Source organism: Diaphorobacter sp. J5-51 (assembly GCF_001023515.1).
Taxonomy (GTDB): domain Bacteria; phylum Pseudomonadota; class Gammaproteobacteria; order Burkholderiales; family Burkholderiaceae_C; genus Diaphorobacter; species Diaphorobacter nitroreducens.
Genome location: NZ_JSYI01000073.1, coordinates 1 through 56,570 on the forward strand (window position 1 = coordinate 1; position 56,570 = coordinate 56,570).

Here is a 56,570-nt window from a genome sequence, read left to right on the forward strand (position 1 = left end):
CCGGGGTGGTCAGTTGCAGGGTTTCCAGGCCGCCGTCGACTTCGCGTGTGACGCTGACCTTGTCGCCGGCCACTTCGACCTTGCTGGCAAAGGTGGCCTGGGGCAGGTCGGCCAGGGCCGCCAGCATCTGGCCGGTCTGGTTGGCGTCGTCGTCGATGGCTTGCTTGCCCAGGATGATCAGGCCCGGTTGCTCTTTGTCCACCAGGGCCTTGAGCAGCTTGGCCACGGCCAGGGGTTGCAGCTCGGCATCGGTTTCCACCAGGATGCCGCGGTCGGCGCCAATGGCCATCGCCGTGCGCAGCGTTTCCTGGCATTGCGCCACGCCGCAGCTCACCGCGATCACTTCCGTGGCCACGCCTTTTTCTTTGAGCCGCACCGCCTCTTCCACGGCGATTTCGTCAAAGGGGTTCATGCTCATCTTCACGTTCGCGATGTCTACGCCCGTGCCGTCCGACTTCACCCGGACCTTCACGTTGTAGTCCACCACGCGCTTGACGGGGACCAAAACCTTCATTGCTGCGGCTCCTTCAATAGTTGATTGCTTGACGTTTACGTAAACCGGTCCATTCTATTGCGCACTGCAGCATTTCCGTCATGGAAACATGGTGCACAAGGCAAAAACGAACGATCGTGCTTTTTGACGATTATGCCAGTGCATTCATGGCAGGTCGAGGCCTACGCCGGTGGCAATGCCGCCGGCGCGACTCCGTCTTGCCCCGACGTCGAAGCCACGACATGCACCACGCGCTGCGGCTGTGCGATCTCGATACCCGCTGTGCGCAAGCCTTCCAGCACCGCGAGGTTGACGGCAGACCGCACGCTGGCAGTACCGGCAGCCGGATCATTGATCCAGTAATTGAGGTTGAACACCAGCCCGTCGGGCATGAAGTCGAGCAAGAAGGCTACGGGCGCCGGGTCGCCCAGCACGCGCGCTTGCGCACTCGCCGCAGCACACAGGATCTGCTGCACCTTTGCGGCATCGCTGCCGTAGGCGACGGTGATATTGGTCGTGAGGTTGAATTTGCGGTCGGACGCGGTCAGGTTTTCCACGCGCTGGGTGATCAGGCTTTCGTTGGGCACGATGGACTCGCGCCCGTTGCCCGCGCGGATCAACGTGTAGCGCGTCTTGATGTCCGTGATGCGGCCCTCGAAACCATCCACGCGCACGTTGTCCCCAATGCGCAGCGAGCGTTCCAGCAGAATCACGAAGCCGCTGACGTAATTGGCCGCCAGCTTCTGCAGGCCAAAGCCCAGGCCCACGCCCAGCGCACCGCCCAGAACCGACAGCGCGGTGAGGTCCACCCCCACAGCGGCCAGCGCCAGCAGCAACCCCACGAACAGCAGCAGCGCCCGCGTGGCATTCACCGCCACCTTGCGCATGGACAGGTCGGCCACCGCATGGTCGAGCACGCGCCGCTCGAAAGTCGACGCCGCCCACAGCGCAGCCACCAGCACCAGGACCGCGGACAGACCGCCTTGCAGCAGCGCCAGCAGGCTGACGCTGGACTTGCCGAACGCGATGCGGATGTCGTCCAGTTCCTGCAGCACGCGCGGCAGCAGCCCGGCGATCCACAAGGCGGCCACGCCCCAGGCCAGCCAGGAGAGCACGCGCTCCATCAGGCGCATCAGGCCTGAACGCGGAAACGCCATGGCCAGCACGCGTGCCACGAAGCGGATCAGCACCAGCGATGTGAACACCGGCACCCCCAGGCGCAGCAGGAAAACCGCTTGGTAATGCTCCATCACCACGCGCGCCGCATACACCAGTGCCAGCACCACCGCAGGAAACATCAACCCGTCCACGATGCGGCGGCCGAACCAGACCGACTCCGGCGGCTGTCCTCGACCGGCCCGCCGGCTCAGCCCATAAGCGAGTGCCACGCTACCGGTCAGCACCGCCAGTTCCAGCCACAGGCTGGACAGCCGGAAGTCGGCCGCCAGCCGTTCCCACCATTCCATCAGCGCGGCGCTCCTCGGCTCAGGCCTTATCAGCAGCCGGCTTCCAGGCCGGCTGACGCTTCTCTGCAAAGGCGCGCGCACCTTCTTGCGCGGCGTCGTCCATCATGTTGGTGGCCATGGTCTGGCCCGCCAGTTGGTACGCCGCGTCCAGGCCCAGTTCGCGTTGCTGGTACACCAGCGCCTTGCCCATGGCCACGGCCACACGGGGTTTCTGCAGAATGGACTGCACCAGCGACTCCACCTCGGCGTCCAGCGACTCGGGCGCCACCACGCGGTTGACCAGCCCCTGGTCCAACGCGGTGCGCGCGTCAATGAAGTCCCCGGTGAGCAGCATCTCCATGGCCCGCTTGGCCGGCACGTTGCGCACCAATGGCACGCTGGGCGTGGCGCAGAACAGGCCATAGTGGATGCCGCTGGTCGCAAAGGTCGCGTTTTCGCTGGCAACGGCCAGGTCGCACTGGGCCACCAACTGACAGCCCGCCGCCGTGGCCATGCCGTGCACACGCGCAATCACCGGTACGGGCAGCTTGTGGATGCTCAGCATCATGCGGCTGCACTGGGCGAACAGGCGCTGGTACCACGCCAAGTCCGGGTTGGCCGCCATATCCTTGAGGTTGTGGCCCGCACAGAAGGCCTTGCCAGCCGCGGCGAGCACCACCACGCGCACGCTGTCGTCGCGCGCAACATCGTCCAGTGCCTGCTGCAGTGCTGCCAGCATCTCGTGGCCGAGGGCGTTGAAGCGCGGCGCGTCATCCAGCGTGAGGGTGACCACGCCGCGATCGTCGCGCTGCACACGCAGTGGGCCGCCACCGGCCGCCGTGGAGGGGGAGGAAGTCATGGCGAAGTCTCCTGAGTACGAATACCGCGCGGCGCGCGCGGGGAAGAATCAAAGGTCTGCCAACACGCGCACATGGGCTTCCACGCTGCGCGCCAGCGGCCCCATCATGTAGCCGCCCTCAAGGCACGACACGATGCGGCCGCGGGCGAAGCGCCGGGCCACATCCTTGACGCGCATGGTGATCCAGGCGTAGTCCTGTTCGTTGAGGCCGAGCTGGCCCATGTCGTCCTCGCGGTGCGCATCAAAGCCCGCACTCACGAAGATCATCTCGGGCTTGAACGATTCCAGCCGCGGCATCCAGACCATGTCCACGATATCGCGCACCTCCATGCCCTTGGTGTAGGCGGGAACGGGCACGTTGAGCATGTTGGACGCCGGCTCCTGGTCCCCGCAGTACGGGTAGAACGGATGCTGGAAGATGCTCACCATGAGCGCGCGCGGGTCGCCGGCCAGGATGTCCTCCGTGCCGTTGCCGTGGTGCACATCGAAGTCCACCACCGCCACGCGCTTGAGGTTGTAGCGCTGCAGCGCGTACTTGGCGGCGATGGCCACGTTGTTGAAGAAGCAAAAGCCCATGGCCTTGGTGCGCGTGGCGTGGTGGCCGGGCGGGCGCACGCTGCAAAAGGCGTTCTCGATCTCTCCGGCCATCACCGCGTCGGTGGCGGCCAGTGCGGCGCCCGCGGCGCGCAGTGCGGCCGTCCAGGTGTGGCGGTTCATCGAGGTGTCCGTGTCCACCTGCACATAGGGCGGGCCGCCCGCGGCCTCTTCCTCGATCAGACGGTCGGACAGGCCGCGCAGCGCAGCCATGTGCATGCGGTCGTGGGCCAGCTCGATGTCGGCCAGGGAGGCCAGCGGTACCTCACAATGCTGCAAGGCATCGGCCACGCCGGTCACCAGCAGCCGATCCTCGATGGCGTCCAGCCGCGCCGGGCATTCGGGGTGTCCTGGGCCCATCTCGTGCTTCCAGCAGTCACGGTGGGTGTAATAGCCCGTCTTGCTCACAGTCATTCCCCGGTGTCTCAATCGTTTTCGGATAACGTCACGCCATGCATGCACAGCAGAAGATCAAGTCGCTTTTGGATCAGCTTAACACGGTGATCGTGGGCAAAACCGCGCAGGTACAGGACTGCGTGGCCTGCCTGCTGGCCGGCGGGCACCTGCTCATCGAGGACGTACCAGGCGTTGGCAAGACCACGCTGGCCCATGCGCTGGCACGCACCTTCGGCCTGCAGTTCGCGCGTGTGCAGTTCACGGCCGACCTGATGCCCAGCGACCTCACCGGCGTGTCGGTGTACGAGCGTGGCAAGGAGGCCTTCGTGTTCCACCCCGGGCCGGTGTTCGCCCAGGTGCTGCTGGCCGACGAGATCAACCGCGCCAGCCCCAAGACGCAAAGCGCGCTGCTGGAGGCCATGGAGGAAAAGCAGGTGTCGGTGGAAGGCGAGACGCGCGCCCTGCCCCACCCGTTCTTCGTGATCGCCACGCAGAACCCGCACGACCAGCTGGGCACCTTCGCATTGCCCGAGAGCCAGCTCGACCGCTTCCTCATGCGCATCTCGCTGGGCTATCCCGACCGTGGCGCCGAGCGCCTGCTGCTGGCCGGCAGCGACCGCCGCGACATGCTGGACGGCCTGCTGCCGCTGCTGTCGCTGGACGATCTGGCCGCACTGCAGCACCAGGTGCTGGCCGTGCACACGGCCGAGCCACTGCTCAACTATGTGCAGGATCTCATCGCCGCCACGCGCTCGGGCCGCTGGTTCCTGCAAGGCCTGTCGCCGCGCGCGGGCATCGCGCTGATGCGGGCGGCCAAGGCCCAGGCGCTCATCGAGGGGCGCGACTACGTGGCGCCGGACGATGTGCAGGCCATCCTGCCGCAGACCATTGCCCACCGCCTGGTGCCGGTGGGCGACTCCGGCCGCGGCGCCGTGGAGCAGGTGCGCGCCATGGTCGAGTCCGTTCCCCTGCCCTGACGCCATGCCCGCAGCATTCGAGCAGGCCGCACCGCCCGGTGCCGCGGCCCCGCGGCAGATGCCCTGGCGTGCCGTGGCCGCGCGCTGGCAGCGCTGGTGGCTGGCACGCCTGCGGCGCACCGACACGCTCACGCTCACGCAGGGCAACATCTACATCCTGCCTACAGGCGCGGGATGGATGCTGGCCCTCACGCTGCTGGTGCTGCTGGTGGCGTCCATCAACTTCCAACTCAACCTGGGCTACCTGCTCACCTTTCTGCTCGCCGGCAGCGTGGTGGTGGGCGTGCACCTGTGCCACGCCACACTGCGCGGACTCACGCTGCACCTGGTGCCGCCGCAGCCGCAGTTCCTCGGTGCTGGCGCGCTGCTGCAGGTACAGCTGCACAACCCGCGGCGCGCCACGCGCCACGGCATCGCGTTGGCGGTGCGCGGCGGCCAGGCCGCGGAATGGGCCTGGACCGACGTGCCCGCCGAAGGCTCCGCCACCGTGCGGGTGGCGTTCCAGCCCGCGCGGCGCGGGCTGCAGGACGTGCCCGTGCTGATGGCGGAAACCCGCTACCCGCTGGGCACGTTCCGCGTGTGGACGCTGTGGCAGCCCGCCGCGCAGCTGCTGGTCTACCCGCGCCCGGAGGTGGGCGCCCCTGCGCTGCCCGCCGGCGAGCCGCGCTCGGGCAGCGGCGGCCAGGCACCGGCGCGCGGCATCGGGGAATTCGATGGCGTGCGCGCGTACCGCCGGGGTGACCCGCTCAAGCTGGTGGTCTGGAAGAAAGCCGCCAAGTCGCTTGCCACCGGCACCGACGACCTGGTGAGCCGCGACACCCAGCAGGCGCAGCACCACGAACTCTGGCTGGACGGCGCCGCCACCGGCCTGCAGGACCCGGAGGCCCGCGTCTCGCGCCTCACGGCCTGGGTGCTGCAGGCCGACCGGCTGGGCGTGGAATACGGCCTGCGCCTGCCCGGCCAGCAGATTGCACCGGACAGCGGCGCCGCACACCGCCACCGCTGCCTGGAGGCACTGGCGCTGTGCTGATTCTGTGTTTGACATGAAAAAAGCACCTAGCCCACTACCAACAAGCGCGAACAGCTATTCATTCAATAGCAGACCCTATCGACGCGCGGGAGCCTCGACGTGAATCTGGCCCAGCGGCTTTCGCGCCTGCCGCGCGAAGCGCGCGACACCCTGTTCCTGCTGGCGGTGGTGGCCTGTTGCGTGGCGCCGCTGGCCGCGTACCTGCCGCTGTGGACCAGCGCGCTGGCCGCAGCGCTGCTGGCCTGGCGCGGCTGGCTGGCCGTGGGCGCGCGTGCCCTGCCGGGGCGCTGGATGATTGGCGCACTGCTTGCGGCGGCCGTGGCACTCACGCTGCTGTCGCACCGCACCATCGTCGGGCGCGACGCGGGCGTGACGCTGATCGTGGTGCTGCTGGCGCTCAAGACGCTGGAGCTGCGCGCGCGGCGCGATGCCATGGTGGTGTTCTTCCTCGGCTTCTTCACGCTGCTGGCCAACTTCTTCTTCTCGCAGTCGCTGCCCACGGCCGCCGCCCTGCTGGTGGCGCTGCTCGGGCTGCTCACCGCGCTGGTCAACGCCCACATGCCGGTGGGGCGGCCGCCGCTGGCGGCCTCCATGCGCACCGCCGCGCGCATGGCGCTGCTGGGCGCGCCCATCATGGTGGCGCTGTTCCTGCTGTTTCCGCGCATGGCACCGCTGTGGGGCGTGCCGGACGATGCGCGCTCGGGGCGCAGCGGCCTGTCGGGGGAGATGTCCATCGGCAGCATGGCGTCGCTGGTGCTGGACGACAGCGTGGCGCTGCGCGTGCGCTTTGACACGCCGGGCGGAGCCCCACCGCCGCAAAGCAGCCTGTACTTTCGCGGCCCGGTGCTCACGGCCTTCAACGGGCGTGACTGGTATGCGCTGTCGCAGCCCGAGGCGCGCGGCATCACCTGGGCCTACCCCACGCCGGCCAACCTGCAAATGCAGGGTGAGTCCGTGCGCTACGAGGTCACGCTGGAGCCCAGCCGCCGCCCCTGGCTGCTGACGCTGGACGCCGTGCAGGAGCGGCCCGAACTCCCACAGGGCACTGGCGCGATGATGTCGCCCGAACTGCTGTGGTCCGCCAGCCGGCCCATCTCCAGCGTGCTGCGCTACCGCGCCGAAAGCCACCTGCGCTTCACCCACGGCCCCACGCGGCGCACCTCCCTGCTGAACGGCTACGTGGAACTGCCCGCGGAGATGAACCCCCGCACCCTGGCCCTGGCCGAACAGATGCAGGCCGACCCCGCGATCGCGGCGCGCGTGGCCGCCAGCGGGGCACAGGCCTACATCGACGCCGCGCTGGCACGGCTGCGCACGGGCGGCTACACCTACACGCTGGAGCCCGGCGTGTACGGCGAGCACACCGCCGACGAGTTCTGGTTCGACCGCAAGGAAGGCTTTTGCGAGCACATCGCCTCGGCCTTCGTGGTGCTGATGCGCGCGCTGGACGTTCCGTCGCGCATCGTCACGGGCTACCAGGGGGGCGAGCTCAACGGTATCGACGGCTACTGGACCGTGCGCCAAAGCGACGCCCACGCCTGGGCCGAGGTCTGGCTGGAGGGCCGCGGCTGGGTGCGCGTGGACCCCACGGGGGCCGTGTCGCCGGGGCGCATCGGCCAGTTCCAGCGATTGCAGGCGCCACGCGGCGTGTTGGGCACCGCGATGGATGCAGTCGTCAACCCTTCGCTGGTACGCAGTCTGCGGTCGGTGTGGGAGGCCGTGAACAACGGCTGGAACCAATGGGTGCTGAACTACACCCAGGGGCGCCAGCTCGATTTGCTCAAGTCGCTGGGCATGCAGTCGCCCAGTTGGCAGGACCTGGTGCGCCTGCTGGGCCTGCTGGCCGCGCTGGCCGCCGCCGCGGGCGCAGGCTGGGCCCTGTGGGAGCGCAGCCGCCAGGACCCCTGGCAGCGCCTGCTGCTGCAGGCCCGCCAGCGACTGGCACACGCCGGCCTGCCGCTGCCACCCCACCTGCCGCCACGCACCATGGCCGCGCGTGCGCGCGCCGAACTGGGCGCCCCCGCCGAAGCCGCCGCGCAGTGGCTGCTGCGCGTGGAGCAGGCCCGCTACGCCCCCGAACCCCGCGCCCTGCTGGCCGACCTGCAGCGCGAATTGCGCCGCCTGCCCTGGCCCACCGCGCAGAATCCACGCCCCTCTGCCCCATGATTCGCACCCTTGCAAAAGCTACTTTTTTCATAGCTGTCAGCGCTTTACCCATAAGCGCTTTAGCCCAAAATCATTCTAAAAAGACAGCCACCAAGACGGCGGCCATCTACCACTATGCGCAACGTGCGCAGGCCATGCAGTTCGCAGACGATCTGGCAGAGCGGCGCGGGCTGGACCGCGAATGGGTGCGCCAGGCGATCGGGCAAGCGCGGCTGCTGCCCCAGGTGCCGCGCCTGGTGCTGCCGCCCGCGCGGGGTACGCCCAAGAACTGGGCGGCCTACCGTGCGCGCTTCGTGGAGCCCACGCGCATCCGCGCGGGCCTGCGCTTCTGGCAGGACAACGCCGAAGCGCTGGCACGCGCTGAAACGCAATACGGCGTGCCCGCCGAGATCATCGTGGGCATCATCGGCGTGGAGACACTCTACGGCCAGCACATGGGCAACCTGCGGGTGATCGACGCGCTGGCCACGCTGGCCTTCGACTTTCCCGACGCACACCCGCGCGCGGCCGAGCGGCGCGCGTTCTTCCAGCGCGAGCTGGAGCAGTTTCTGACCCTCATGGACCGCACGGGCATCGACCCGCACACCCCGCGCGGCAGCTACGCGGGCGCCATGGGTCTGGGGCAGTTCATGCCGTCGAGCTGGTCGCGCTACGCGGTGGATTTCGACGGCGACGGCCGCATCGACCTGTGGCGCAGCGCGCAGGACGCCATCGGCTCCGTGGCCAACTACTTCGTGGGCCACGGCTGGCAGAGCGGCATGCCCACGCACTACGCAGTGGCGTTCGACGCGGCCACGCTGCAGTTGGACGCGCTGCTGGCGCCGGACATCCTGCCCACTTTCAGCGTCGCCAGCATGGCGGCCCAAGGGGCGCACGTGCAGAGCGAAGGCGCGCAGCACACGGGTCCATTAGCGCTGGTGGAACTGCAGAATGGCGCTGAGGCGCCCAGCTACGTGGCCGGCACCGAGAACTTCTATGCGATCACGCGCTACAACTGGTCGAGCTACTACGCCATGGCGGTGATTGAGCTGGGCCGTGAAATCGCAACGGCGCGTGCCACGCCACGGTAGCGGCGCACCCGTCTCATGCGGGCGTCCCTCGGGCATGCGCCTGGCAAGTCTGCACGAAGGCTGCCAGCGTGGGCGATTGCCTATGCCCCGCGCGCTGGAGCAGCGAAAAATGGCGCCACATGCGCGGCAGCAGGGTAGACAGCAGCACCAGTTCGCCGGCATCAAGCAGCGGCTGCACCAACACGCGCGACAGGCAGCTGATGCCCAGCCCTTGGGCCACGCAGCGCGCGATCGCCTCAGAACTGCCTAGCGTAGCGGCTGAGGGCAGCTGGTGCAGACGCGGCAGCAAAGCGTGCTCCACCATCTCGCGCGTACCTGACCCCTGCTCGCGCAGCAGCCAGCGCGCACTGCGTAATGCGGCCGCGCCCAGCGGCCGGGCTTGAGCTGCCTTCACCAACGGGTCGTGTGGTGCGGAGACGATGACCAGCTCGTCACGCTGCCAAGGCTGGACCTGCAGCCCCGGCCAGTGGCTGGCGCCCTCGATCAGCCCCAGGTCGGCCTCCAGCGCCTGCACGGCGTGTGCCACCTCGCGCGTGTTGCCGATCTGCAGGTCCACGCTCACCTGTGGGTGGCTGCGCGCAAAGGCGGCCAGTACGCGGGGCAGCGCATAGCTGCCGATGGTGGTGCTGGCCGCCACGCGCAGGCGTACCGGCAGGACCGCACTCTGCGCGCCAAAGGCCTGCTCGATGGTGTGCGCCTGCGCCAACAGCTCCAGCGCCTGCGGCAGCAGTGCACGTCCCGCATCGTTGAGCACCAGGCTGCGGCCCGCGCGCTCAAACAGCGGCGCGCCCAGGCAATGCTCCAGCTGCTGCAGCGCCGCGCTGGTGGCCGACTGCGACAGCGCCACCACGTGTGCCGCAGCCACCGTGGAGCCGCTTTGCGCCACGGCGCTGAATATCTCGAGCTGGCGCAAGGTGATATGCAGCATAAGACGAACCAGTTTTCCAGGTAGATTTTACAAAAAGTATTTGTTATACAAATATAACTAATATTTCTAAAGTGGGCGCCTGCCGTAAGGACCTTTTACCAGCGGCCGCTGTCATGCCCCTTGCTCCGCTTACCCTCGCCTCCTTCACTACCGAGCCAGTCCGCTGGCTGCCAGGGCTGCTGCTGAGCGGCGCCATCGCGGCGGGCGCGCTGCACCTGGCCGGTCAACCGTTTTTTGTAGGGCATGGCCTGAGTACCCTGACGCTCGCGATCGTGTTCGGGCTGCTGCTAGGCAACACCCTATACCCACGCCTGGCACAGACCTGTGCGCCCGGCGTGGGCTTGGCCAAACAGCAGCTGCTGCGCACAGGCATCGTGTTGTACGGCCTGCGTCTGACCTTCCAGGACATCGCCCACATGGGCTGGGGTGGCGTTGCCGTCGACGCCCTGGCGCTGGCCAGCACCTTTGGGCTGGCCTGCTGGCTGGGCCAGCGGGTGCTGGGGCTGGACCGGCGCACCACGCTGCTCATCGGTGCAGGCAGCTCCATTTGCGGTGCGGCGGCGGTGCTGGCCACAGCCCCCGTGGCCAGGGGACGCCCCCAGGATGTTGCCGTGGCTGTGGCCACCGTTGTGGTGTTCGGCACGGTGGGCATGTTCCTGTATCCCGCGCTCTACCGGTGGAACGCCGCCGGGGGCTGGATCGGCATGGATGCGCAGCAGTACGGCCTGTATGTGGGCGCCACAGTACATGAGGTGGCTCAGGTGGTGGCCGCCGGCACAGCCATCAGCTCCCATGCCGCCAGCACCGCCGTTATCGCGAAGATGGTGCGCGTGATGATGCTGGCGCCCTTCCTGCTCATCCTGTCATTCCTCCTGTTGCGTGCTCAACAGGCTTCGGACGCGAGCCGGGGGGAGACAGGCAGCCCGGGCGCCATCACCATCCCGTGGTTTGCGCTGGGCTTCGTAGCCATGGCAGGCGTGAACTCGCTGGACATGCTGCCTCCGGCATTGGTACAGGCCGGTGTGCGACTCGACGACCTGCTGCTGGCCGTGGCCATGGCGGCCCTGGGGCTCACCACGCATGTGCATGCCGTGCGCGCCGCGGGCCTCAAGCCACTGCTGCTGGCCGCTGCACTGTTTGCCTGGCTGCTGGTTGCGGGGTTGCTGCTGAGCCGTTATCTACCCGCGTGGCTGTGATCAAAGCCGCTGCATCTGGCAGGTGCTGGGCATTTGCGCCTTGTCCGCCGCGATCTGCCGTACCACGCGAAAGCCGTAGCCTGAACCCTCCACATCGAACTTCACACCCGGCGCGCCCTGGCGGTCCATGACGCCTATGACCAGCGATTGTTGGAACTGATGGTCTTGCGCGCGCATGGCGCCTGCCTGGCCGTACAGGCGCACACTGGCATGCTCCAGCGCGCGCGCCACGGCCAACGGATCGTCACTGCCCGCCTGCTGCAGGGCCTGCGCAAGCGCTTCGACCATGAGCTGCATGCGCATGTGCACATAGTCGTCCTGCGGGCTGGGAAAGCGCTCGCGGAAGGCACGGTAGAAGGTCTCGCTGCCCTGCGTGGGCAGATTGGGCAGCCAGTCGGCCACGGCCACCACCTTGCCCACGCCGGCATCGCCCAGGGCCGCAGGCGCGCCGAGCGCATTGCCGTAGAAGGTATAGAACATGCCGTCATAGCCCACCTCCCGCGCAGCCTTGACCAGCAGCGTGAGGTCATTACCCCAATTGCCCGAGATGACGGCTTGCGCGCCGCTGGCCTTGATCTTCACGGCGTAGGGCGCGAAGTCCTTCACGCGGCCCACGGCGTGCAGCTCGTCGCCGACGATGGCGACATCGGGCCGCTGCGCGGCCAGCTGGCGCCGGGCTTCGCGCAGCACGGCCTGGCCGAAGCTGTAGTCCTGCCCGATGAGGTAGGCGCGCTGCAGGGCCTTGTCCTCTCGGACCACCTCCATGAGCGCTGCCATGCGCATGTCGGCATGCGCGTCGAAGCGAAAGTGCCAGAAGCTGCACTTCTCGTTCGTGAGGGCGGGGTCCACGGCCGAGTAGTTCAGGAACACCACACGCTTGCCGGGCTCGCGCTGGTTGTGCTTGTTGATCGCGTCGATGAGCGCAGCGGCCGTGGCCGATGAGTTGCCCTGCATGACGAAACGCGCGCCGCCGTCAATGGCGGCGCGCAGCGCGGACAGCGCCTCTTCGTTGGTGCCCTTGCTGTCGTAGCGCACCAGCATCAGCGGCCGCGCCCCGCCCGCCGCAGGGGGCAGTGCCACGCCGCCGCGCGCGTTCACACGTTCCATGGCCCAGGCGATGTTGCGGAACACCGCCTCGCCGGTATTGGCAAAGCTGCCGGACAGGCTCTCGATCAGCGCCACGCGGATCGGTGCGCCCTGGGGCGGCGCCGCTGCACCGGCCAGCGGCGTCGCAACGCCCAGCAGGGAGGACAAAGCCAACGCACAGACGCGCAGAACATGGCGGCGGGGCAGGATCATCATGGCAACGGGCACAAGCAGGAAAAGATGGCAGCGCAGCGGCGCGCTGGCTCACGAAGAATGGAATTCACTGGGCCATGAGCTGCTGGATGCCCTGCGGCGCCGCGCCGTCAGGTGCACCGTCGGATGCGCCGGCCGGCTGCGATTCTGGCGCTGGCTGAGGGGCTTGCGCGGACGCCTGCGTGCGCGGCTGCTCCCCGGCGGGAACCATGGGCGCAGGGGTGCTGGACTCTGCAGCCGGGCTGGCGGTGGCGGCTGCAGCAGCGGCGGGCGGCTGCGCCGCAACGGTCGCGGCGACCGCAGCGTGCGGCACGGCTTCGCGCTCGTGCAGGGCTGGCTTGGCCGCCACCGTCGGCGCTGCCGGCACCACGGGCGCCGCGCGCACGAACTGCTCGAAGAGCTGGAAGAACCGCTCGTAGAACTGCGGATCGGCGATGGTCTCGCTGCCCACCTTCACCAGCGTGTCGTCGATCGCCGTGACGGGCAGCGACACCGAGCCGATGCCACCGACGCCAAGCGACGCCGAGTTGTTGATCTTCTTGATCACGTAGCGGTCCTGCAGCGCGCTGGCAAAGGCCGACGTACGCACGTCGCCCTGCCCTTCGGATGCGCAGACCACGCGCATCTCCACGACGTAGTGCACGTCGGTGTGGGGCTGGTAGTACTTGCGGCCCGCCACCGTGTCGCTGGAGGCCACGTGCACCATGTAGCCCTGGCTCAGCAGCGCCCGCCGGGCCGCCTCGCAGGTGCTGGCCTGCGGCGCCGCCATGTGGCGCGTGTGCATGCCGGCGGTATCGAAGTCGTTGGGCGAGAACTGCAGGTTGCGGTCCAGGCCGGGCATGGTGTCGGGAATGTGGGCACAGCCAGCCAGCAGGGCGCAGGCCACCAGGCCCAGCCGGCAGCCCGGGGAAGCGAAGGGGGAAAGGCGTGGGAATCGAGACACGGGCATCAGCTAGAAAAATCCGCAGCAGGGCCGCATTGTGAAGCCTGAGCGATGCCCCTCCCGCGCGCGCTCGTTGTAACCCATTGCAAGGCGACGTTCCATCCGCGCGGTGGGGCACTCTTGAAAAACACCGCACGCAAACACATGTGCGGTCCATGCGGCCGACCCGTGCCGCGTCTGACCCAGGAGCCACCGACATGATTTTCGCCCCCGTGATCCGCCACGCCACCTATGTCGCACCGCGCGTGGGAGACGCCGCCGTGCAACGCTTCCTGCGCCACACGCTCACTGCCGCCGCCGCGCCGCACGATGCACGCGCCACAGGCGTGAACGTGCAGCAGGACGACAAGGCCATCACCGTGCAGCTGGACGTGCCAGGCCTGTCGCGCGAGCAACTCGCGGTCACGATCGAAGGCAACCAAGTGCGCGTCGCCAGCGCCGAAGGTGCGCCCCGGCGCGTGCAGCGTGCATGGGAGTTGGCGCAGGACATCGACCCGCAGGCCAGCACGGCGCGACTGGAACATGGCGTGCTCACCCTGGTGCTGGCCAAGAAGCCGCCGCAGAGCAGCGCCGTTCGACTGGCCATCGACTGACAAGACGCAGAGCGTCGCCTGATTCCAGGGCGGCCGGGTGGCCGCCCTTTTGCTATGTTTTATATAGCTACTACCGCTTGCCGGATGGGCGCTACCGCCCATTTTTAACCTGATCCTCTTCCAGGGCACACTACAGCGAGACTCCGACTAAACCGTCCGCGTTCGATGCATGTGGGGCCTTGTCCCGGCTTGTCCAGTCCGGCGCCTGTCCGCATCGAACGCCGCGGCCGGGTGCTGCCCCATCGCAGCGCCTCACTCGTGGCGCAGCGCCTCGATGGGGTCCAGCCGCGCGGCGCGGCGGGCCGGGAAGTAGCCGAACAGCACCCCGATGCCCGCCGAGAACACGAACGACAGCAGGTTCACGCCCGCGTGGAACACGTAGGGGATGCCCATCACCTGCGCCAGCGCAATCGACGCGCCCGTGGCCAGCACGATGCCGATGAGGCCGCCCAAAGCAGCCAGCACCACGGCCTCGATGAGGAACTGCATCAGCACCTCGCGCTCCAGCGCGCCGATGGCCAGGCGCAGGCCGATCTCCCGCGTGCGCTCGGTCACGCTCACCAGCATGATGTTCATGATGCCGATGCCGCCCACCAGCAGGCTCACGGCCGCCACCGCGCCCAGCAGCGTGGTCATCACGCGCGTGGTGCCCGAGAAGGTGTCGGCCAGTTGCTTGGTGTCCAGCACGTTGAAGTTGTCATCGTCGGTGTCGGCCAGCTTGCGGCGTTCGCGCAGCAACTCGGTCAGGCTGGCCTTCACGCGCTCGGGGTCGCTGCCATCCTTCATGGACACCAGCAGCGTCGGCACGCGCGTGGAGCCCGTCACGCGGCGCTGCAGCGTCTTGAGCGGCAGCAGCACCAGATCGTCCTGGTCGTTGCCGAAGGCGCCTTGCCCCTTGGAGGCCAGCACGCCCACCACCTCGCACGAAAACTGGCGCACGCGCACGCGCTCACCCAGCGCATCGCCGCCGGCGAACAGCTCCCGCCGCACCGTCTGGCCGATCAGGCACACGGCAGCGCCCACGCGCAGCTCGTCGGAGGTGAATTCGCGCCCGCTTTCCAGCGTCCAGTTGCCGGTCTGCAGCCAGGCATTGGTGCTGCCCATGACGCTGGTGGCCCAGTTACGCCCGTTGGCCACCACGGTGGCGCTGGTGCGCGCCTCGGGCGCCACGGCCAGAATGCCGCCGATCTGCTGCGCGATGGCCTCGGCATCCACATCCTTGAACGAGGGTGCGCCGCCACTGCCGCCGGGGCCCAGCCGCTGGCCAGGACGCACTTGCAGCAGGTTGGTGCCCAGGCTGGAGATCTGCGCCTGCACCGCCAGCGTCGCGCCGTTGCCCAGCGTGACCATGGTGATCACCGCGCTCACGCCGATCACGATGCCCAGCACGGTGAGAAAGGACCGCATCAGGTTGCGCCGTATCGAGCGCAGCGCCTGCAGCAGGGAGTTGAGCAGCATCATGGCGCCACCTCCCCCGTGCCTGCACTTGCAGGCGCTTCCCGGGGCACCTGCGCATGCGGGTGCGGATTGCGCTCGTCGCTTTCGATGCGCCCGTCCACGAAGCGCACGATGCGCCGCGCGTACTGCGCCATGTCGGGCTCGTGCGTGACCATGAGTACGGTGATGCCCTGCCCGGTGTTCAGGCGCCACAGCAGTTCCATGATCTCGCGGCTGCGCTGCGTGTCCAGGTTGCCGGTGGGCTCGTCGGCCAGCAGCACCGTAGGCTCGGTGACGATGGCGCGCGCAATCGCCACGCGCTGCTGTTGGCCGCCGGACAGCTCGGCCGGTGTGTGGTGCTCCCAGCCCTTGAGGCCCACGGCGTCCAGGGCGCGGGCCGCAGCCGCATGGCGCGCGGCCGTGCTCTCGCCGCGGTACAGCAGCGGCAGCTCCACGTTCTCCTGCGCCGAGGTACGCGCCAGCAGGTTGAAGCCCTGGAACACGAAGCCCAGGAAGCGCCGCCGCAGCCGCGCACGGTCGTCGCGCGACAGCGAGTGCACCGGCAGCCCGCGAAACAGGTAGGTACCCGCGGTGGGCCGGTCCAGGCAGCCCAGCACGTTCATGGCCGTGGATTTGCCCGAGCCGCTGGGGCCCATGATGGCCACGAAGTCGCCGCTGTCGATGTCCAGGTCCACGCCCTTGAGCGCCTGGAAGGCCAGCGCACCCTCGCCGTACACCTTGGTGATGCCGCGCAGGCGGATCAGCGGCTGCGCATCGGCGGGCGCAATCATGGCTTCGCCCCGCTCGCAAGCTGGTCGGTGATGACCTGCATGCCCGGCTGCAGCTCGTCGCTCTCCACCTCGGTGACGCGGCCGTCGCTGATGCCGGTCTTCACGCGCACGGGCTTGGGCGTGCCGTCCTGCAGCACCCACACCTGGCGCTGGGGGCCGTCGCCGCGGCTGCCGTCCGCGCCCGCGCTGCGCCGCTGGCCCGAGGGGCGTGGCATGCGCGGCATCAGCTGGGACATGATGCCGCCGCTGCCGCCCGCGCTTGCGCCAGAGCTGCCCTGTGCACCGGGCCGGCCTGCCTGCGGGGCTTCCCCCGCCGCGCTCGCGGGCTTGAAGCGCAGGGCCGTGTTGGGCACGGTAAGCACGTCATTGCGCTCGGTGGAGGTGATGGTGGCCGCGGCCGTCATGCCGGGGCGCAGGCTCAGATCGCCGTTGTCCACCTCCAGGTAGGTGATGTAGGTGACCACGTTGTCGGTCTTGGTGGAGCCGAAGGCCACGCGCGTGGTGCGCGCCGGGTAACGCCGCGAGGGGTAGGCGCTCACGGTGAAGGTGGCCTTCTGGCCCGGGCGCACCGAGCCCACGTCGGCCTCGTCCACGTTGACCTCCAGGCGCAGCTTGGTCAGGTCCTCGGCCAGGGTGAGCAGCGTCACCGCCTGCAGCGACGCGGCCACGGCATTGCCCGGCTCCACCGCCCGCGAGAGCACCACCCCGTCGATCGGCGATCGGATGGAGGCCTTGGTGACGTTGGTCTCGTCGGTGGCCAGCGCCGCGCGCGCATCTTGCACGCTGGCGCGCGCAGCGGCCTCGTCGGCCTGGGCGCGCTCGTAGGCGGCGCGGCCGGTGTCCAGCTCGGCCGCCGAAGGCACCTTGCCGCCGGACAGGCGGGCCACCTCCTCCAGGCGCGACAGGCTGGCGCGCGCCTCCTGCATGGTGGCCTGCGCCTGTGCCAGGCGCGCCTGCGCCGACGCGACCGAAGCGCGCGAGCGCAGCACCTGCGAGTCGAGCTTGGTGGTGTCCAGTTCCACCAGCACCTGGCCCTTCTTGACCTGGTCGTTCACGTCCACCAGCACGCGGCGCACGGTGCCCGAGAGTTCACTGCCAATGTTCACCGACCGCGTGGGCTGCAGCGTGCCGTTGGCCGCCACGGTGAGCGTGATCTGCCCCCGCTGCACCTCCTGCGTGACATAGCGCGGCGCCGCCTGGGCGCGCTGGCGGTCCTGCCAGTACCACCAGCCGCCGGCAGCGGCGGCCAGCACCAGCACGGCCAGCCACAGGGTGATGCTCTGCCACCAGCGCCGGCGCAGGCCGTCGCCCAGCAGGGCCTGCAGGCGCTGCGGGGCCGCCGCGGCGGCATGGGAAGCGGGGGCGCTGGAAGAGCTTGGGGATTCTTGGTCGGTCATGGTTCTTGCCTGGGAAGGCGCTGCGTCGGCGGCAGCGCCGGGTCATTCAGCAGGTTTTTTGGGGGGGCCGCTCAGGGCGCGGGCCAGCCGCCTCCCAGCGCCTTGTACAGGCGCACATGGTCGGTACTCACGCTGGCGGCCGTGCTGGCCACGCTGTCCTGCGCGGACAGCAGCGTGCGTTGGGTGTCCAGCACGGTCTGAAAGTCCACCAGCCCGCTCGCATACTGGTTCTGCGCCAGCAGCGCCGCGTTGCCCGCAGCCTCGGCCGCGGCGGACAGGCGCTGCAGTCGGTCACGGTCGCCCTGCAGCGCGACGAGCGCATCTTCCACATCCTTGAGCGCGCCGAGCACCGATTCCTCGTAGCCCACCTGCGCCTGTTGCAGCGCAGCCTCCTGCGCGCGCACCTGGGCACGCAGCGCCCCGCCATCAAACACCGGCAGCGACACGCTGGACAGCAGCGACGCCACCGTGGCGCCCCCACCCGTGAGCGCGCCCAGCGTGAGGGCGCGCAGGCCCAGCGTTCCGCTGATGCGCAGGCTGGGCATGCGCTGCGCCTCGGCCTGGGCGACGCGCTCCCAGGCGGCGCGCACGCGCTGCTCGGCCTGGCGCACGTCGGGGCGCTGGCGCAGCGTGTCTGCGGGGAAGGCCAGCGCCAGGTCCGCCGGCGGTTGGGGCACGGGCGCGTGCGCGGCCAGGGCCTCGTCCAGCGCCGCGGGCGGCTGGCCGGTGAGCACCGCCAGCGCATGCCGCGCCTGCGCGATGCCCGCCTGCAGCGTGGGCACCTGGGCGGCGGTCTGCTCCACGGCGGCGCGGGCCTGCTCGGCCGCCAGCGAACTGGCCAGCCCCGCCTGCACACGCCATTGGACGATCTGCGCAGTTTCGCTCTGCGCCGCCAGGTTCTGCTGGGCAATCTGCAGGCGCTGCTGCTGGCTGCGCAGGCTGATGTAGTTCACCGCCACCTCGGCGGCCAATGCCACCTGGGCGGCAGCCACGCCCTCCTCGGCGGCCAGCAGGTCGGCCTCGCTGGCGCGCACGCCGCTGGACAGGCGGCCGAACAGGTCGGGCTCCCAGCTCGCGTCCAGTCCCGCCTGGAAAGTGTTGCCGGTGCTGCCATTGCTGCGGCTGCGCTGGGCGGAGCCCGATGCGTTCACGGAAGGCAGCAGGCCGGCGGCCTGCACGTCGCGCTGGGCACGCGCCTGCTCCACGGCGGCGCGTGCGCTGCGCATGCTGGTGTGCGACTGCAGCGCGCGTTCCACCAGGCCGGTGAGCTGCGCATCGCCCAGCTGCCGCCACCACTGGGCCAGGTCTTGCGGGGTCGCGGCCGCGCCGCCCTGCACTGCCCCCTGGCCGGCCCAGGCGGCGGGAGTGGCCACCGCCCCCTCCAGCGCGGGAGGCGGCCGCGTGGCGCAACCGGCCAGCACCAGGGCGGCCAGCAAGGCCAGTGGCGCCGAAGCGCGCGGGCGACGGCGGGAGCGAGAAGAAAGCGCTGCGGCAAACATGAGGGCAATTGTTACAGCGCTCCTTGTCAGCGCCACCTGCGGCAGATGAACTTTTGTAAAGAAAACCGGAGAACCCGTGGCGTGGCACGCTGCTACCCTTGCGTGCCAAACGCCCGGGTGGCCTCGCCGCCGTGGCCGCCCCTCGCAAAGGAGTTCCCATGCCCCCTCTTCCCCTGCTGATCGACGGCGCGCCGCGGCCCGCCTTGGACGGCGCCACCTTCGAGCGCCGCAACCCGCTGGATGGCCGCATTGCCACCACGGCCGCTGCGGCCACCCCCGAAGACGCCGTGGCCGCCGTGCACGCGGCCGCCCAGGCCTTTCCCGCGTGGGCCGCGCTGGGCCCCGCCGCGCGGCGCGACCTGCTGCAGCGCGCCGCGCAGGCCCTCACGGCGCGCGCCGATGCCTTCGCCGCCACCATGGCGGCCGAGACCGGCGCCTCTGCCGCCTGGGCCGGCTTCAACGTGCACCTGGCCGCCAACCTGCTGCAAGAGGCCGCCGCCCTCACCACGCAGATCGCCGGCGAGGTGATCCCGTCCGACATGCCGGGCAGCCTGGCCATGGGCGTGCGCCAGCCCGCCGGCGTGGTGCTGGGCATGGCGCCGTGGAATGCGCCGGTCATCCTGGGGGTGCGCGCCATTGCCACGCCGCTGGCGTGCGGCAACACGGTGGTGTTCAAGGGCTCGGAAACCTGTCCGGCCACCCACCGCCTCATTGCCGAGGCGCTGCACGACGCCGGCCTGCCCGCGGGCGTGGTGAACTTCATCACCCATGCGCCCGGCGATGCGGCCGACGTGGTGGAGGCCATGGTGGCCCACCCAGCCGTGCGCCGCGTGAACTTCACGGGCTCCACCAAGGTGGGGCGGCTGGTGGCGCAAACCTGCGCGCGCCACCTCAAGCCCGTGGTGCTGGAGCTGGGCGGCAAGGCCCCGCTGGTGGTGCTGGACGATGCCGACGTGGATGCCGCCGTGAACGCCGCCGTGTTTGGCGCGTTCGCCAATTCGGGGCAAATCTGCATGTCCACGGAGCGCCTGGTGGTGGACGAGGCTGTGGCCGATGCGTTCGTGCACCAACTGGCCGAACGCGCCCGCGCCCTGCCGCTGGGCGACCCGCGCCAGGGCCCCGTGGTGCTGGGCCCGGTGGTGGACATGGCCACCGTGCAGCGCTGCAACGCGCTGATCGACGACGCGCTGGGCCAGGGCGCGACGCTGGTGTGCGGCGGCAAAAGCGACACCCCGCTGATGCCCGCCACGCTGCTGGACCGGGTGACGCCCGCCATGCGCATCTACCACGAGGAGACCTTTGCCCCGGTCAAGGCGATCGTGCGGGTGCGCGGCGTGGAGCAAGCCATCGCCACCGCGAACGACACCTCCTACGGCCTGTCGGCCGCCGTGTTCGGGCGCGACGTGGCGCGCGCCTGGAACGTGGCCGCACGCATCGAGTCCGGCATCTGCCATGTGAACGGCCCCACGGTGCACGACGAGCCGCAGATGCCCTTTGGCGGCGTGAAGCAGTCGGGCTGGGGGCGCTTTGGCGGCATGGCGGGCGTGCGCGAGTTCACGGAACTGCGCTGGATCACGGTGCAGACCGCGCCGCGCCACTACCCGCTCTAGCTTGCTACCAAAATGTGAGCTACCAGCGCTTGATAGACAAGCGCTGGAGCCTATTTTGACCCATATCTTCAGGCCGCGAGCGTGATGGCGTCCAGCGGCCAGCGCGGCTTCACGTCGAAGGCGTAATCGCGGTTGGGCTGCTGCTGCCCGGCCTGCAGGCGCATGGCCGCGGCCATGGCGATCATGGCGCCGTTGTCGGTACACAGGTGCAACTCGGGGTAGTGCACACGCACCTTGGCTCGCGCGCAGGCCGCGTTGAGTTGCGCGCGCAGATGCCGGTTGGCGCCCACGCCGCCGGCCACCACCACGCGCTGGAGCCCTGTTTTCTGAAGGGCGGCCAGCGTCTTCTTGACCAGCACCTCCACGATGGCGGCCTCGGTGCTCGCGGCCAGGTCGGCCTTGCGCGCGGGCAGTTCGTCGCCCAGCTTCTTGGCCTGGGTCAGCACGGCGGTCTTGAGGCCTGCGAACGAGAAGTCCAGGTCGCCGCTGTGCAGCAGCGGGCGCGGCAGTTTGAACGCGGTGGCGCTGCCATGCTCGGCCAGGCGCGATAGCGCCGGCCCGCCGGGGTAGCCCAGGCCCATGAGCTTGGCCGACTTGTCGAAGGCCTCGCCCGCCGCGTCGTCGATGGTCTCGCCCAGGATCTCGTAGCGCCCCACGCCCTCCACGCGCATGAGCTGCGTGTGCCCGCCCGACACCAGCAGCGCGACGAACGGGAATTCGGGTGGGTCGCTGCTCAGGAACGGTGATAGCAGGTGGCCTTCGAGGTGGTGCACGCCCAGCACGGGCTTGTCCAGCGCTGCGCCCAGCGCGCAGGCCACGCCCGCGCCCACCAGCAGCGCACCCGCCAGGCCCGGCCCGCGCGTGTAGGCCACCACGTCCACATCCTCCAGGCGCTCGCCCGATTCGCGCAGCACCTCGCGGGTCAGCGGCAGCACGCGGCGGATGTGGTCGCGGCTGGCCAGCTCGGGCACCACGCCGCCATAGGCCTGGTGCATGTCGATCTGGCTGTGCAGCGCATGCGCCAGCAACACGGGCACGGCGCCGCCCTCGCCGGCGCGCACCAGGGCCACGCCGGTTTCGTCACAGGAAGATTCGATACCGAGGATCAGCTGACTCATGCCCGCGAGTGTAGTGGCCGCCCCCCGCGCCCGCCGGACCGGGGGCAATCGCACGCCCGCGCATACCCGGACGGCGGCTACCAGCGGTCGGAGCGCATGCGCAGCTCCCACTGGCCCTTGCGCAGCTCGTACACGCCCACGGCGCCATAGCGCAGCTCGCCCCGGTCGTCCCAGGCCATGGTGCCGGTGACGGGGGCGTAGCCGTTGATGCCGCGCAGCGCGCGCGTGATGTCGGCGGGCGCGGCGGAGCCGGCCTTCTTGATCGCCTCGCTGACCACGTACACGGCGTCGTAGGTGTAGTGGCCGCCATAGGCCGGGGGCTTCTGGAAGGCGGCGATGTACTTCTCCAGGAACTGGCGGCCGGTGGTGAATTCGGCCACGTCCAGCACCGGCGAGGTGGCGTAGATCCCGTCGATCACGCCCATGCCCTTGGCCATGTCGGCCGTCTTCACCAGGTCGCCGCCCAGCAGCGCCACACGGCTGTGGCCCAGCTTCTGCAGTTCCTGCAGCAGCGCCAGCGCCTGGAAGTCGTTGAGCATGCAGACGATGACGCGCACCTGCGCCTCCTTGAGCCGGGCCGCCAGTTCGGCAAAGGCCACGGTCTTGTCGTCGAAGCTCTGGCGCACGGCGATGTGCTTCTTGGCCGCCAGCAACTGCGCGGCCGCGCCCTCGGCCAGTCCCTTGCCGTAGGGCGAGCCGTCGTCGACCACCGCGTAGGCATCGGCGTTGAGCTGCGCGGCCGCGAACGCGCCGATGGCGCGCGCCTGCAGGTTGTCGTTGGCGACGATGCGGAAGGTGGTGGCCAGCCCCAGCTGCGTGATGCGCGGGTTGGTGGAGATGATGAGCTGCGGCACCTCCTTGGCGGCATAGATGGGCGCGGTCTCCAGGCCCACGCCCGAGTTCAGGTGCCCGATGACGGCCACCACGCCCGATTCCAGCAGTTGCTGCGCAGCCGCCTTGCCCGAAGCGGCGTCCGCGCGGTCGTCCTGCGCCACCACCTCCAGCGTCACGCGCTTGCCGTCCACGTTCAGGCCGGATCGGTTGATCTCGTCCACTGCCAGCTTCACGCCATTGAGCAGGTCCTGCCCCAGACCCGCCAAGGGGCCGGACAAGGGCTGCGCCACACCGATCTTGATGGTGTCCGGCACCTTGCTGCATCCCGTGATCCACCCGCCCACTCCCAACGCCGCCAGCCCCAGGCTGGCGGAAAAACCGCGTCGTTTGATTCCCTGCTGCACAGTCGACTCCTCTCTCATTCATGTGGATATGTGACAGGATGTTCGCGAAAGGATGCCGCCCGCGCCAGGGGAATTGCCCGCGGCCCCAACCGGTGCGTTTCGGCAATCTTCCACAACGCATCGGGGCGGGTGTGGCGTATTTCTTGCTGGCGCCTGCGGCATGACTGAACAACTGCGGATCGTGGTGGTGGCGCCGGACCTGGCGGCCGACGGCGACGCGCACGCGGCGCTGCAGGCCGAGCGTTCGCGCGCGCTGCGCATCGGGCTGCTGGAGAACGGCTTCAACCTCGTGGCTACGCTGCCGGGCGACATGTTCCTGGGCGAGCGCCTGGCCCAGTTGCAGCCCGACCTGGTGATCGTGGACGCCGAAAGCGAGGCCCGCGACGCGCTGGAGCATGTGGTGATGGCCACGCGCGAGGCGCCCCGCCCCATCGTCATGTTTACCAACGACGAGGACACGCGCCACGTGAAGGACGCGCTGGCCGCGGGCGTGACGGCCTACATCGTCGCGGGCCTGGCGCCGCAGCGCATCCGCCCCATCCTGGAGGTGGCGCTGGCCCGCTTTGCCCACGAACAGGCGCTGCGCACCGAACTGGCGCAGGCACGCACCGCCCTGCACGAGCGCAAGACCATCGACCGCGCCAAGGGCCTGCTGATGCAGCGCCAGGGCCTGACCGAGCAGCAGGCCTACGAGCGGCTGCGCCGCGCCGCCATGGACCGCGGCCTGCGCCTGGCCGAGGTGGCGCAGCGCATGCTGGACGCGGCCGATTTGCTGGGTTGATGCGCCGGTTTGTGCATTGCACAAATGCGGTGCATCCGATGCCGTGCCGCACGGCCATGAAGCATTCAAACAAAACGGGGCTGGAACGCCCGACTATCAAGCGCTGGCAGCTATCAAAATGAAAGCAACCCCAGAGATGGCACACCGCTTGCAACAGGCCCGGTGACCACCGCTGGTCACGCACCAGGCCCTTCCAACGGCGGAAGGGCCTGGCTCCCAGGACAAAGGCGTCCCCACCCGCTCGGGCAGCGCACATGCGCCGGCCGCGCGGCGTGAGGACGCCTTTTTCCGTTGCTGCACTGCTTTTTTGACGACCCCAAAGGACTCTTGCATGACCGATCTGCTCCACACCCGAATCCCCCGACGCACCGTGCTGCAGGCGGCCACCGTGGGCGCCGTGGGCGTGAGCCCCGCGCTGCGTGCCCTGGTGCACGCCCAGGGCTCGGACGCCCCCGAGAAGAAAGAGGTGCGCATCGGCTTCATCCCCCTCACCGACTGCGCCAGCGTGGTCATGGCATCGGTGCTGGGCATCGACCAGAAGTACGGCGTGAAGATCATCCCCACCAAGGAGGCCAGCTGGGCCGGCGTGCGCGACAAGCTGGTCAACGGCGAGCTGGACTTCGCCCATGTGCTCTACGGCCTGGTCTACGGCGTGCATCTGGGCGTGGGCGGCCCCAAGAAGGACATGGCCGTGCTGATGACGCTCAACCACAACGGCCAGGCCATCACGCTGTCGCGCAAGCTGGCCGACAAGGGGGCCGTCAACGGCGCAAGCCTGGCCCAGCTGATGGCCAAGGAACGGCGCGAGTACACCTTTGCGCAGACCTTCCCCACCGGCACGCATGCGATGTGGCTGTACTACTGGCTGGCCGCGCACGGCATCCACCCCCTGAAGGACGCCAAGGTCATCACCGTACCGCCCCCGCAGATGGTGGCCAACATGCGCGTGGGCAACATGGACGGCTTCTGCGTGGGCGAGCCCTGGAACCACCGCGCCATCATGGACGGCATCGGCATCACGGCCACCACCACGCAGGCGATCTGGAAGGACCACCCCGAAAAGGTGCTGGGCACCACCGCCGACTTCGTGCAGAAGTACCCCAACACCGCGCGCGCCGTGACGGCCGCCATCCTGGAGGCCAGCCGCTGGATCGACGAAAGCCTGGCCCACAAGAACCAGATGGCCGAGACCATCGCCGGCAAGGCCTACGTGAACACCAGCGTGGACGCCATCAACCAGCGCATCCTGGGGCGCTACCAGGACGGCCTGGGCAAGACCTGGGACGACCCCGACCACATGAAGTTCTATGGCGGCGGCGCGGTGAACTTCCCCTACCTGTCCGACGGCATGTGGTTCCTGACCCAGCACAAGCGCTGGGGCCTGCTCAAGGACCACCCGGACTACCTGGGCGTGGCCAAGGCCATCAACCGCACCGACGTGTACCGCCAAGCCGCCACGGCCGCGAAGACCCCCCTGCCCGCAAGCGACATGCGCAGCCACAAGCTGGTGGATGGCGTGGTCTGGGACGGCAAGGACCCCGCGAAGTACGCCGACGGTTTCAAGCTCAAGGCCTGACGCCCCGATCGCCCCACCCCCACCAGGAGAAACCATGGTCAGTGCCGTCTTTCACAGCCCGCTGGAGCCGCAAGCGCCGGCCGGCGCGTCCGATGCTTCCAAACCGATAGCTGTTAGCGCCCATCCCACAAGCGCTGCAGACCCAAAAGCCTCAGGGCCTGCCAGCCCACCCCCGCGCAGCGACGCGCGCCAGCGCTGGAACGCCCTCTGGCTGGCCGTGCTGCCGCCGCTGTGCGGCGTGGGCCTGCTGCTGGGCCTGTGGGCCGTGGTCTCGGCCACCACGGGCCAGAGCATTCCTGGCCCGCTGCAGACCTGGGCGCAGGCGGTGGAGATCTTCAGCGACCCGTTCTACCGCAACGGCCCCAACGACCAGGGCGTGGGCTGGAACGTGCTGGCCAGCCTGCAGCGCGTGGCCGTGGGCTTCGGCCTGGCCGCGCTGGTGGGCATACCGGCGGGCTTCGTGATCGGGCGCTTCGCGTTCCTCTCGCGCATGTGCAACCCGGTCATCAGCCTGCTGCGGCCCGTCTCGCCGCTGGCGTGGCTGCCCATCGGCCTGCTGGTGTTCAAGGGCGCCAACCCGGCCGCCATCTGGACGATCTTCATCTGCTCCATCTGGCCCATGGTCATCAACACCGCCGTGGGTGTGCAACGCGTGCCGCAGGACTACATGAACGTGGCGCGCGTGCTCAACCTGAGCGAATGGAAGATCGCCACCACCATCCTGTTCCCGGCGGTGCTGCCCTACATGCTGACCGGCGTGCGCCTGGCCGTGGGCACGGCCTGGCTGGTGATCGTGGCGGCCGAGATGCTCACCGGCGGCGTGGGCATTGGCTTTTGGGTGTGGGACGAGTGGAACAACCTGAACGTCACCAACATCCTGGTGGCCATCTTCGTCATCGGCGGCGTGGGCCTGCTGCTGGAATGGGCGCTGGTCCGGCTGGCCACGGCCTTCACGTTCGAGGAGGTGCAATCATGAGCGACGCAAAATTCCTGCAGATCCAGGGGGTCGAGCAGACCTTCCGCACCGCCAAGGGCATGTTTCCCGCGCTGCGCGGCATCGACCTGGCCATCGCCCGGGGCGAATTCGTGGCACTGATCGGCCACTCGGGCTGCGGCAAGAGCACGCTGCTGAACCTGATCGCGGGCCTGACCACGCCCACCGCCGGCGCGCTGATCTGCGCCGGGCGCGAGATCAAGGGCCCCGGTCCCGAGCGCGCGGTGGTGTTCCAAAACCACTCGCTGCTGCCCTGGCTGACCTGCGAAGGCAACGTGCACCTGGCCGTGGAACGCGTGTTCGGCGCGCGCGAGTCCAAGGCCCGGCTGAAGGAGCGCACCCACGCCGCGCTGGAACTGGTGGGCCTGGCCCATGCCGCGCACAAGCGCCCCGGCGAGATATCGGGCGGCATGAAGCAGCGCGTGGGCATCGCACGCGCGCTGTCGATGGAGCCCCAGGTGCTGCTGATGGACGAGCCCTTCGGCGCGCTGGACGCGCTCACGCGCGCACGGCTGCAGGACGAGCTGCTGGAGATCGTGGCGCGCACGCGCAGCACCGTGGTCATGGTCACGCACGACGTGGACGAGGCCGTGCTGCTGTCCGACCGCATCGTGATGCTCACCAACGGCCCCGCCGCCACCATTGGCGAGGTGCTGGACGTGGGCATTGCACGCCCGCGCAACCGGGTGGCGCTGGCGGAGGATGCGCGGTACCTGCAGTGCCGCAAGGCGGTGATCGACTTTCTCTACACGCGGCAGGGGCACGTGGAGAGAGCGGCTTGAGGGTTTTTGGGCTCTAGCGCTTGCTGGGTAAGCGCTGGCAGCTATTGTTTTTGATCATTTGCCCTTGGGTTTCATGCCGCTGGCCGGGGCGAGTCCCGGCCAGCGACGAAGAAACTCACACCGCAGGGCTTCACAGAGCCCGCGCCCCGCTCGGCACAGGCCCGCCCGGAACACCGTCACCGCACCCCCGTGATGTAAAGCTCCATCTGCTCGATGATGAACTGCTGCTCCGAAATCACGCTCTTGACCAGGTCGCCGATGGACACCAGCCCCACCACGCGCCCGCCCTCCACCACCGGAAGGTGCCGCAGCCGGTTTTCTGTCATCAGCGCCATGCACTGCTCGGCGCTCTGCGCGGGCCGCACGAAGCGCACCGCGCGCGTCATCACCTCGCTCACCGGGGTGTCGCCCGAGGAGCGGCCCAACAGCACCATCTTGCGGGCGTAGTCGCGCTCGGTGAAGATGCCCGCGATCTGATCGCCTTCCATCACCAGCAGCGCACCGATGCCCTTGTCGGCCATGCGCCGCAGCGCGGTGAGCACGGTGTCCGAAGGTTCGACGGCATGGACCTGCCCATCGGCTTTGGTTCTGAGGATTTCTGCAACAGTCGTCATGGCTGCCTCCCTGGCTGTGGATGGAACGAAACCGAACACGCGCCCACAGTGTCCGCCGAACCAGGGCGGGCGCGCAACCGGGTTCAAAATTTGTTGCAACCAGGTGGTCGCAGCGCCCACGGGCCGGGCGAGTGCAGCTATGCTTTTGGAAGCTGCAGGCGCGGCCTGAGCCGCTGCGCTCAGCGCCGCCCACCCAGCAGGCTGCCGCCGATCTTGAACAGGTCGCCCAGGCCCACCTGGCCGTCGCCGTCCTGGTCCAGCAGGCTGCCCAGCAGATCGCCGCCGGGCGCGCCCGTGCGCTGCACCTGGGCGCGCTCCTGGCCCAGCACCTGCCCCAGGCCACCCGCGTCCAGCCCGTCGCTGCGCACCCGTTGCGCCAGGAACGCCATGACGATGGGCGCCAGCATCTGCAGCAGCTGACCGGCGTTCGCCCCCAGTCCGCTGGCCTGGCCCAGGCCGGCTTCGGCCCTCTCGCGGCCACCGCCGAAGATATGGCCCAGGATGGCGCCCGCGTCGCCGCCCTGCCCGGCGCCGCCGGCCATGCCGCCGCCCAGCACCGACCCCAGCAGCCCGCCCAGGTCCAGGCCGCCGATGCCCTGGGCCGTGGCGTCCATGTGGTCGCGCTGCAGCGCCCCCAGCAGCGACTGCGCACCCTGCGGCCCCTCGGCGTTGCGCCCCAGGGCACCCAGCAGCAGCGGCAGGGCCATCTCCACGGCGCTTTGCGTCTGGGCGGTGTCGGTGCCCAGGCGCTGGGCCATCTGCTGCAGCGGCGCCCCCTGCAGGTGCTGCAAAAGCTGCTGGGTCAGCAGCGGGGTGGATGCGGAAGTGGAAGTGTTCATGGCAGGCAACTCCTTCAGACGGTGATGCCCGGCCACGGCAGCCGCGTCAGGCGTACATGGTAGGCGCTGCACGGCTTCGCTGCATGTCGGTAGCTATCATTTACATAGCCACAAACGCTGAACACACAAGCCCAAAGCGCCGATTTAAAGCGCCAACAGCCGCCCCCCACGCCCTGCCGGCGGGGGCTCTGCGGCGCGCGACGCCCTTTGACAATGCCTTGTAAAGAAGCATGAAGAATCGCTGCTACCACGGCAGCCTTGCCGTCAATGTGCGAAAGTGCAACGCGTGCCTGCAGAGCGGAGCGCCCTGCGACGCCCTTCCAGGCCCCGCTTTCCTGCTCTGCGCCACCCTTTCCAGACCTTGCGCCTTCGCCCCATGATCCACGCGACGACACCCGCGCCCATTGAGCGCCCCGCCCGCGCCCCCCGTCTTTCCGCTTCACCCGCTTTTTCCCCCTCGTGCACCTCTGCGGCCCGTCACGGCGCGCTCGCGCAGCGGCTGGCTGGCCTGGCCCTGGCGCTGGGCCTGGCGGCCTGTGGCGGCAAGGACGCGCCAGCCACCGAGCCACAGGGCCCCGCCGCCGTGGGCGTGGTCACCCTGCAAACGCGCGCGCAGCAACTGGACGCCACCTTGCCCGGCCGCACCCGCGCCTACCTGACCGCCGAGGTGCGCCCCCAGGTCTCGGGCATCGTGCAGCAGCGCCTGTTCACCGAGGGTGCGCTGGTGCGCAAGGGCCAGCCGCTGTACCAGATCGACGACCGCCCGCTGCGCGCCACCGAGGCCAGCGCCGAGGCCACTCTGGCCCGCGCCGAGGCCACGGCGCGCACGCAGGAGGCCAATGCGCGCCGCAATGCCGAACTGGTCAAGATCGACGCCATCAGCCGCCAGGCCTATGACGAGAGCCAGGCCGCGGCCGCGCAGGCCCGCGCCGACGTGGGCGTGGCCCGCGCCAACCTGGAGACGGCACGCATCAACCTGCGCTACAGCCGCATCGAAGCGCCCATCGCCGGACGCATCAGCCTGTCCAGCGTCACCCCTGGCGCGCTGGTGACGGCCAACCAGGCCAATGCGCTCACCACCATCGTGCAGATGGACCCGATGTACGTGGACTTCACCCAGTCCAGCACCGAGCTGGTGCAGCTCAAGCGCGACTGGGAGGCCGGCCGCTACCAGAAGGTGGACGGCAACCAGATGCGCGTGCGCATCCGGCTGGACGACGGCAGCGACTACCCGCACGAAGGCCGGCTGCAATTTGCGGGCGTGATCGTCAACGACACCACGGGCACGGTGACGCTGCGCGCCGTGGTGCCCAACCCCGACGGCGTGCTCATGCCCGGCATGTACGTGCAGGCGCTGCTGCCCACGGGCCTGGCCAGCGACGCGCTGCTGATCCCGCAGCAGTCCGTGCACCGCGACCTGACGGGCCGCGCCAGCGTGCTGGTGGTCAACGCCGACAACGTGGTCGAGAAGCGCCCCGTGGAACTGGCGCGCGCCTTGGGCAACCGCTGGCTGGTGGACAGCGGCCTGCAACCCGGCGAGCGCCTGGTGGTGGATGGCTTTCAACGCATCAAGCCCGGCGACAAGGTGGCGCCCCAGGTGGTGGACCTGAACACCAAGAAGGGCCCGGCCGCCGCGGCGCCAGCACCCGCCGCCAGCGCCACCCCCGCGGCGGGCCAGAGCGTAGACATCACCGCCCGCCCCGGCGCATCCCGCTGAGCACGAGGTCAGGCGCACATGGCCCAGTTCTTCATCAACCGCCCCATCTTCGCGTGGGTGCTGTCCATCATCATCATGCTGGCGGGCGGCCTGGCGATCTTCACGCTGCCGCTGGAGCAATACCCCGACATCGCACCGCCGCGCGTGACCATCTCCGCGCAGTACACGGGCGCTTCGGCCGAGACCGTGGAAAACTCGGTCACGCAGATCATCGAGCAGCAGCTCAAGGGCATCGACAACATGATCTACATGGGCTCGACGTCGGATGCGTCGGGCCGCTCGGCCACCACCCTCACGTTTGCGCCGGGCACCAACATCGACGTGGCCCAGGTGCAGGTGCAGAACAAGCTGCAGTCGGCCATGAACCGCCTGCCCGATGCCGTGAAGAGCCGGGGCGTGTTCGTCAACAAGGGCGGCCAGGACTACCTGGTCACCTACAGCTTCTTCTCGGGCGACCCGAACATGAGCGCGGTGGACATCGGGGACTACCTGAACTCCAACCTCGTGGACGTGATCGGCCGCCTGGACGGCGTGGGCGACATCCGCGTGTTCGGCACCTTCTACGCCATGCGCCTGTGGATGGACCCGGCCAAGATGGAGAAATTCCAGCTCATGCCGTCGGACCTGATCAGCGCCCTCAACGCGCAGAACGCACAGGTCTCGGCCGGCCAGCTCGGCGCGCTGCCCGCCGTGCCCGACCAGCAGCTCAACGCCACCATCACCGCGCGCACCAAGCTGCAGACGGTGCAGGAGTTCGAGGACATCGTGCTCAAGACCGCCACCGACGGTTCGGTGGTCACGGTGAAGGACGTCGCGCGCGTGGAACTGGGCCCCGACAACCTGACGGTCAAGGCCAAGCTCAACGGCCGCCCGGGCGCGGGCATGGGCATCGTGCTGGCCGACGGCGCCAACGCCATGGCGGTGTCGGACGCCGTGGCCGCCAAGCTGGCGGAGCTCAAGCCCTACTTCCCCAACCAGATCGACTATTTCGTCAGCTCCGACTCCACGCCCTTCGTGCGCGCCTCGATCCGCGAAGTGGCCACCGCGCTGGGCGAGGCCATGGTGCTGGTGGTGATCGTGATGTTCATCTTCCTGCAGAACTTCCGCGCCACGCTGATCCCTGCGATCGCCGTGCCAGTGGTGCTGCTGGGCACCTTCGGCGTGCTGGCCGCGGCGGGTTACTCGATCAACACGCTGACCATGTTCGCGCTGGTGCTGGCCATCGGCCTGCTGGTGGACGACGCCATCGTGGTGGTGGAGAACGTCGAGCGCGTGATGCACGAGTCGGGCCTCTCGCCCAAAGAGGCCACGCGCCACTCGATGCGCGAGATCACGCCCGCGCTGGTGGGCATCGGCCTCACGCTGTCGGCGGTGTTCGTGCCGATGGCGTTCTTCGGCGGCTCCACGGGGGTGATCTACCGGCAGTTCTCCATCACCATCGTGGCGGCGATGGCGCTGTCGGTGCTGGTGGCGCTCACGCTCACGCCGGCGCTGTGCGCCAGCATCCTCAAGCCGTCCGCCCACCTGGGCAAGGACCCGCAGGTGCGCCGCGGCCTGCTGGGGCTGAACGACCGCTTCTTCCTCTGGTTCAACCGCCACTTCGAGACCAACACGCTGCGCTACCAGCGCGGCGTGCGCTGGATGCTGCACCGCGCCAAGCGCATGCTGCTGATCTTTGCCGCCATCTGCCTGGCCGTGTGGTGGATCATCGGCCGCGTGCCGACGGCCTTCCTGCCCGATGAAGACCAGGGCTACATCCTGGCCAACGTCAACCTGCCCGCTGGAGCCACCGACGCGCGACTGCAGGACGTGCTGGACCAGGTGAATCTGTACTTCAAGGACGTGCCCGAGGTCATCAGCTTCAACCAGGTCTCGGGCCTGAACGGCGACCAGAGCTCGGCGCGCGCATTCATCCGCCTCAAGCCCTGGGACCAGCGGCCGCTGGCCAGCCAGTCCGCGGCGGCCATCGCCCACCGCGCCACCCAGGAGCTGGCCAAGATCCGCGACGCGCGCATCTTCGTGTCGCAACCGCCGGCCGTGCGCGGCCTGGGCTCCAACGCAGGCTTCAACTTCATGCTCAAGGACATCAACGGCCTGGGGCACGAGGCGCTGCTGGCCGCCAAGGACCGGTTCCTGGCCGAGGCGCGCAAGCACCCCGAGCTGACCAACCTGCGCACCACCAACCTGGACGACGCCACCGAGCTGCGCCTGGACATCGACGACCGCAAGGCCGCCGCGCTGGGCCTGAGCTACGACGCCATCAACAGCGTGCTCTCCAGCGGCATGGGCGGCACCTACGTGAACGACTTTCTGAACAACGGCCGCGTCAAGCGCGTCTACATCCAGGGCGACGCGCCGCACCGCATGCTGCCGCAGGACATCGGCAAGTGGACCGTGCGCAACAAGAACGGCGAGATGGTGCCTTTCGGCACCTTCTCCAAGGCCCACTGGGCCTATGGCTCGCCGCAGCTCATGCGCTACAACGGCGCGCCCGCCTATGAGATGGTGGGCAGCGCCGCGCCGGGCGTCAGCTCGGGCGTGGCCATGAAGATCGTGGAGGACATCCTGAAGGGCCTGCCGCCCGGCATTGCGTACGAATGGACGGGCGCCTCGCTGCAGGAGCGCCAATCCGGCGCGCAGGCGCCGCTGCTGTACGCCATCTCGATCCTGTTCGTGTTCCTGTGCCTGGCCGCGCTGTACGAGAGCTGGACCGTGCCCCTGTCGGTGATGCTGGCCGTGCCGCTGGGCGTGCTGGGCGCTCTGCTGGCGACCTGGACGCGGGGCCTGGCCAACGACGTGTACTTCCAGGTCGGCCTGATCACCACGGTGGGCCTGGCCTCCAAGAACGCCATCCTGATCGTCGAGTTTGCCGTGCAGTTGCAGGAACAGGGCCGCAAGCTGCTGGATGCCACGCTGGAAGCCGTGCGCATGCGCCTGCGCCCCATCCTCATGACCTCGCTGGCCTTCGGCTTCGGCGTGGTGCCGCTGGCCCTGGGCACGGGCGCCGGCGCGGGCGGGCGCAATGCCATCGGCACGGCCGTGCTGGGCGGCACCGTGGCCTCCACGGTGCTGGGCATCTTCATGGTGCCGGTGTTTTTCCTGCTGATCCGCAGCTGGTTCAAGAGCCGCTCGCGCCAGGACGACGCGGCCCAGCCTGCCCCCATCCACCCGGAGAGTGCCGCATGACGCGCCCCCATCCCTTCACGCCTGTGACCGCCGCCCTGGCCTGCGCCTTGCTGGCCGGCTGCAACCTGGCGCCACGCTACGAAGCGCCGCCGCTGCCCGTGCCGGACACGGTGGCATCGCCCCTGCCCCAGCCACCGACCGCCGGCGCCGTGGCGCTGCCGGACGGAGGTCCCATGGCCTGGCAAGACTTCGTGCAGGACGCCCGCCTGCGCACGGTGGTGGAACAGGCCCTGGCGAACAACCGCGACCTGCGCGTGGCGGTACTGGCCATCGACAAGGCCCGCGCGCAGTACGGCGTGGTGCAGGCCGACCGCTTTCCCACGGTGAACGCGGCCGGCGCGGGCAACCGCAGCCGCACCGCCGACGACCTGACCGCCGCGGGCCGTTCCAACACCACCAGCCAGTACAGCGCCACACTGGGCTTCAGCAGCTACGAGATCGACTTCTTCGGCCGCGTGCGCAACCTGCACGATACCGCGCTGCAGGAGTTCCTGCGCGTGGCGGAGAACCGCCGCAGCGTGCAGCTCAGCCTGGTGGCCGAGGTGATCGGCGCCTGGCTCACGCTGGACGCCGACGCGCGCCGCCTGCAACTGGCACGCGAGACCCTGCGCACGCGCCAGCAGGCCCTGGAACTCACGCAGCGCAGCCATGAACTAGGCGCCAGTTCGGGCCTGGTGCTGGCGCAGGCCCAGTCGGCGGCCGACACCGCACGCGTGGATGCGGCCGCCTTCGTCTCGCAGCTGGCGCGCAGCCGCAACGCCCTGGCCCTGCTGGTGGGATCGCCCGTGCCCCCAGCGTTGTTACCCGCCAGCGTGGCCACCGTGGAAACGGCCATGCCGGTCACGGCCATGGCGGGCCCGGCCACGCCGGCAACCCAGCCCGCTCCCGGCACCGGTACTGCGGACAGTCCTGCCCCCCGGTCCCCCGTCCCCGCGCTGGCCGAGCCCGCGGCGCCCGCAACGGCGCTGCTGGCCGTGCCTGCAGACGTTCCGTCCAGCGTGCTGCTGCGCCGCCCCGACGTGCGCGCGGCCGAGCATGCACTGCAGGGCGCCACGGCCAATATCGGCGCGGCCCGCGCGGCGTTCTTTCCGTCGATCACGCTCACGGCCTCGGTGGGCACGGCCAGCAATGCGCTGACGGGCCTGTTCGAGGGCGGCAACGGCACCTGGGCGTTCGCGCCGCAGATCCGCATGCCGATCTTCGACGCCGGCCGCAACCAGGCCAACCTGCGCGTGGCCGAGGTGACGCGCGACACCGCCGTGGCCCAGTACGAGAAGGCCATCCAGACCGCCTTCCGCGAGGTGGCCGACGCGCTGGCCGAGCGCGCCACGCTCACCGAGCGCCTGCAGGCGCAGGGCTCGCTGGTGCAGGCCACCCAGCGCACGCTGCAGCTGTCGGACGCACGCTTTCGCCTCGGTGCGGACAACTACCTCGCCGTGCTGGACGCGCAGCGCACGCTGTATGCCGCACAGCAGGCGCAGATCACGCTGCAATTGGCCGAGCAGGTCAACCGCGTGACGCTCTACAAGGTGCTGGGCGGCGCCTGGACGGACCCAACACCACCGCCGGCAGGCGGCTCCTGATTCCATCGCTGGTAGCGCCTGAGGGACAAGCGCTGGACGCTGTTCTTGTTCAATTGCGGTGCACCGGGCGCGCACGCAGGGGCCACGCCACCGGCACAACATCCCCTACGAGGTCCGGGCGCCATCAGGACGCCAGCGCCCGCACCATCGCGCCGCCACTTGCACCACGGCGGTGCGCAGCCCGCCACGCCCGGCCAAGCGCGCGATTGCTCCTAAAACCATAGCTGATCGCGCCTGCCCATCAAGCGCTAGCGGACTATTCAGCCCAACCCATGAGCGCACACCTCTCACCCCGCCGCACCCTGGCACGCCCATTGCATTGAAGCCAGCGCGGCCACGGTAGGCCGCAGCGCGTGCCCTCTCCAACGGCGGAGGCAGGGCTCGCGGGACGAAGGCGTCCCCACCCGCAACCAGGCCCCTGCCCGGTGCGGCGTGCGGACGCCTTTTTTTGTTGATGTGGCTGCGCGGGGCATTCCCGCCGGGGAGACGATGGTGAAGCAATCCAGGCTGGTGATGGTGGGCAATGGCATGGCAGGCGTGCGCGCGCTGGAAGAGCTGCTCAAGATCGCGCCCGACCTCTACGACATCACGGTGTTCGGCGCCGAGCCGCACCCCAACTACAACCGCATCCTGCTGTCGCCCGTGCTGGCGGGCGAGCAGACGCTGGAGGAGATCGTCCTCAACGACTGGTCCTGGTATGCGGACCACCACATCACGCTGCACGCGGGGTGCACCGTGACCCATGTGGACCGCACGCGGCGCACCGTGCATGGCGTGGCGCATGACGGGCGCACCGTCGAGGCGCCCTACGACCGGCTGATTCTCGCCACGGGTTCCAACCCGTTCATGCTGCCCATTCCGGGCCGTGAGCTGCCCGGCGTGCTGGCCTACCGCGACATCGCGGACACGCAGGCCATGATCGACGCTGCCGCCAGCTACAAGCACGCCGTGGTGATCGGCGGCGGCCTGCTGGGCCTGGAGGCGGCCAACGGCCTCATGAAGCGCGGCATGCAGGTCACCGTGGTGCATGCGGGCGAGTGGCTCATGGAGCGCCAGCTTGACGACGTGGCGGGCAAGCTGCTGCAGCAGTCGCTGGCCGAGCGCGGCATGCAGTTCCTGATGCAGGCCCAAACGCAGGAACTGGTGGCCGGCGGCGACGGCCGCGTGGCCGCGGTGCGCTTCAAGGACGGCAGCGAGGTGCCCGCCCAGCTCGTGGTGATGGCCGTGGGCATCCGCCCCAACACGGCCCTGGCCGAGCAGATGCACCTGCACGTCAACCGCGGCATCGTCGTCAGCGACACGCTGCAGACCGTGACCGACCCGCGCATCTACGCCGTGGGCGAATGCGCGGCGCACCGCGGCATCGCCTACGGGCTGGTGGCGCCGCTGTTCGAGCAGGGCAAGGTGCTGGCCAACCACCTGGCGGAATGGGGTATCGGGCGCTACCAGGGCTCGCTCACCTCCACTAAGCTCAAGGTCACGGGCATCGACCTGTTTTCCGCCGGCGACTTCCAGGGCGGCGAGGGCACGGAGGAGATCGTGCTCAGCGACCCGCATGCCGAGGGCGGCGGTGTGTACAAGAAGCTGGTGCTCAAGGACGACCGGCTCGTGGGCGCCTGCCTCTATGGCGACACGGTGGACGGCAGCTGGTACTTCAAGCTGCTGCGTGACGGCCGCAGCGTGGCCGACATCCGCGACCGGCTCATGTTCGGCGAATCGCACCTGGGCGACGCGGGCCATCAGGGCCAGAACAAGGCCGCCGCCATGGCCGACAGCGACGAGGTCTGCGGCTGCAACGGCGTGACCAAGGGCCAGATCTGCAAGGCGATCAAGGACAAGGGCCTGTTCACGCTGGACGAGGTGCGCAAGCACACCAAGGCCAGCGCCAGCTGCGGCTCGTGCACCGGGCTGGTGGAGCAGATCCTCATGGCCACTGCGGGCGGCGACTATTCCGCCACGCCCAAGACCAAGCCCGTGTGCGCCTGCACCGACCACGGCCACCAGGCCGTGCGCGAAGCCATCCGCACACACCGGCTGCTGACCGTGGACGGCGTGTTTCGCTTCCTGGAGTGGAAGACGCCCAACGGCTGCGCCACCTGCCGCCCGGCCGTGAACTACTACCTCATCAGCACTTGGCCCAAGGAGGCGCGGGACGACCCGCAAAGCCGCTTCATCAACGAGCGCAGCCACGCCAACATCCAGAAGGACGGCACCTACAGCGTGGTGCCGCGCATGTGGGGCGGCGAGACCAGTGCCGCCGAACTGCGCCGCATCGCCGACGTGGTGGACAAGTACCAGATCCCCACGGTGAAGGTCACGGGCGGCCAGCGCATCGACCTGCTGGGCGTGAAGAAGGAAGACCTGGTCAACGTCTGGCGCGACATCGGCATGCCCTGCGGCCACGCCTACGCCAAGGCGCTGCGCACCGTGAAGACCTGCGTGGGCAGCGAGTGGTGCCGCATGGGCACGCAGGACAGCACGCAGCTCGGCAAGGACCTGGAGCACGCCTTCGTGGGCATGTACGCGCCGCACAAGGTCAAGTTCGCCGTCAGCGGCTGCCCGCGCAACTGCGCCGAGAGCGGGATCAAGGACGTGGGGATCATCGGCGTGGACTCGGGCTGGGAGATGTACGTGGCCGGCAACGGCGGCATCAAGACCGAGGTGGCGCAGTTCTTTACCAAGCTCAAGACCGCCGAGGAGGTGCTGGAGTACACGGGCGCTTTCATGCAGCTGTACCGCCTGGAGGGCTGGTACCTGGAGCGCACGGTGCACTTCGTCGCCCGCGTGGGACTGGACTACGTCAAGCGCCGCGTACTCCAAGATGCCCCCGGCCGCCAGGCGCTGTGGCGCGAGCTGCAGGACGCGCTGGCGGGCGAGCCCGACCCGTGGTTCGAGTTCGAGCCGGCAGCGGTGGACCGGCGCCAGTTCATCCCGATCACGCCCATCCCCGCATGAACGTTGGCATGAGTTTCAGCCAAAAGTGCCTGTCACGCCCTGCCAGCAAGCGCCAACAGCTCCTAAAGGAATAGCTATGACCACCTGGACCCCGATCTGCTCCCTGGACGACATCCCCGTGCTCGGCGCGCGCCGCGTGGCCCGCCCGCACGGCATGGACGTGGCCGTCTTCCGCAACGACGCCGGCGGTGTGTTCGCCCTGCTCGACCGCTGCCCCCACAAGGGCGGCCCCTTGAGCCAGGGCATCGTCTTCGGCAACAGCGTGGCCTGCCCGCTGCACAACTGGACCATCGGCCTGTGCGACGGCCAGGCCGCCGCCCCCGACGAAGGCTGCACGCCGCGCTTTCAGGTCAAGGTGGAAGCCGGCACCGTCTACCTGGACGCCCAGGAACTGGCCCACCACGCCCTGGACCTGCAACGCCCCGTGGCCGGCCCCGCGGTGCGCTGCAAGGCAAACCCACCATGACCCCGCGCAGGCGCAACGCGCCGCGCAAGGCCAGGCCGAGCGCAGCGATGGCCCGAATGGGCTGTCCGGTTTCCTGGTTCCCTTCAGGATGCGCCGAGGAGCGCAGCGGCCAGCGGATCAGGGCTCGCGATTGTTTGAGCGAAGCGAGTTTGAGCGAGACCCCGCTGGACGCGAGCACCGCAGGTTGCCCGCAGCGAAGCGAAGGGACGCAGCCTGTAGGGTCGCCTTTCTTTTGGGTACTTTGCTTTGGCGAAGCAAAGAAAAGTACCTCGCCCGCCGGGGCGAGTCCCGGCCAGCCACATCCAAAAGAATAGCTACTCGCGCCCACACCACAAGCCCTAAAGCCCAAAAATACCAAGAGAACACGCCATGCAAGAAACCCGTTCCACCTGCCCCTACTGCGGCGTAGGCTGCGGCGTGATCATCCAGTCCGACGGCGACACCATCACCGGCGTGCGCGGCGACCCCCACCACCCCGCCAACTTCGGCCGCCTGTGCACCAAGGGCAGCACCCTGCACCTCACCGCCAGCCGGCCCGTCACACTGCAGACCCGGCTGCTGCAACCCCAGCTGCGCCCGCAGCGCGGCCAGGCAGCGCACCCCATCGACTGGGACGCGGCTCTCGACACCGCGGCGCAGCGCTTCGCCGCCACCATCGACCGCCACGGCCCCGACGCGGTGGGCTTCTACCTGAGTGGCCAGTTGCTCACCGAGGATTACTACGTCTTCAACAAGCTGGCCAAGGGCCTGATCGGCACCAACAACATCGACACCAACTCGCGCCTGTGCATGAGCAGCGCCGTGGTTGGCTACAAGGCCACGCTGGGCGCCGACGCGCCGCCCGCCTGCTACGACGACCTGGGCCACGCGCAGTGCCTGTTCATCGCCGGCAGCAACACGGCCTGGGCGCACCCCATCGTGTTTCGCCGCATCGAGGACGCGCGCGCCGCCAACCCGGCCATGAAGATCATCGTGGCCGATCCGCGCCGCACCGACACTGCGGCCATGGCCGATCTGTTCCTGCCCCTGCTGCCGGGCAGCGACGTGATGCTGTTCAACGCCATGCTGCACGTGATGCTGCGCGAGGGCTGGGTGGACCAGGGCTACATCGCGCGCCACACCAGCGGCTTTGCCGATCTGCAGGCCGTGGTGCAGGACTGCACGCCCGAGCGCGCTGCTGCCGTCTGCGGCCTGCCGCCGCAGGACATTGCCACCGCAGCGCGCTGGTTCGCCGGCGTGGAGAGCATGGCGGAGGGTGGGCCACGCCGGCCCACGCTGAGCCTGTACTGCCAGGGCCTGAACCAGAGCACCAGCGGCACGGCCAAGAACGCCGCGCTGATCCACCTGCACCTGGCCTGCGGGCAGATCGGCCAACCGGGCGCCGGCCCTTTCAGCCTGACGGGCCAGCCCAACGCCATGGGCGGGCGCGAGGTGGGGGGCCTGGCCAACCTGCTGCCCGCGCACCGCGACATGGCCAACCCCGACCACCGCGCCGAAGTGGCCCGGCTGTGGGGCGTGGAGTCGGTGCCCGCGCGGCCCGGCATGACGGCGGTGGAGATGTTCCAGGCCGCGGCCGACGGCGCGATCAAGGCGCTGTGGATCGCCTGCACCAACCCCGCGCAGAGCCTGCCCGACCAGACCACCGTGCGCCGCGCCCTGCAACGTGCCGAGTTTGTGGTGGTGCAGGAGGCCTTCGCCACCACCGCCACCGCACAGTACGCCGACCTGCTGCTGCCTGCCACCACCTGGGGCGAGAAGACCGGCACCGTCACCAACAGCGAGCGCCGCATCAGCCGCGTGCGCGCTGCAGTGGCCGCACCCGGCGGCGCGCGGCACGACTGGCAGATCGCGCTGGCGCTGGCGCAGCGGCTGGAGAGGCACCTGCGCCCCGGCCAGCCCACGCTGTTCCCCTACGCCGGGGACACGGCGCAGGCCTGTGCCGAGGCCATCTGGAACGAACACCGCGAGACCACGCGCGGGCGCGACCTGGACATCACCGGCCTGACCTGGGCCGCGCTGGAGGCAGACGGGCCGCAGCAGTGGCCCTACCCGAGCGGCGCCCGCGCGGGCCGCGCGCGCCTGTATGCGGACGGCGTCTTTCCCACACCCGACGGGCGTGCGCGCTTCGTCCCCGCAGCCTGGCAGCCCCTGGCCGAGCCGCCCAGCGCGCGCTACCCGTTCAGCCTGACCACGGGACGCCTGCGCGACCAGTGGCACGGCATGAGCCGCACCGGCACGCTGGGGCGGCTGTTCGGCCACGCGTCCGAGCCCGCGCTGCAGATGCACCCGCAGGACCTGCAGCGCCTGCAGCTGGCCGCTGGCGACCTGGCGCATGTGACCAGCGCGCGCGGCTCCATCATCGCGCCCGTGCAGGCCGACGACACACTGGCACCCGGGCAGGCCTTCATGGCCATGCACTGGGGCGGCGAATACCTGGGCGGGCGCTCCAGCACGGGCCGGCCGCTGGCGGGCGTGAACGCGCTCACCACGCCGGCCTTCTGCCCTGGCTCCAAACAGCCGGAGCTCAAGCACGCGGCGGTGAAGGTGCTCAAGGCCGAGCTGCCCTGGACGCTGCTGGCCATGGCCTGGCTGCCCGAAGATGAAGCCCTGGCCGCGCGCGAGGCCCTGGCCGCGCTGATGCCAGAGCTACCCTTCGCCCACTGCGTGCCCTTCAGCGGCGCCGCGCCGGCGGCAGGTCCCGCGCGCACGGGCGTTCTGCTGCGCGGCGCCGCGCACGAGGCGCCGCCACCGGCCCTGCTCGCTCGCATCGAGCACCTGCTGCACCTGGACGGGCCTGGCACGCTGCGCTACGCCGACCGCCGCCGCGCCCAGCACCGCGCCGCGCGCCTGCAGCGCCAGGCCGACGGCCGCACCACTTTGGACGCACTGCTGCTGGCCGGCAATGGCAGCGCTGGCGGCTGGCTGCGCACGCTGCTGCAGGAAGAACTGCCCGTTCAATCCTACGGACGGTTGCTGCTGCTGCCCACCCAGCAGCCGCCCGTGGCCGTGGCCGCACGCGGCAAGCGGGTGTGCGTCTGCATGAACGTGACCGATACCGACATCACCGAGCGCCTGGGCCAGTGCCAGGGCAGCCCGGCCGAGCGCTTGGCGCAGTTGCAGGGCGCGCTGCGCTGCGGCACGCAATGCGGCTCCTGCGTGCCCGAGCTCAAGCGCATGGTGCAGGCGGCGGTCGCCGGCATAGGCACCACTGCGGTGCAGGCAGCATGACGCGGCACACAATTCGCCGCACGCATATAACGGGCGGTTATCAGACATGCCGCAGAATGGACACCACTCGTCCCACCCGCCAGCCAATACCCCATGGGCATCAGCCACTACATCAAGGAAATCGGCCGCGGCGCACGCGGCGCCAAGGCACTGGACCGCGCGCAAGCCGCCGATCTGTTCGGGCAAGTGCTCGACGGCCAGGTGACCGATCTGGAGATCGGCGCCTTCTGCGTGGCCATGCGCATCAAGGGCGAGACCGCCGAGGAAATGTGCGGCCTGCTGGACGCGGTGCATGCGCGCATCGCCGCCATACCGGCCTGTGCGGGCGGGCAGCCGCTCATCGTGCTGCCCAGCTACAACGGCGCGCGCAAGCTGCCCGTGCTCACGCCGCTGCTGGCGCTGCTGCTGGCGCGCGAAGGCCTGCCCGTGCTGCTGCACAGCATGCGCACCGAGGCGCGCCGCGTTCTGGCATCAAATGTGCTTGAAGCGCTGGATATACCTGCGCTAACAGCTCCTCAATCCATAGCACCCGGCAGCGTGGCGCACATCGGCACCGCGGTGCTGCTGCCCGGGCTGGCGCGCCTGCTGGCGGTGCGCGAGGTGATCGGCCTGCGCACACCGGGGCACAGCGTGGCCAAGCTGATGAACCCCTGCGCCGGCCCGGCGCTGGTGGTGAGCAGCTTCACACACCCCGAATATTTCGACATCCTGAGCGGCACCTTTGCCACGCTGGGCGCGCACGCGTTGCTGTCGCGCGGGCTGGAGGGCGAGGTGGCGGCCGACCCGCGCCGCACGCCGCGCTACGACGCCTTCATTGGCGGCACGCACCAACTGCTGCAAGACCAGCAGCCCGGCACGGCCGCCGAAGTGCCGGGCCTGCCGACCGAGATCGACGTAGCCACCACCGCCGCCTATACCCGGCGCGTGCTGGCGGGCGACGCGCCCGTGCCCCCTGCCCTGCGCCAGCAGGTGGAACATATCTTGCACTTGAGCCGTCAAATCACTGCACAGGCCTCGTCATGACCACACCTTCTCTTCCAGCCCATGCAGGCAGCTGCACCCTGGTGGGCGCCGGCCCCGGCGACCCCGAGCTGCTCACCCTCAAGGCGGTGAAGGCCATCCAGGCCGCCACCGTGCTGCTGGTGGACGACCTGGTGAGCGACGCCATCGTCGCGCTGGCCCGCCCCGGCGCCCGTGTCGTGCATGTGGGCAAGCGCGGCGGCTGCAAGAGCACGCCCCAGGCGTTCATCGAAAAGCTCATGCTCACCGCCGTGCAGGAGGGCGAGACCGTGGTGCGCCTGAAGGGCGGCGACCCGTTCATCTTTGGGCGGGGCGGCGAAGAGGTGGAGCACCTGTGCGCGGCGGGCGTGCCGGTGCAGGTGGTCAATGGCATCACCGCCGGCCTGGCGGGCATGACGCAGCTGGGCGCGCCGCTCACCCACCGCGAACATGCGCACGGCGTGGTCTTCATCACGGGCCACAACAAGCCTGGGAACCAAGGCACCGACTGGCGCCAGCTGGCCGCCACCGCGCGCGATGCACGCCTGACCCTGGTGATCTACATGGGTGTGACCGGCTGCGCCCACATCCAGGAGGAACTGCTCACCGGCCTGCCTGCACACACGCCGGCGGTGGTGATCCAGCATGTGAGCCTGCCGCAGCAGCGCCACGCGGTGACCACGCTGGGCCAGTTGCAGTCCACCATCACCCGCGAGGGGCTGGCCAGCCCCTCGGTGATCGTGATCGGCGACGTGGTGCGCGGCATCCAGGCCGTGGCGCACGGCGAAGATGCAGCCCCGGTAGCAGGCACGCGCAGCCGGGCGGTGTGACGGCTCAGCCGGCGGCGCTGGCCTGCGCCGCCTGGCGGATCTGCGCGAAGCGCTCGGCCTGTTCCCTGCGCAGGGCCTTGCGCAGCAGCGCGGCCTCCCAGCGGCGGCGCTCGTCGTAGCTGGTGGGGGCCAGCGGCGGCACGGGGGTGGGTTTGCCCGCATCGTCCACTGCCACCATCGAGAAGAAACAGCTGTTCACATGCCGCACCACCTGGGTGCGGATGTTCTCGGCCACCACCTTGATGCCGATCTCCATGGACGACGTGCCAGTATGGTTGACGCTGGCCAGGAAGGTCACCAGTTCGCCCACGTGGATGGGCTGCAGGAACATCACCTGGTCCACGCTCAGCGTGACCACGTAGCTGCCCGAATAGCGGCTGGCGCAGGCATAGGCCACCTGGTCCAGCAGCTTGAGGATGGCGCCGCCGTGGACGTTGCCGGAGAAGTTGGCCATGTCGGGCGACATGAGCACGGTCATGCTGAGTTGGTGCGCGGGAAGGTGCATGGCGGTATTAGAGCGTGTTTAAGCCGACCGTGCGAGGCCGGAGCACGTGCCTTCACCCGCCACGCCCGTGTCACACCCGCGTCACGGTTTCTTGGTTTCCCCCAGTGGGCGCGTACGCCGGCGTTCCTAGCATGGCCCCTGCGCTGCCCATGGCGGTGCAGCGCCAGCCCAATACAAAAAGCAGGGAGCTCCCATGACCACGCCGTTCATCGTCCACCCTTGTGCGCCGCGCAGGCGGCTGCTGCAGTCTCTGTGCGCGAGTGCCTGTGCGCTCGCGTGGCCGGCGCTGGCCCAGCAGCGCTCGGCAGACGCCAAGGCAGCCATCCTCATCGGGCGCTCCTCGGCACTGTCGGGGCCCATGGCGCCGTTCCTCACGCCGGTGCACGAGGGGCAGGAGGCCGCCCTGGCGGACTTCAACGAGGCCGGCGGCGTCGCAGGGCGCAAGGTGCAGCTCGTGTCCCTGGACGACAAGTTCGACGCCGCGCTCGCCCTGGACAACGCGCGCAGGCTCGTGCAGGACAGCGGCGTGGTGGCCCTGTTCGGCCAGGCCGGCACCTCGCAGGTGCTGGCGCTGCTGCCCTACCTGGCGCAGGCACGCACGCCGCTGGTGGCCGTCTACACCGGCAGCCCCGCGGTGCACGGCGCGCGCAGCCCCTACCTGTTCACCACCAGCGCCAGCTACGCGGACGAGCTGGTGAAGATCGTGCGCAACCTCGTGGCCATTCAGACCACGCGCATCGGCGTCGCCTACGAGAACAACGACTTCGGCAAGCTCGCCATGCCCCTGGTCGAGAAGGCCATCACGGCCGAGGGCGGCACCTTCGTGGGCGCCCATGCCATGCACAGCAGCGGCCAGGACGCCGAGGCCGCCGCCAAGGCCCTGGCGGCCCTGCGGCCGCAAGCCGTGGTGATGATTGCCGCGGGCCCGCCCGTGGTGGCCTACGTGCGCGCCAATAAGGCGCACCTGGGCGTGCCGGTGTACACGCTGTCGCTGGGCGCGGGTGCGCAGGTCATCCGCGCGCTGGGCAGTGACGCGCGCGGGCTGGCCGTGGCGCGCACCACGCCGCCGCCCACGCGGCTGACCACCGCCGTGGCACGCGAGTTCCAGGCGTCCATGAAGCGCCACGGCCACCCCGTGGACTATGACCGCTTCAGGGGCTACCTGGACGCGCGCATCCTCATTGAAGGCCTGCGCGCCGCGGGCCCTTCGGTGACGGGCGCATCGCTGGCGGCGACCCTGGAAGGGCTGCACAAGGTGGACCTGGGCGGCTACACCTACCAGTACAGTGCGCAGAACCGCAATGGCTCCAGCTACGTGGACATCGCCGTGATCGGGCCCGACGGCAACTACATGCACTGAACTGCCTGCACTGCTCGGCCTCGGAGCCCGTACGCGACAATCGGCGGCTTTGCCCGCCAGGTTGCTGCCCGTGTCCACACCCTTCTTTGATGCCGTCATCATCGGCGCCGGCGCCGCCGGCCTGTTCTGCGCCGCCCAGGCGGGCCAGCGCGGGCTCAAGGTGCTGCTCGTCGACCATGCGGACAAGGTGGCCGAGAAGGTCCGCATCTCGGGCGGCGGGCGCTGCAACTTCACCAACCGCGACCTGGACGTGCGCGCGCCGCACAAGCACTTCGTGGGGCAGAACGCGCAGTTCTGCCGCTCCGCGCTGTCGCGCTACACGCCGGCGGACTTCATCGCGCTGGTGGAGCGCCACGGCATCGCCTACCACGAGAAGCACAAGGGCCAGCTGTTTGCCGACCGCTCGGCCGAGGACATCATCGCCATGCTGCTGGCCGAATGCGCCCAGGGGCGCGTGGAGCGCTGGCAGCCCTGCGGCGTCAAGAATGTGGTCTTTTTGGCCGATGAGGCAGGCGGTAAAAGCGCTGGCAGCTATCAAATTGATACCGATCGCGGCCCGGTGCAGGCGCGCAGCCTGGTGGTGGCGACGGGCGGGCTGTCCATCCCCAAGATCGGTGCCACGGACTTCGGCTACCGGCTGGCACAGCAGTTCGGACTGCCGCTGGTGGCGCAACGCCCCGGCCTGGTGCCGCTGACCTTCGACGGCCAGGCCTGGGCGCCCTACGCACAGCTTGCCGGGCTGGCACTGCCGGTGGAGATCAGCACCGGCGCCAAGAAGGAACGCATGGCCTTCGTGGAAGACCTGCTGTTCACGCACCGCGGGCTGTCGGGCCCGGCCGTGCTGCAGATCTCCAGCTATTGGCAGCCGGGCACGCCGCTGACCATCAACCTCGCACCGGGCGTGGACCTGCCGGCCGCACTGGCCCAAGCCAAGGTGCGCTCGCGCAAGCTGATCGCCAACGAACTGGCCGCGCTCGTGCCCAGCCGTCTGGCCGACGCCTGGGCCAGCCAGATCGTGGACTGGCAGCGCCCCATCAACGAAGCCGCGGACAAGGCCCTGGCGCGGTTGGCCGAGCGGCTGGCGCGCTGGGAGCTCACCCCCACGGGCACCGAAGGCTACAAGAAGGCCGAGGTGACGCTGGGAGGCGTGGACACGCGCGCCCTGTCGCAACAGACCATGGAATGCAAGGCCCAGCCGGGCCTGTACTTTATCGGCGAGGTGGTAGACATCACCGGCTGGCTGGGCGGCTACAACTTCCAATGGGCCTGGGCCAGCGCCCACGCCTGCGCCCAGGCCCTCCCGCTCCACTGAACGCCCTCCGTCTCTAGGGGCCGTCTGCGCGCGAATTTCTGGCCGATTTTTAATATTCATGTAAAATGAATCTTAAGAAAACCGCCCTGCCAAAGGCCCGCCATGTCCCTGCCCCCGCTCGTCTCCGCCTCCCGCCCGGCCCAGTCCGCCGCTCCGCTGCAAGGCTGGCCTTTGCTGCGACTGGGGTTTCGGCCCTTCTACCTGGGCACGGCCCTGCTGGCCTGTCTGGCGGTGCCGCTGTGGATAGCGATCTTTCTGGGCCGCATCCAGGTGCCGTTGCCGATGTCACCTTTGCTGTGGCACGCGCACGAGATGCTGTTCGGCTTCGCCGCAGGCGTGGTGGTGGGCTTTCTGCTCACCGCCGTCAAGGCCTGGACCGGCCTGGAGACGGCCCGCGGTCCGCTGCTGGGCGCGCTGGCCCTGCTGTGGCTGGCCGCGCGGCTGGCTTCGCTGGTGGCGCCCTACGCCGTCTATGCCACGCTGGACATGCTGCTGCTGCCGGCCGTGGCCGCCGTGCTGCTGCGCGTGCTGATCAAGGCCGGCAACAAGCGCAACATTCCGCTGATCTGCCTGCTGCTGCTGATGGCTGCGGCCAACCTGGTGTTCCATCTTTCGGTGCTGGGCATCGTGGCGGTGCCGGCCGTGAGCGCGCTGTATGCCGAGCTGGCGCTGATCCTCATGGTGGTGAGCGTGATCACCGGCCGCGTGGTGCCCATGTTCACGCGCAACGTGACGCCCGGCCTGGTCATCAACATGCCGCGCAAGTTCGAGCTGTTGCTGCTGGCCGTCACGGCCGTGGCGCTGGCGCTGTGGGTGTTCGCAGCGCCCGCGCCGGTGGTGCTGGTGGCCAGCCTCGCGGCGGGTGTGATGCATGCGGTGCGGCTGTGGAAGTGGCATCCGCAGGTCACGTTCAAGCGCCCCATCCTCTGGATCCTGCACGCTTCGTACGCATGGCTGCCCCTGGGCTTCGTGCTGCTGGCGCTGGCGCAACTGGGCTGGGTCGTGCCGTCGCTGGCCGTGCATGCCTTTGCCGTGGGCGTGATCGGCGGGCTGATCATCGGCATGGTCACGCGCACCGCGCGCGGCCATACGGGCCGGCCGCTGCAGCCCTCGCGCGGCGAAGTGGTGGCCTATGCCCTGGTGATGCTGGCCGCCGTGCTGCGCGTGCTGGTGCCCGCCGTGCAACCCGCGTGGTACGCCTATGCGCTGGAAGGCGCCGCCTGCCTGTGGGCCATCGCCTTCGCGATCTACCTCGTGATCTACACCCCCTGGCTGATGCGCACCCGTCTGGACGGCAAGGACGGCTGATGCCGGCCCATGCCTCACAACTGCAAGCTCCCTCCCCCCTTTTTTTACACACACCCGAAAGGTTGAACCATGAGCAACACCGTTTCCGTGATCGACGTACGCACCATCGCTCCTTATGAGCGCCATGCGCAAATCTTTGGCCGCCTGGACGCGCTGGGCGCGGGCGAGTCGCTGCAGATCGTGAACGACCACGACCCCGTGCCGCTGCGCATGCAACTGGAAGGCCGCGCACCCGGCCAGTTCCAGTGGGCGTACCTGGAGGCAGGCCCCCGACAGTGGCAGATCGAAATCACCAAGCTGGCATCCAAGACCCAGGCTGCCGCAGAGGCTGAAGACTCCTGCTGCTCGGGCGGTGCCTGCTGCGGCTGATCGGCGAAGCCACTCAACCAAAGCAAAAGGGGCAGGTATCACCTGCCCCTTTTTGATCGTCCCTGCTTCACAGCCCCAGCGCCAGCTGCGCCTCCTCGCTCATCATGGAGCGGTCCCAGGGCGGGTCAAACACCAGATTCACCGTGATCTCGCCCACGCGCGGCAGGGCCAGCAGCTTGTCGCACACCTCGTCGGCAATCGCTTCGCCCATGCCGCAGCCGGGGGCGGTGAGCGTCATGTCCACCAGCGCGCGCACCTTGTGGGCATCGTCGGGCAAGGGCTCGAAAGCCAGCCGGTACACCAGGCCCAGGTCCACGATGTTCACCGGGATCTCCGGGTCGTAGCAGGTGCGCAGCGTCTCCCACACCAGCGGCTCCAGTTCCTCGATGGGCAGGTCCGCGGGCGCAGTGATAGTCTCGGGCGGCGTCTTGCCGATAGCGTCGGCATCCACACCCTTCAGCCGCATGAGCTGGCCTTCGACCAGCAGCGTGAAGGACGAACCCAGCGCCTGCGTGATCTGCGCCAGTTGCCCGGCCTCCAGTTCGATCGGCTCGCCGCTGGGAATCGCCTCCACGGTCACGTTGCGGCGCACCAGCACATCCTCGCGATGGCGGCGGTAGGTCATGCGGGCTCCTCCTCAGTACTTACGCTCTGGCCGTTGCCGTTGTCGGCAATCGCATGCATCAGCGCATGCCAGCCCAGCAGGGCGCACTTGATGCGGCTGGGGTACTGGCGCACGCCGGCCAGGCTGACCAGCTTGCCCAGCGGGGCGTCCTCAGGCGCCTCCTCTCCCGTCAGCACCGCACGAAAGTGCTGCTGCAGCGCCTGCGCGGCGGCAACCTCCTTGCCCTTCACGGCCTCGGTCATCATCGAGGTAGAGGCCATGCAAATCGCGCACCCCTGGCCGGTGAAGCGGATGTCCTGCACGCGCCCTTGCTGCAGCTGCAGTTCCACGGCAATGCGGTCGCCACACGACGGGTTGGTGCCCTGCGCCTGGTGCGTGGGCTGCGGCAGATGGCCGAAGTTGCGCGGTGCGCGCTTGTGCTCCAGCACCACTTCCTGGTACAGCTCGTTCTCGGCGTTGCCGGTGAATCCAGTCATCGCATGACCTCCAGCGCCTGTGCCACGCCGGCGATCAAGCGCTCGACCTCCTCATGGCTGTTGTACAGCGCGAACGATGCGCGCGTGGTCGGCCCCATCCCCAGGTGCTCCTGCAGCGGCTGTGCGCAGTGGTGGCCCGTGCGCACGGCGATGCCGCGCTCGTCCAGCAGCGTGCCGATGTCGTGCGGGTGCACGTCGCGTGCCACAAACGACACCAGCGACGCCTGCGTGGCATGCGGGGCAAGCACCGTCACACCCTCCAGTGCCGACAAGCCCGCCAGCGCCTGCGCGCGCAGGGCCTGCACGTGCAGGTCAATGGCCTCTCGGCCAATACCATCGATGAAGCGCGCCGCCGCCGCCAGGCCCACGGCCCCGGCCACGTTGGGCGTGCCGCCTTCCAGCCGCGCAGGCAGCGCCGCATAGCCCGCAGCGGTGTAGCTCACCCACTCCACCATGTCGCCCCCCAGGCGCAGCGGGTACAACCGCTCCAGCGCCTCGCGCCGGCCGGCCAGTGCGCCGGTGCCCATGGGCCCGTACATCTTGTGGCCGGAGAAGGCCATGAAGTCCGCCTCCAGCTCCGCCAGAGCGGGCATGGCATGGCCCACCGCCTGCGCGGCATCCAGCACCGTGAGGGCGCCAGCCGCGCGTGCCATGGCCAGCAGCGCCTCATACGGAGGACGCTCGCCCGTGGCATTGGCGCAGGCCGTGAGTGCCAGCACGCGGGTGTTGGGTGTGAGCAATGGCGCCAGATCGGCCTCATGCACGCGTCCCTGCGCGTCGGGCTGGAGGACGACCAGTTCCGCCCCGCTCATGCGTGCAGCCTGCTGCCAGGGCACCAGGTTGGCATGGTGCTCCAGCCCGCTCACGATGATGCGGTCGCCGGGGCGCAGCCAGGCCTTGCCCGGCCCCGCGGCCCACAACCCTTGGGCCACGAGGTTCAGCGCCTCGGTCGTGCCGCTGGTGAAGACCAGTTCATGCTGCATGCCCGCGCCGATGAAGCGCTTGAGCGTGGCGCGCGCCTCTTCAAAGGCGTCGGTGGCGCGCTGGCTCAGCGTGTGCACGCCGCGGTGAATGTTGGCGCGGTCATGGCGTTCGAAGCGCTGCATGGCTTCCTGCACCGCCAGTGGCATCTGCGTGGTGGCGGCGTTGTCCAGATAGGCCAGCGGCTGCCCGTGGATGCGCTGCGCCAGCACCGGAAACTGCGCGCGCAGTGCCTGCACCGGCAGGCCGCCGGTGTGCAACAAAGGATGTGGTTTACCCATGGTGTGCCTCCTCGGCTGTGGGCTGCAGCCGGGCGATCGCACCGGCCAGCCAGCCGCTCTGCAGCCACTGCGCCAGCATGCCGTCCCCCTCGGCCCCCAGGCATCGATCAAGCAACGCTTGGGCCATGCCTTCAATGATGAGCGCGCGCGCGGCCGCGTCATCCAACCCGCGCTGGCGGGCGTAGAACAGCGCATCCTCGGGCAACGCACCCCAGGTAGCGCCGTGCGCGGCCTGCACGTTGTCGTGCAGGATCTCCAGGTGCGGGCGCAGGATCAAACGTGGCTGGCCCGCCAGCGGCACGCCGGCCAGGCGCTGGCGCACATCGGCCCCGTCGCTGCCGGGCGCGATGCGCGTATAGGCATTCGCCACCGCGTGGGCGCGGCCCTGGGCCAGGGCCAGGGTCTCGACCTGGCTCACGGCCTGTGCAGCTTGCAGGTCGGTGTACGTCTGCTGGTCCAGCTTGCCGTCCGCCAACAGCAGCAACGCGGCCTGCCGCGCGCTGGCGCCCGCGCCCTGCAGCGTGATGTGGCTGCGTTGCAGGTGGTAGCTGGCGCCCGTGGCGACCAGCGCCTGGGCATAAGCGGCACCTGCCGCCACATGGACCTGCAGGTGGTGCGCCACGCGGTCGTCGGCCAACGGCGCAGCGACGCGCAGGTGTTGTAGCCGTGCCCCCTGCGCCAGACGGATGTGGGCGTGCAGGTTTTGTGACACGGCCGACAGACCGTCTGCGGCAGGCCGCTCATGGGTTTCGATCAGAACGCACTGCACGCCGGCTTCCACGTCCAGCACCAGCAAGGGCGCCTCGGCCGCGGCGCCGGGCTGGTGGTGCAGCTCCAGGCACACAGGCTCGCGCTCACGGCCCGGCGTGGCGGCCACGCGCAGGCGCAGGCCCCGGCGGCACAGGGCACGATGCGCCCAGGCGAAGGGGGCGGCGGCCCCATCCCCACCGCCGGACTCTGGCGACGGCAGCCCTGCCATCAACTCGGCGCGCTGCGCCGGGTCCAGGGCGTCCAGCCAACGCGCCTGGACGCTGGTGGCCGCCTGTGCGTGGGGCAGGCGCAGCGTCCAGCCCGCACCCGCGGGCAACGAGGCCTCATCGACGACCTCGGCCTGCGTTCCCAGCCAGTCCTGCAGCACGGGCGGGGGCAGGTGGTGAAAGGCTTCGCTGCGCCGCGCAATCCAGCCCTGCGTCTGCAGGCGCTCGCGCGCGGCGTGCATGTCGGCTTGTGCGCTGTTCATGGTGTCATGCCTCCGCCGTGGCAGGTTGGCGCGTAAAGCCCGTGCGGGCGATGCGCCGCGCCAGCTCCACGTCGCCCGTCTCGGCGATACGGCCCTGGTCCAGGCGCAGCACGGTGTCGGGCTGCAGCTGCTCGATCAGGTGCAGGTAGTGCGAGACGACGATGAAGGCCGTGCCCTGTTCGCGCAGTTTCTGCACCAACGCGACCACGGCGCGCACGCCGTCCACGTCCATGCCCGAGTCGATTTCGTCCAGCAGCGCCAGGCGCGGTTGCAGCAGCGCCAGCTGCAGCAGTTCATTGCGCTTGCGCTCGCCGCCGGAAAAACCTTCGTTCACCGGGCGGCCCAGCATGGCCTGGGGCAACCCCAGTTCGTGGGCGGCCTGCTTGGCGCTGGCCAGGAAGTCGAACGCATCCAGCGGCTGCTGGCCGCGCGCCTCGTGCACGGCATTCAGCGCGGTGCGGATGAACAGGTTGTTCTTCACACCCGGCACATCGGGCGGCGACTGGAAGGACACGAACAGCCCCGCGCGGGCGCGCTCATGCGCGGGCAGCTGCAGCAGGTCCTGCCCGTCCAGCAGCGCCTGGCCGGCTTGCACCTGGTAACTCGGGTGGCCGGCCAGCGCCATGCCCAGCGTGCTCTTGCCGCTGCCGTTGGCGCCCATCAGCACGACGAGCGCGCCGGCGGGCACGTCCAGCGAGACCGATTGCAGCACGGTGCGCTCGCCAACGCGCACACGCAGGTCGCGCACTTGCAGCAAAGGAGTGGTGGAGGTCATGTGGGTTTCCTATTAATTTGATAGCTGTTCGCGCTGAATGGATAAGGGCTAGAGTCCTTTTTCATTCAAACTTTGTCATCTCAACCCACCGCACCTTCCAGCGACACGGCAAGCAGCGCCTTGGCTTCCAGCGCGAATTCCATGGGCAACTCTTCCAGCACCGCCTGGCAAAAGCCGCCGACGATGAGGGCCGTGGCCTCCTGCGGGTCGATGCCACGCTGCTGGCAATAGAACAGGCGCTCTTCCGAGATGCGCGTGGTGGTGGCCTCGTGCTCCACCACGGCATCGCTGCGCGCGGTGTCCACGTAAGGGAAGGTGTGTGCGCCGCAGTCGGGCCCGATGAGCAGCGAGTCGCACTGCGTGTGGTTGCGCGCGCCGGCGGCGCCGGGGTTCACGCGCACCAGGCCGCGGTAGCTGTTGTGCGCGTGGCCCGCGCTGATGCCCTTGGAGACGATGCGGCTGGTGGTGTTCTTGCCCAGGTGGATCATCTTGGTGCCGGTGTCCGCCTGCTGGAAGTGGTTGGACACGGCGATCGAGTGGAACTCGCCGTTCGATTCGTCACCGCGCAGCACCACGCTGGGGTACTTCCAGGTGATGGCCGAGCCGGTCTCGATCTGCGTCCAGGCGATGCGCGAGCGCCTGCCGGCCGCCAGGCCGCGCTTGGTCACGAAGTTGTAGATGCCGCCCACGCCGTTCTCGTCGCCGGGGTACCAGTTCTGCACCGTGGAGTACTTGATAAACGCGTCGTCGTGCGCGATCAACTCCACCACGGCGGCGTGTAGCTGGTTCTCGTCGCGCTGCGGGGCGGTGCAGCCCTCCAGATAGCTGACCGAACTACCCTCCTCGGCAATGATCAGCGTGCGCTCGAACTGCCCCGTGTTCTGCGCGTTGATGCGGAAGTAGGACGACAGCTCCATGGGGCACTTCACGCCCTTGGGAATGTAGACAAAGGAGCCATCGGAAAACACCGCCGAGTTCAGCGCGGCATAGAAGTTGTCGCCCTGCGGCACCACGGTCCCCAGGTATTTCTCGACCAGCTCCGGGTGGTTCTGCACCGCATGCGAGAACGAGCAGAAGATCACGCCCACTTCGGCCAACTGCTCGCGGAAGGTGGTGCCCACCGAGACCGAGTCGAACACCGCGTCCACCGCCACGCCCGCCAGGCGGGCGCGCTCGTGCAGCGGCACGTTGAGCTTCTCGTAGGTCTCCAGCAGCTTGGGGTCCACCTCGTCCAGGCTCTTGGGTGCGTTTTTGAGCGACTTGGGTGCCGAGTAGTAGCTCAGCGCCTGAAAATCGATGGGCTCGATCTTCAGGTGCGCCCAGTCGGGCAGCTCCATCGCACGCCAGCGCTCGAAGGCCGCCAGCCGCCAGTCCAGCAAAAACTGCGGCTCGCGCTTCTTGCGCGAGATGGCGCGGATGGTGTCCTCGTCCAGGCCCGGCGGCAGGGAATCGGACTCGACGTCGGTGACGAAACCGTGCTGGTACGGGCGCTGCAGCGCCTGCTCCAGCGCGGGCGCCTGCGGCGCCTCGCGACCGGCGACGGGCGCATCGAGGATGGCGGGTTGTGAGGACATGACCGTGGGGCGGAGTTTTAATATTCATATGTTATGAATCTTTTAAAAATCCGCCAAACCCGCATGCGGTCCCTGCACCCGCATCAGGGGTTTACCGGCTCGCCGCTTCTTGGGCCAGCGGCTTGACGTCAGGCCAGCGCATCACCCCACTGAGCCGGTCACCTCGCCCCAGCGCACCACGCCCAGCCAGTTGCGCAGCGCCACCACGCCGGGCGGCGTGATCTCCAGCGCGCGCGATGCCTGCGCGCGCCGCAGCCAGCCGCGCTCCAGGCAATGCACGCACAGCAGCGCCCCCAGGCGCCCGGCCATGTGGGGGCGGCGCTCACTCCAGTCCAGACAGGGCCGGCATGGTGGGCGCCGCGCGGCGCCTGCGGCCAGTGCGTCCTGCGCGGCCAGGCCCAGCGGTGCCAGCACAGCCTGCGCCCGGCCGGTCACCCGCCCACCCGCATCGTCATCGAAGACGATGGCGCCCTCCTCCAACAGGTGCGCGGCGATGGCCACGCCCAGGCGGCCGGCAATATGGTCATAGCAGGTACGCGCCTGGCGCAGCGCCGCGTCGCGCGGGCCCACGACCACGGGCCGCGGCGCCGTCGCCTGCCGCACGGCCAGCTGCATCAGCCCTTCCAGCAAATGCGCCACCTCGGGCGAAGCCAGGCGGTGGTACCGATGGCGCCCCTGGCGTTCCAGCACCAGCAGCCCGGCCTCCACCAACAGGCCCAGGTGGCGGCTGGCCGTGGCGGCAGACACGCGCCCGGCCTCGGCCAATTCACGTGCCGTGAGGGCGCGACCGTCCATCAGCGCGACCAGCATGGCGGTGCGCGCCGGCTCGCCCACCAGGGCCGCGACATGCGCAATCTGGTTGGTATTCATGCGCGCAGTGTGCCGCAGCCAGCCCGGCGCACGCTTCGTTCCGGGACGAAACATCGGCCGTGCGACGGCCGGCACCATGGACGCATCCACCCACCACAGGAGCACGCCATGCCCATCACCTGTTTCATCCGCTACGAGATCGACCCTTTCCAGCGCGAGGCCTTCCGCGCCTATGCCGAAGCCTGGGGGCGCATCATCCCGCGCTGCGGCGGCCACCTGCTGGGCTACTTCCTGCCCAGCGAGGGCACCAATTACGAGGCGTGGGGCCTGATCGCCTTCGCCAGCCTGGCCGACTACGAGGCCTACCGCGCCCGGCTCAAGGCCGACCCCGAGGGCCGCGCCAACTTCGAGATGGCGCAGCGCCAGCGCTTCATCCTGCGCGAGGAACGCAGCTTCACCGAGGCGGTGGCGGGCACCCTCGCGCGCCCCGCATCGCCCACCACCACGCAGGCCCAGCCATGATCGCCGTCATCTTTGAAGTGCAGCCGAGCAGCGACGGCCGCCAGGCCTACCTGGACCTGGCAGCGGACCTGCGCGCCGCGCTGCAGGCCATCGACGGCTTCATCTCCGTGGAGCGCTTCGAGAGCCTGTCCACGCCCGGCAAGCTGCTGTCGCTGAGCTTCTGGCGCGACGAAGAGGCCGTAGCCCGCTGGCGCGCGTTGCCGCAGCACCGCCAGGCCCAGGCGACGGGCCGCGCAGGCGTGTTTGCCGACTACCGGCTGCGCGTGGCCACCGTGCAGCGCGACTACGGCCTACATGCGCGAGGAGAGACACCCGCCGACTCGCGCGCCTGCCATGCGCCGCGGCCTGTGCCCAACCCCGCGCCGGGCAGCCGCTTGCCCGGCAGCGCAGAGCCGTTATAATGCTCGGCTCTGCTGGCATGACCCCGTCGGCCGGATACTAGTTACAGACGGGGAAAACCGCCGTATATGGCTTTTGGGCCCGATCTTCCCGAAAACCCGCTAGCGGCACCTATTGGAAAACATTAGCTAATGACGACCATTCGTGTAAAAGAAAACGAACCCTTTGACGTGGCCCTGCGCCGCTTCAAGCGCACCATCGAAAAGCTGGGCCTGCTGACCGACCTGCGCGCCCGTGAGTTCTACGAAAAGCCCACCGCCGAGCGCAAGCGCAAGAAGGCTGCCGCCGTGAAGCGCCACTACAAGCGCGTGCGCAGCATGCAGCTGCCCAAGAAGCTGTACTAAGCACAGCCCGGCGTTGACACCAGACGCCACAAAACCCGCGCTAGGGACGCCAAGCGCGGG

49 protein-coding genes are annotated in these 56,570 nt (G+C 69.4%); 26 read left to right on the forward strand and 23 right to left on the reverse strand.

Translation table 11 applies throughout. From position 1 onward, the window contains the following. The 4 genes from OX89_RS09785 to OX89_RS09800 form a co-directional block, all read right to left on the reverse strand. The coding region (locus OX89_RS09785) for an electron transfer flavoprotein subunit beta/FixA family protein (RefSeq protein ID WP_047350477.1) at window positions 1-514 on the reverse strand (514 nt) is incomplete at its 3' end. Between the two features lie 161 nt (window positions 515-675). Next, complete coding sequence (locus OX89_RS09790; protein ID WP_047350478.1) at window positions 676-1,959, reverse strand: mechanosensitive ion channel family protein; 1,284 nt, start codon at window positions 1,957-1,959, stop codon at window positions 676-678. A 19-nt stretch (window positions 1,960-1,978) separates the two neighbouring features. Beyond that, window positions 1,979-2,797, reverse strand: a complete 819-nt coding sequence (locus tag OX89_RS09795) for an enoyl-CoA hydratase (protein WP_047350479.1) — start codon at window positions 2,795-2,797, stop codon at window positions 1,979-1,981. 48 nt (window positions 2,798-2,845) lie between these two features. Further along, the gene (locus OX89_RS09800; protein WP_011805969.1) at window positions 2,846-3,805 is read right to left on the reverse strand and encodes a histone deacetylase family protein; all 960 of its coding nucleotides are present in this window, start codon (window positions 3,803-3,805) and stop codon (window positions 2,846-2,848) included. A 38-nt stretch (window positions 3,806-3,843) separates the two neighbouring features. On the opposite strand from OX89_RS09800, the gene OX89_RS09805 reads away from it, so the two are divergent. The 4 genes from OX89_RS09805 (at window position 3,844) to mltB (ending at window position 9,030) form a co-directional block, all read left to right on the forward strand. Further along, complete coding sequence (locus OX89_RS09805; protein ID WP_047350480.1) at window positions 3,844-4,764, forward strand: MoxR family ATPase; 921 nt, start codon at window positions 3,844-3,846, stop codon at window positions 4,762-4,764. Window positions 4,765-4,768: 4 nt separating this feature from the next. Continuing rightward, a complete protein-coding gene (locus OX89_RS09810) occupies window positions 4,769-5,794 on the forward strand; it encodes a DUF58 domain-containing protein (protein ID WP_047350481.1) in 1,026 nt (341 codons plus the stop codon). Between the two features lie 99 nt (window positions 5,795-5,893). Then, complete coding sequence (locus tag OX89_RS09815) at window positions 5,894-7,960, forward strand: DUF3488 and transglutaminase-like domain-containing protein (protein ID WP_047350482.1); 2,067 nt, start codon at window positions 5,894-5,896, stop codon at window positions 7,958-7,960. Beyond that, the gene (gene mltB, locus OX89_RS09820; protein WP_047350483.1) at window positions 7,957-9,030 is read left to right on the forward strand and encodes a lytic murein transglycosylase B; all 1,074 of its coding nucleotides are present in this window, start codon (window positions 7,957-7,959) and stop codon (window positions 9,028-9,030) included. Before OX89_RS09815 ends, mltB begins: the two co-directional genes overlap by 4 nt. 13 nt (window positions 9,031-9,043) lie before the next feature. Here mltB and OX89_RS09825 read toward each other — a convergent pair whose 3' ends face one another. Further along, a complete protein-coding gene (locus OX89_RS09825; RefSeq protein ID WP_011805974.1) occupies window positions 9,044-9,958 on the reverse strand; it encodes a LysR family transcriptional regulator in 915 nt (304 codons plus the stop codon). 113 nt (window positions 9,959-10,071) lie between these two features. On the opposite strand from OX89_RS09825, the gene OX89_RS09830 reads away from it, so the two are divergent. Next, window positions 10,072-11,154, forward strand: a complete 1,083-nt coding sequence (locus OX89_RS09830; RefSeq protein ID WP_011805975.1) for a YeiH family protein — start codon at window positions 10,072-10,074, stop codon at window positions 11,152-11,154. On the opposite strand, the gene OX89_RS09835 is transcribed toward OX89_RS09830, so the two are convergent. Together OX89_RS09835 and OX89_RS09840 are read right to left on the reverse strand one after the other, a co-directional pair. After that, window positions 11,155-12,456 carry a branched-chain amino acid ABC transporter substrate-binding protein gene (locus OX89_RS09835; protein ID WP_369799275.1) on the reverse strand — a complete coding sequence of 434 codons (1,302 nt, stop codon included), beginning with the start codon at window positions 12,454-12,456 and terminating at the stop codon, window positions 11,155-11,157. Between the two features lie 64 nt (window positions 12,457-12,520). Further along, entirely contained in the window at window positions 12,521-13,402 is an 882-nt protein-coding gene (locus tag OX89_RS09840; RefSeq protein WP_047350484.1) for a DUF2242 domain-containing protein, read from the reverse strand. Window positions 13,403-13,593: 191 nt separating this feature from the next. On the opposite strand from OX89_RS09840, the gene OX89_RS09845 reads away from it, so the two are divergent. Continuing rightward, window positions 13,594-13,989, forward strand: a complete 396-nt coding sequence (locus OX89_RS09845) for an Hsp20/alpha crystallin family protein (protein ID WP_047350485.1) — start codon at window positions 13,594-13,596, stop codon at window positions 13,987-13,989. A gap of 252 nt (window positions 13,990-14,241) precedes the next feature. Here OX89_RS09845 and OX89_RS09850 read toward each other — a convergent pair whose 3' ends face one another. From OX89_RS09850 to OX89_RS09865, 4 genes are all read right to left on the reverse strand, one after another. Beyond that, a complete protein-coding gene (locus tag OX89_RS09850; RefSeq protein ID WP_199856234.1) occupies window positions 14,242-15,447 on the reverse strand; it encodes an ABC transporter permease in 1,206 nt (401 codons plus the stop codon). After that, complete coding sequence (locus tag OX89_RS09855) at window positions 15,447-16,217, reverse strand: ABC transporter ATP-binding protein (RefSeq protein ID WP_047350487.1); 771 nt, start codon at window positions 16,215-16,217, stop codon at window positions 15,447-15,449. Before OX89_RS09855 ends, OX89_RS09850 begins: the two co-directional genes overlap by 1 nt. Further along, the gene (locus OX89_RS09860; protein ID WP_011805981.1) at window positions 16,214-17,614 is read right to left on the reverse strand and encodes an efflux RND transporter periplasmic adaptor subunit; all 1,401 of its coding nucleotides are present in this window, start codon (window positions 17,612-17,614) and stop codon (window positions 16,214-16,216) included. The genes OX89_RS09855 and OX89_RS09860 overlap by 4 nt, the downstream gene beginning before the upstream one ends. 71 nt (window positions 17,615-17,685) lie before the next feature. Next, the gene (locus OX89_RS09865) at window positions 17,686-19,113 is read right to left on the reverse strand and encodes an efflux transporter outer membrane subunit (RefSeq protein ID WP_047350488.1); all 1,428 of its coding nucleotides are present in this window, start codon (window positions 19,111-19,113) and stop codon (window positions 17,686-17,688) included. Between the two features lie 158 nt (window positions 19,114-19,271). Between OX89_RS09865 and OX89_RS09870 the strand changes: the two genes are divergently transcribed. Beyond that, window positions 19,272-20,723 carry an aldehyde dehydrogenase gene (locus tag OX89_RS09870; RefSeq protein WP_047350489.1) on the forward strand — a complete coding sequence of 484 codons (1,452 nt, stop codon included), beginning with the start codon at window positions 19,272-19,274 and terminating at the stop codon, window positions 20,721-20,723. A gap of 68 nt (window positions 20,724-20,791) precedes the next feature. Here the strand turns inward: OX89_RS09870 and tsaD are convergent, their stop codons facing one another. Together tsaD and OX89_RS09880 are read right to left on the reverse strand one after the other, a co-directional pair. After that, a complete protein-coding gene (gene tsaD, locus OX89_RS09875; RefSeq protein WP_047350490.1) occupies window positions 20,792-21,841 on the reverse strand; it encodes a tRNA (adenosine(37)-N6)-threonylcarbamoyltransferase complex transferase subunit TsaD in 1,050 nt (349 codons plus the stop codon). Window positions 21,842-21,918: 77 nt separating this feature from the next. Further along, window positions 21,919-23,097: a branched-chain amino acid ABC transporter substrate-binding protein gene (locus OX89_RS09880; RefSeq protein ID WP_369799276.1), complete on the reverse strand. Its 1,179-nt coding sequence runs from the start codon at window positions 23,095-23,097 to the stop codon at window positions 21,919-21,921. 142 nt (window positions 23,098-23,239) lie between these two features. Between OX89_RS09880 and OX89_RS09885 the strand changes: the two genes are divergently transcribed. From OX89_RS09885 to OX89_RS09900, 4 genes are all read left to right on the forward strand, one after another. Next, complete coding sequence (locus tag OX89_RS09885; RefSeq protein WP_011805986.1) at window positions 23,240-23,860, forward strand: ANTAR domain-containing response regulator; 621 nt, start codon at window positions 23,240-23,242, stop codon at window positions 23,858-23,860. A gap of 331 nt (window positions 23,861-24,191) precedes the next feature. Then, entirely contained in the window at window positions 24,192-25,436 is a 1,245-nt protein-coding gene (locus OX89_RS09890; protein ID WP_047350492.1) for a CmpA/NrtA family ABC transporter substrate-binding protein, read from the forward strand. Between the two features lie 34 nt (window positions 25,437-25,470). Beyond that, a complete protein-coding gene (ntrB, locus tag OX89_RS09895) occupies window positions 25,471-26,412 on the forward strand; it encodes a nitrate ABC transporter permease (protein WP_011805988.1) in 942 nt (313 codons plus the stop codon). Further along, complete coding sequence (locus tag OX89_RS09900; protein WP_047350493.1) at window positions 26,409-27,212, forward strand: ABC transporter ATP-binding protein; 804 nt, start codon at window positions 26,409-26,411, stop codon at window positions 27,210-27,212. The genes ntrB and OX89_RS09900 overlap by 4 nt, the downstream gene beginning before the upstream one ends. Window positions 27,213-27,388: 176 nt before the next feature. Here OX89_RS09900 and OX89_RS09905 read toward each other — a convergent pair whose 3' ends face one another. Beyond that, window positions 27,389-27,826: a CBS domain-containing protein gene (locus tag OX89_RS09905; protein ID WP_011805990.1), complete on the reverse strand. Its 438-nt coding sequence runs from the start codon at window positions 27,824-27,826 to the stop codon at window positions 27,389-27,391. Window positions 27,827-28,005: 179 nt separating this feature from the next. After that, window positions 28,006-28,665 carry a DUF937 domain-containing protein gene (locus tag OX89_RS09910; RefSeq protein WP_047350494.1) on the reverse strand — a complete coding sequence of 220 codons (660 nt, stop codon included), beginning with the start codon at window positions 28,663-28,665 and terminating at the stop codon, window positions 28,006-28,008. Window positions 28,666-29,041: 376 nt separating this feature from the next. Between OX89_RS09910 and OX89_RS09915 the strand changes: the two genes are divergently transcribed. The 8 genes from OX89_RS09915 to cobA all read left to right on the forward strand — a co-directional run bounded on the left by OX89_RS09915 (window position 29,042) and on the right by cobA (window position 43,629). Continuing rightward, window positions 29,042-30,382, forward strand: coding sequence for an efflux RND transporter periplasmic adaptor subunit (locus tag OX89_RS09915; RefSeq protein WP_047350495.1), 1,341 nt, complete (start codon window positions 29,042-29,044; stop codon window positions 30,380-30,382). Between the two features lie 18 nt (window positions 30,383-30,400). Next, window positions 30,401-33,568: an efflux RND transporter permease subunit gene (locus OX89_RS09920; protein ID WP_047350496.1), complete on the forward strand. Its 3,168-nt coding sequence runs from the start codon at window positions 30,401-30,403 to the stop codon at window positions 33,566-33,568. Continuing rightward, entirely contained in the window at window positions 33,565-35,151 is a 1,587-nt protein-coding gene (locus OX89_RS09925; RefSeq protein ID WP_047350497.1) for an efflux transporter outer membrane subunit, read from the forward strand. The genes OX89_RS09920 and OX89_RS09925 overlap by 4 nt, the downstream gene beginning before the upstream one ends. 489 nt (window positions 35,152-35,640) lie before the next feature. Then, complete coding sequence (gene nirB, locus OX89_RS09930) at window positions 35,641-38,106, forward strand: nitrite reductase large subunit NirB (RefSeq protein ID WP_047350498.1); 2,466 nt, start codon at window positions 35,641-35,643, stop codon at window positions 38,104-38,106. Between the two features lie 76 nt (window positions 38,107-38,182). Next, window positions 38,183-38,572 carry a nitrite reductase small subunit NirD gene (gene nirD, locus OX89_RS09935; RefSeq protein ID WP_047350499.1) on the forward strand — a complete coding sequence of 130 codons (390 nt, stop codon included), beginning with the start codon at window positions 38,183-38,185 and terminating at the stop codon, window positions 38,570-38,572. 369 nt (window positions 38,573-38,941) lie between these two features. Beyond that, entirely contained in the window at window positions 38,942-41,800 is a 2,859-nt protein-coding gene (locus OX89_RS09940; RefSeq protein WP_047350500.1) for a nitrate reductase, read from the forward strand. Between the two features lie 93 nt (window positions 41,801-41,893). Beyond that, window positions 41,894-42,823, forward strand: coding sequence for a DNA-binding protein YbiB (gene ybiB, locus OX89_RS09945; protein WP_047350501.1), 930 nt, complete (start codon window positions 41,894-41,896; stop codon window positions 42,821-42,823). Beyond that, a complete protein-coding gene (cobA, locus tag OX89_RS09950) occupies window positions 42,820-43,629 on the forward strand; it encodes a uroporphyrinogen-III C-methyltransferase (RefSeq protein ID WP_047350502.1) in 810 nt (269 codons plus the stop codon). The genes ybiB and cobA overlap by 4 nt, the downstream gene beginning before the upstream one ends. A 4-nt stretch (window positions 43,630-43,633) precedes the next feature. Here the strand turns inward: cobA and OX89_RS09955 are convergent, their stop codons facing one another. Next, window positions 43,634-44,134, reverse strand: a complete 501-nt coding sequence (locus tag OX89_RS09955) for an acyl-CoA thioesterase (protein ID WP_047350503.1) — start codon at window positions 44,132-44,134, stop codon at window positions 43,634-43,636. A gap of 193 nt (window positions 44,135-44,327) precedes the next feature. Here OX89_RS09955 and OX89_RS09960 point away from each other — a divergent pair, with 193 nt between their 5' ends. The 4 genes from OX89_RS09960 to OX89_RS09975 all read left to right on the forward strand — a co-directional run bounded on the left by OX89_RS09960 (window position 44,328) and on the right by OX89_RS09975 (window position 48,483). Continuing rightward, window positions 44,328-45,494, forward strand: a complete 1,167-nt coding sequence (locus OX89_RS09960) for an ABC transporter substrate-binding protein (RefSeq protein ID WP_047350504.1) — start codon at window positions 44,328-44,330, stop codon at window positions 45,492-45,494. A gap of 70 nt (window positions 45,495-45,564) precedes the next feature. After that, window positions 45,565-46,806, forward strand: a complete 1,242-nt coding sequence (locus OX89_RS09965) for an NAD(P)/FAD-dependent oxidoreductase (protein WP_047350542.1) — start codon at window positions 45,565-45,567, stop codon at window positions 46,804-46,806. Between the two features lie 102 nt (window positions 46,807-46,908). Continuing rightward, window positions 46,909-48,114 carry an NnrS family protein gene (locus OX89_RS09970; protein ID WP_047350505.1) on the forward strand — a complete coding sequence of 402 codons (1,206 nt, stop codon included), beginning with the start codon at window positions 46,909-46,911 and terminating at the stop codon, window positions 48,112-48,114. 69 nt (window positions 48,115-48,183) lie between these two features. After that, window positions 48,184-48,483 carry a DUF2249 domain-containing protein gene (locus OX89_RS09975; protein WP_011806004.1) on the forward strand — a complete coding sequence of 100 codons (300 nt, stop codon included), beginning with the start codon at window positions 48,184-48,186 and terminating at the stop codon, window positions 48,481-48,483. Between the two features lie 67 nt (window positions 48,484-48,550). Here the strand turns inward: OX89_RS09975 and sufT are convergent, their stop codons facing one another. From sufT to OX89_RS10010, 7 genes are all read right to left on the reverse strand, one after another. Continuing rightward, a complete protein-coding gene (gene sufT / locus OX89_RS09980) occupies window positions 48,551-49,108 on the reverse strand; it encodes a putative Fe-S cluster assembly protein SufT (protein ID WP_015913741.1) in 558 nt (185 codons plus the stop codon). Continuing rightward, window positions 49,105-49,584, reverse strand: coding sequence for a Fe-S cluster assembly sulfur transfer protein SufU (gene sufU / locus OX89_RS09985; RefSeq protein ID WP_011806006.1), 480 nt, complete (start codon window positions 49,582-49,584; stop codon window positions 49,105-49,107). The genes sufT and sufU overlap by 4 nt, the downstream gene beginning before the upstream one ends. Beyond that, window positions 49,581-50,846 (reverse strand): aminotransferase class V-fold PLP-dependent enzyme, encoded by a 1,266-nt coding sequence (locus tag OX89_RS09990; RefSeq protein ID WP_047350506.1) that lies wholly within the window; start codon window positions 50,844-50,846, stop codon window positions 49,581-49,583. The genes sufU and OX89_RS09990 overlap by 4 nt, the downstream gene beginning before the upstream one ends. Then, window positions 50,839-52,086, reverse strand: a complete 1,248-nt coding sequence (locus OX89_RS09995) for a SufD family Fe-S cluster assembly protein (RefSeq protein WP_047350507.1) — start codon at window positions 52,084-52,086, stop codon at window positions 50,839-50,841. The genes OX89_RS09990 and OX89_RS09995 overlap by 8 nt, the downstream gene beginning before the upstream one ends. A gap of 4 nt (window positions 52,087-52,090) precedes the next feature. After that, window positions 52,091-52,861, reverse strand: a complete 771-nt coding sequence (gene sufC / locus OX89_RS10000) for a Fe-S cluster assembly ATPase SufC (RefSeq protein ID WP_047350508.1) — start codon at window positions 52,859-52,861, stop codon at window positions 52,091-52,093. An 80-nt stretch (window positions 52,862-52,941) separates the two neighbouring features. Further along, on the reverse strand, window positions 52,942-54,435 hold the full coding sequence (gene sufB / locus OX89_RS10005) for a Fe-S cluster assembly protein SufB (protein WP_015913746.1): 1,494 nt from the start codon (window positions 54,433-54,435) through the stop codon (window positions 52,942-52,944). 141 nt (window positions 54,436-54,576) lie between these two features. After that, the gene (locus tag OX89_RS10010; RefSeq protein WP_047350543.1) at window positions 54,577-55,305 is read right to left on the reverse strand and encodes a helix-turn-helix transcriptional regulator; all 729 of its coding nucleotides are present in this window, start codon (window positions 55,303-55,305) and stop codon (window positions 54,577-54,579) included. A 108-nt stretch (window positions 55,306-55,413) separates the two neighbouring features. Here OX89_RS10010 and OX89_RS10015 point away from each other — a divergent pair, with 108 nt between their 5' ends. The 3 genes from OX89_RS10015 to rpsU all read left to right on the forward strand — a co-directional run bounded on the left by OX89_RS10015 (window position 55,414) and on the right by rpsU (window position 56,510). After that, window positions 55,414-55,767: an NIPSNAP family protein gene (locus OX89_RS10015; protein WP_011806012.1), complete on the forward strand. Its 354-nt coding sequence runs from the start codon at window positions 55,414-55,416 to the stop codon at window positions 55,765-55,767. Then, a complete protein-coding gene (locus tag OX89_RS10020; RefSeq protein WP_047350509.1) occupies window positions 55,764-56,168 on the forward strand; it encodes an antibiotic biosynthesis monooxygenase in 405 nt (134 codons plus the stop codon). Before OX89_RS10015 ends, OX89_RS10020 begins: the two co-directional genes overlap by 4 nt. Window positions 56,169-56,297: 129 nt before the next feature. Further along, window positions 56,298-56,510, forward strand: a complete 213-nt coding sequence (gene rpsU / locus OX89_RS10025) for a 30S ribosomal protein S21 (RefSeq protein ID WP_007833691.1) — start codon at window positions 56,298-56,300, stop codon at window positions 56,508-56,510. Window positions 56,511-56,570: the final 60 nt, after the last annotated feature.

Excerpts from the sequence above, each read along its gene's own strand:
- OX89_RS09790 (WP_047350478.1), bottom strand. The coding sequence starts at position 1,959 with ATGGAATGGTGGGAACGGCTGGCGGCCGACTTCCGGCTGTCCAGCCTG.
- OX89_RS09795 (WP_047350479.1), bottom strand. The coding sequence starts at position 2,797 with ATGACTTCCTCCCCCTCCACGGCGGCCGGTGGCGGCCCACTGCGTGTG.
- OX89_RS09800 (WP_011805969.1), bottom strand. The coding sequence starts at position 3,805 with ATGACTGTGAGCAAGACGGGCTATTACACCCACCGTGACTGCTGGAAG.
- OX89_RS09805 (WP_047350480.1), top strand. The coding sequence starts at position 3,844 with ATGCATGCACAGCAGAAGATCAAGTCGCTTTTGGATCAGCTTAACACG.
- OX89_RS09810 (WP_047350481.1), top strand. The coding sequence starts at position 4,769 with ATGCCCGCAGCATTCGAGCAGGCCGCACCGCCCGGTGCCGCGGCCCCG.
- mltB (WP_047350483.1), top strand. The coding sequence starts at position 7,957 with ATGATTCGCACCCTTGCAAAAGCTACTTTTTTCATAGCTGTCAGCGCT.
- OX89_RS09825 (WP_011805974.1), bottom strand. The coding sequence starts at position 9,958 with ATGCTGCATATCACCTTGCGCCAGCTCGAGATATTCAGCGCCGTGGCG.
- OX89_RS09830 (WP_011805975.1), top strand. The coding sequence starts at position 10,072 with ATGCCCCTTGCTCCGCTTACCCTCGCCTCCTTCACTACCGAGCCAGTC.
- OX89_RS09835 (WP_369799275.1), bottom strand. The coding sequence starts at position 12,456 with ATGATGATCCTGCCCCGCCGCCATGTTCTGCGCGTCTGTGCGTTGGCT.
- OX89_RS09840 (WP_047350484.1), bottom strand. The coding sequence starts at position 13,402 with ATGCCCGTGTCTCGATTCCCACGCCTTTCCCCCTTCGCTTCCCCGGGC.
- OX89_RS09845 (WP_047350485.1), top strand. The coding sequence starts at position 13,594 with ATGATTTTCGCCCCCGTGATCCGCCACGCCACCTATGTCGCACCGCGC.
- OX89_RS09850 (WP_199856234.1), bottom strand. The coding sequence starts at position 15,447 with ATGCTGCTCAACTCCCTGCTGCAGGCGCTGCGCTCGATACGGCGCAAC.
- OX89_RS09855 (WP_047350487.1), bottom strand. The coding sequence starts at position 16,217 with ATGATTGCGCCCGCCGATGCGCAGCCGCTGATCCGCCTGCGCGGCATC.
- OX89_RS09860 (WP_011805981.1), bottom strand. The coding sequence starts at position 17,614 with ATGACCGACCAAGAATCCCCAAGCTCTTCCAGCGCCCCCGCTTCCCAT.
- OX89_RS09865 (WP_047350488.1), bottom strand. The coding sequence starts at position 19,113 with ATGTTTGCCGCAGCGCTTTCTTCTCGCTCCCGCCGTCGCCCGCGCGCT.
- OX89_RS09870 (WP_047350489.1), top strand. The coding sequence starts at position 19,272 with ATGCCCCCTCTTCCCCTGCTGATCGACGGCGCGCCGCGGCCCGCCTTG.
- tsaD (WP_047350490.1), bottom strand. The coding sequence starts at position 21,841 with ATGAGTCAGCTGATCCTCGGTATCGAATCTTCCTGTGACGAAACCGGC.
- OX89_RS09880 (WP_369799276.1), bottom strand. The coding sequence starts at position 23,097 with ATGAGAGAGGAGTCGACTGTGCAGCAGGGAATCAAACGACGCGGTTTT.
- OX89_RS09885 (WP_011805986.1), top strand. The coding sequence starts at position 23,240 with ATGACTGAACAACTGCGGATCGTGGTGGTGGCGCCGGACCTGGCGGCC.
- OX89_RS09890 (WP_047350492.1), top strand. The coding sequence starts at position 24,192 with ATGACCGATCTGCTCCACACCCGAATCCCCCGACGCACCGTGCTGCAG.
- ntrB (WP_011805988.1), top strand. The coding sequence starts at position 25,471 with ATGGTCAGTGCCGTCTTTCACAGCCCGCTGGAGCCGCAAGCGCCGGCC.
- OX89_RS09900 (WP_047350493.1), top strand. The coding sequence starts at position 26,409 with ATGAGCGACGCAAAATTCCTGCAGATCCAGGGGGTCGAGCAGACCTTC.
- OX89_RS09905 (WP_011805990.1), bottom strand. The coding sequence starts at position 27,826 with ATGACGACTGTTGCAGAAATCCTCAGAACCAAAGCCGATGGGCAGGTC.
- OX89_RS09910 (WP_047350494.1), bottom strand. The coding sequence starts at position 28,665 with ATGAACACTTCCACTTCCGCATCCACCCCGCTGCTGACCCAGCAGCTT.
- OX89_RS09915 (WP_047350495.1), top strand. The coding sequence starts at position 29,042 with ATGATCCACGCGACGACACCCGCGCCCATTGAGCGCCCCGCCCGCGCC.
- OX89_RS09920 (WP_047350496.1), top strand. The coding sequence starts at position 30,401 with ATGGCCCAGTTCTTCATCAACCGCCCCATCTTCGCGTGGGTGCTGTCC.
- OX89_RS09925 (WP_047350497.1), top strand. The coding sequence starts at position 33,565 with ATGACGCGCCCCCATCCCTTCACGCCTGTGACCGCCGCCCTGGCCTGC.
- nirB (WP_047350498.1), top strand. The coding sequence starts at position 35,641 with ATGGTGAAGCAATCCAGGCTGGTGATGGTGGGCAATGGCATGGCAGGC.
- nirD (WP_047350499.1), top strand. The coding sequence starts at position 38,183 with ATGACCACCTGGACCCCGATCTGCTCCCTGGACGACATCCCCGTGCTC.
- OX89_RS09940 (WP_047350500.1), top strand. The coding sequence starts at position 38,942 with ATGCAAGAAACCCGTTCCACCTGCCCCTACTGCGGCGTAGGCTGCGGC.
- ybiB (WP_047350501.1), top strand. The coding sequence starts at position 41,894 with ATGGGCATCAGCCACTACATCAAGGAAATCGGCCGCGGCGCACGCGGC.
- cobA (WP_047350502.1), top strand. The coding sequence starts at position 42,820 with ATGACCACACCTTCTCTTCCAGCCCATGCAGGCAGCTGCACCCTGGTG.
- OX89_RS09955 (WP_047350503.1), bottom strand. The coding sequence starts at position 44,134 with ATGCACCTTCCCGCGCACCAACTCAGCATGACCGTGCTCATGTCGCCC.
- OX89_RS09960 (WP_047350504.1), top strand. The coding sequence starts at position 44,328 with ATGACCACGCCGTTCATCGTCCACCCTTGTGCGCCGCGCAGGCGGCTG.
- OX89_RS09970 (WP_047350505.1), top strand. The coding sequence starts at position 46,909 with ATGTCCCTGCCCCCGCTCGTCTCCGCCTCCCGCCCGGCCCAGTCCGCC.
- OX89_RS09975 (WP_011806004.1), top strand. The coding sequence starts at position 48,184 with ATGAGCAACACCGTTTCCGTGATCGACGTACGCACCATCGCTCCTTAT.
- sufT (WP_015913741.1), bottom strand. The coding sequence starts at position 49,108 with ATGACCTACCGCCGCCATCGCGAGGATGTGCTGGTGCGCCGCAACGTG.
- sufU (WP_011806006.1), bottom strand. The coding sequence starts at position 49,584 with ATGACTGGATTCACCGGCAACGCCGAGAACGAGCTGTACCAGGAAGTG.
- OX89_RS09990 (WP_047350506.1), bottom strand. The coding sequence starts at position 50,846 with ATGGGTAAACCACATCCTTTGTTGCACACCGGCGGCCTGCCGGTGCAG.
- OX89_RS09995 (WP_047350507.1), bottom strand. The coding sequence starts at position 52,086 with ATGAACAGCGCACAAGCCGACATGCACGCCGCGCGCGAGCGCCTGCAG.
- sufC (WP_047350508.1), bottom strand. The coding sequence starts at position 52,861 with ATGACCTCCACCACTCCTTTGCTGCAAGTGCGCGACCTGCGTGTGCGC.
- sufB (WP_015913746.1), bottom strand. The coding sequence starts at position 54,435 with ATGTCCTCACAACCCGCCATCCTCGATGCGCCCGTCGCCGGTCGCGAG.
- OX89_RS10010 (WP_047350543.1), bottom strand. The coding sequence starts at position 55,305 with ATGAATACCAACCAGATTGCGCATGTCGCGGCCCTGGTGGGCGAGCCG.
- OX89_RS10015 (WP_011806012.1), top strand. The coding sequence starts at position 55,414 with ATGCCCATCACCTGTTTCATCCGCTACGAGATCGACCCTTTCCAGCGC.
- OX89_RS10020 (WP_047350509.1), top strand. The coding sequence starts at position 55,764 with ATGATCGCCGTCATCTTTGAAGTGCAGCCGAGCAGCGACGGCCGCCAG.
- rpsU (WP_007833691.1), top strand. The coding sequence starts at position 56,298 with ATGACGACCATTCGTGTAAAAGAAAACGAACCCTTTGACGTGGCCCTG.